This window comes from Pseudoalteromonas sp. H105, assembly GCF_001469215.1.
GTDB lineage: Bacteria > Pseudomonadota > Gammaproteobacteria > Enterobacterales > Alteromonadaceae > Pseudoalteromonas.
This window is the reverse complement of record NZ_LOFH01000003.1, coordinates 346,029-403,699: the sequence shown is the minus strand read 5'-3', so window position 1 is coordinate 403,699 and position 57,671 is coordinate 346,029. Positions and strand designations below refer to the sequence as shown.

The window sequence follows — 57,671 nt, the reverse complement described above, 5'->3', positions numbered from 1 at the left end:
GAAATTTACTGGTAAATCTATCTAAACGCATGAGGGTTACCTATTAAAAAATTAATTAGTTAATTAATGGGTATGTTTGATGATTTGTTCAAGGTGTGAGAAGAAATATAATCCTCGTAGAACACAATTACTTGCGCCAGATCAAAGATGCCATTCGCCCTGTTTTACCGTCTCGTCGGTATGAAAAAAACATTTCTGGCTGGCTCACTGTACAGTGCTCACCCCCACTAATCGTTTTAACTCCAGTTTGCCGTAATTGGAGTTGTGCAATGGCATATATATCGAGAAGGTATTTGTTTATTTTTAATGGTGAAAAAGCTTGTTCATACTCAACTGATTGCTCAATAAAGCTAGCTTTCACCTCAGCACCCACTTCAAACTGCTGTGCGCCAATTGCAGGCCCTAGCCACGCAATAATATCTGAGGCTGGGAATGTAAAATTAGACACCGTGTTCGCAATAATACCCGCATTTAACCCCCGCCATCCTCCATGTATTGCAGCAATCTCACTGCCACATTGGGTACTAAGTAAAATAGGTAAGCAATCAGCTGTCATGATAGCAAGAGGCTGACTCTGTTCGCGCGTAAAAAGCGCGTCCCCCGTTAAAGTGGTTTTATAATCAAAGTGCTCATCTACAATGACCACATCACTGGTATGTACTTGATTTAACCATATAGGGTTTGCAGGCAAATACTGTTCAGCAATTAGCTGCCGATTAGCTTGCACATGCTGCTGATTGTCACCTACATGAAGCCCCAAGTTTAAACTTGCAAAAGGGGCATCAGAAAAACCACCCTCTCGCGTTGTGCTCAGTGCACCAATGTTATTTGGCACATGCCATGTAGGTGTCAAATGCATCACTAAATATCGATATTAGGATTAGCTTTTGTGTCTTCACGCAAAGCGTGCGTCATTGCAACCATGTCATCAGGGATTGGCGCTTGCCACGTCATCATTTCACCCGTAATTGGGTGCGCAATACTAAGTTTCACAGCGTGTAGCGCTTGACGGTTAAATGCTCTGAGCATTTCAAATAACTCAGGTGTTGCACCTTTAGGTGGCCGAGGACGTCCGCCATATGAGCGATCACCAATAAGTGGATGATTAATAAACGCCATATGCACACGAATTTGGTGTGTACGCCCTGTTTCTAAGCGTAAACGTAAACGAGTATGCGCACGGAATTTTTCAGCTACACGGTAATGCGTGATAGCAGGCTTGCCTTGCTCATGAACGGCCATGTGCGTGCGTTGAGTTGGGTGACGACCAATTGGCTTTTCAACCATACCACCAGCGGTCATAGTCCCATTACAGATTGCTTCATACTCACGCGTAAAGTTTTCCCGCTTTTGCAATGCCGTCACTAAATGTGTTTGGGCAGGAATTGTTTTAGCCACCACCATTAAGCCGGTCGTGTCTTTATCAAGACGATGCACAATACCCGCTCGTGGTACATTGATGATATCTGGGTAATGATGTAATAATGCATTCAATACCGTACCATCTGGATTACCAGCTCCCGGGTGAACCACTAACCCCATTGGTTTGTTGATAACTAAAATATCATCATCTTCATAAACAATGTTTAATTTTATATCTTGCGCTTCATACTCTCTTGGCGCTTCAATGCTGGTTTCTACGTTAACCATTTCGCCACCAAGCAGTTTTTCTCTTGGTGTGTTGAATATTTCACCATCCACGGTGATTTTATCATCCAAAATCCACGTTTTTATACGTGAACGTGAATAATCAGGGAACAATTGCGCCAATATTTGGTCTAGACGTTTACCGCCTAACTCAGTTGGCACCTCGGCTTGAAGTGAAATTTGTTCTGACATTAGTAACTTTACCCAATTTACCAGTGCAAGCTGTGCTCGACTGGGTTAGAATCGCTTTTAGTAAAAGCATTTATATAATAAGTATAGTTTACTCGGTTTTACCCACTTGGCCTAGCCGAAGACATCGAAGGTAACAAATAAAATGATAAATAGAATAGGTAAACGTGCATTCGCCATCGTTTTTACAATTTCATTACTTGGTTTAGGGGCATGTTCATCAGCGCCAGATAAAGAAGATATCCAACGCGTTCCTAATAAGTCTGCACAAGCGCTTTATGAAGATGCAAAACAAACGTTAGATTCTGGTTTATATGCGCGAGCAATTGAATTATTGAGTGCTATTGACTCTCGCTTCCCATTTGGCCCTATGTCAAAGCAAGTACAAATGGATTTAGTTTTTGCTCATTATCAAGCAGGTAATACCGAGCAAGCGCTTGCAACAATTGACCGTTTTATCCGCTTAAATCCAAATCATAAAGATCTAGATTACATGTACTACATGCGAGGCCTCGTGAATATCAAAGCGGACGAGAACGCGTTTCAAGAATATTTTGGTGTTGACAGAGCTGACCGCGATGCTAAACGAACACGGGTTGCATTTACAGACCTATCAACATTAGTTAATCGTTTTCCTGACAGCAGTTATGCACCTGAAGCAAAAAGGCGTTTGGTATGGCTATTAAATAAGATGGCGCGTTATGAGTTAAAAGTGGCTGATTATTACTACGAACGTGAAGCATACTTAGCCGCAGCAAATAGAGGAAAGTATGTTGTTGAGCATTACTCTCAAAGTAGCTACCTAAACCAAGCGCTAGAGATGATGGAAAAAAGCTATGACAAACTGGGCTTACCAGAACTAAGTAAACACGCAAAGTTAACGCGTGAACTAAACAAGAATAAGTAATAATCTTCGGATAAATAAAGAAGGCGCTATTATGAAATAGCGCCTTTTTTATTATTTTAAGCTGCGTGTTTAACGTTAAATCGCGTCTTCATCTTCTTCTGCGGTTCGTATACGTACAACGCGCTCAACGTCGGTAACAAAAATCTTACCATCACCGATTTTACCCGTTTGGGCTGTTTTAACGATGACCTCAATTGCACGGTCAACATCTTCATCTCCCAGTACGATGTCGAGTTTTACCTTAGGCAAAAAGTCGACCATGTATTCAGCACCACGATACAACTCTGTATGCCCTTTTTGGCGACCAAACCCTTTAACTTCGCTGACGGTCATCCCTGTAATTCCGACTTCAGAGAGTGCTTCACGAACATCGTCCAGTTTAAAAGGCTTTATAATTGCTTCAATCTTCTTCATTTTTCATTGCTACTTTTCAATTCTTATTGCATCGATTTTAGACAATCCTGCTGTTCATAGCAAACAAAGCAATTGAATAACGGGGATTTAATCATCAACAGTGGTATCATTAATTAAAATTTAATAATTAAAAAAACATAACACATGCTATCAACGTTATGTCATAACCATTTTATCTGTACTTAGAGGTGTATAATGAAAAAACTACAACGCGGTTTTACACTTTTGGAACTGATGGTCACTATTTCAATTGTGGGTATTCTTGCTGCTATCGCGTTTTGGAACAGCAGCAACATGTTGGAAGAAAACCAAGCTGAAAACTATTTATTGGATTTAAAGCGAACGCTTACTTTTGCCCGTGCTAAAGCCACAAGTACTGACTCGCTCGTTGTTGTGTGTAGCGGGAGTACAAACAGAATTAAAAATAACAAACGTGTTCCTTGCACTAACGGTTGGACATCAGGATCTGTATTTGTATTTTATGATAGTAATAGTAACGGCGTACAAAACCCACAACGTGGCGATGTGATTTTAAGAGTATTAGACGAAATACCAGAAAACAGTCAACTGACCTTTTCGGGTGATAAATCAATTATTTTTGATGCCAGCGGCCGAATAACAACTACTGCAGGCACCTTCGTTTATTGCCCTAATAATGACAATGAAAATAATAAAGCACTCACGATAACTCAGTCTGGCACTACACTTTATAACGGCGATACTGATAGTAAATGCAATTAATTTGCACAACCGCCTTGCAACTAATATAGGGTCAGCTAAATTTAATAGAACTGTCACAATTGAGGTCTTCACGGATGAAGGTCACTTATACAAAGCTGAATAAAGGCACCTCTTTGATAGAGACAATGATGGTATTAAGTATCATTGCTATAATCTGCCACCTTGCAATATTTAACTATCAGCCATTGCTTGTAGAAAACCGTTTAGATAATCATATTGCTAAAATTAATCGCGCTGTAGGTCTTTCACGTTTAAATGCCGTTTCATACGGCTCAAATGTAACCCTGTGTGCCCTTAAAAATAATAAATGCATAGCAAGTCATTGGCATCAGCAACTCACGGTTTTTAAAGATTCAAATAAAGTAGGCGTGTTTGATGACGATGATGTTGCCCTCTTATATATTGATGCTGTACATCAGCAAGATAAATTAACCTACCCACGTGCATTCATCACTTTTCGCAATGACGGAACGCCTATGGGCTTTCATAATGGTACGTTTGTTTATTGCCCTGAACATGAAAAAGCAAGCCACGAAGGGCTTGCTATTTCAATTAGTTATACAGGTCGAACTAAAATCAAAAACACGTCAAGATGCCTAGAATAGAGCTAATCGACTCTTAGTTCCCCCAACATTTAGCACTATTGGCATTCGGTGTCGCTGTTTTAAGGCCAGCATCATTGATAACAAAGGTTTTGCATTCATCGTCTTTTAAAGGTGGTCCTGCCGCTGGGGCTGCTTCAAAACTAAACGTACCCGCATCATTATCAATTTCAACGGTAATGGTATAAAAACCATTCTCTGTAGGTGAAACAACACCCAGATTGCCTAAGTCATCAGTATATTGACGGTTATCAACAAAGAACTGCTCTTGTCTATTCGCGGCATCAAGCAAGGTAGTTATCGCCTCGGTGCGTGCCGTACGCTTAACATGTTCAAAGTAACTTGGTATGGCAACCGATGCAATAATACCTACAATTGCAACCGCTATCATCAGTTCAATGAGCGTGAACCCTTGTTGTTTACTTGTCTTTATTATCATTCACTTCTCGCTTATATATGAAAGTCTGTTGGGTATTAAAGCCAAAACCTATAGGAATCGCACTATCAACCAAATCAATATTGCCGTCTTCATCGAATGAAATACCTGGCCCTTTTATCTTTTTCGGAATAAAAGGATTTTGCGCACTTAAATCAGAACTGTCATTCGCTTTTATACCTGGCCCAATCATTAAAAATTGGCTTGTTGTTTCTACCTTTTTATTCTCATCATTTCCTCCATCTTCTCCGTCATCGCCCATGCCGTCACAATATCCATTAGAGTTACTATCGACACAACTATCAGCACTACCAAAATACAGTTGAGGCGTATCTGGCACGTCATTACTTGTTGTAAAGCTTAACTGGTCATACACTTTAGTGCCATAGTGCAAATGAAAGGCATATAATGAACCGGAACCACCCGTTAATGAGCATTGATTAATGGTTTCTGTGGCTGAAGCTGGCGTGTAGCTAGTGTAATATGCAACACCTCCCACAACAGTCGCAGCCGCGAGAGACTTTTCACCACTGGCGGGCAAATCATAGTACCAACCGGATTGCTTACCGAGTTGTATTTCGTTTTTAACAAACTTATCAACATCATCCAAGGAATTACCAAAAGGGTCTTCATTAACATTCATTAAATCTGAAACGGTAATTGTATCGGGCACATCTAGGCCCTTAAATGTCTTGGTCAGCGTATTTACATCTCTGATCATAAACAACTGGTCTTTAGTCACTGTTCCTAGCGGGTTAGAACGATTACCACTCCCAATTAAAACAGCATCAAAAGGGGTATCTTTTCGAGTAACAAGGGTTTTTCCATTGTAAGTGGTATTTGTTACCTTACTGTACATTGTTCTCGCTATCATAGGCTTGTAAAAAAAGCGTCTATCAAGTGCATTTGTTGACCCATTTAATTTAGCGAACTCAAAATGACTCCATTCACTTGTTTTAGTACTTGGCATATCAACTCGCCATATACTGCCACTGGTATCCGCCGCATAAATTCGGTCAATATAACCATCGTAATCCGAATCAAGGGGCGTTACTGATGCTGCAATGCTATTGTTACCTTGAAAGCCTGTTGCTGGCGTTAACTCCCACAGCAAACTACCATCAGAGGCTTTTACAATATAAATACCACGGCCTTTACTATCGTCACCCAGTATCACAGTATCTTTATTGGTGTCATAACCTGCGCCAAATATCAGCACAGGCTCATCGCCAAATGCCTTAATAAAAGAAACAGTTGGTGCCGACCACGTTTGTGCCAACTCACTAAAACTACCTGTTCCTCCTTGAATTGGTCCGCCCCACATGAGTGCAGGATTATTTGGATCAGTGATATTCAAGCCGTAATAATTTCGTCCCCCCCGACGCATGCCAAAAAACGCCCACACCTTATCACTGCCATTAACAATACCGTCACGATTTGCATCATCAAAATAGATTGTTATCGGTCCATCAACACCATACTTTTTAGTATCAGCTTCGTTTTTGCGTATTGGGTCAATAATTCCATAGACACTACTGGGAATAAATGCCCAACTCTCACTGACTGTATTGCCGCTATCTTTGAACATGTGCAAAAAGCCAGCATTGGTGCCAATTAGAATTCGAACATCATCATTTCCATAATCTATTGTCACAGGTTTTGAATGCAAAGGATCACCAAAAATATCTAAGCGTTGATCACTACTTGAGGCGTCGCCATCCTCATTATCAACATCAATACCTCTGGCCCAATCAATGGTTTTTTGAAGTTCATCCTTATCAACACCAAATGCTTTTACAGCCTCAGTGTCACTGCCATAAGCTGACGATACGGTCGTTTTATTAAATGTGACAAGCCCTGCTGTTCCGGCATCTGTGTATAAGTTTCGGCCACTATTTGCCGTCGTTGAGAGCATCAAATTAACCCCGCCATTTTCAACAGAGTTGCCATCCGCAGCGGCGGTAGTTGGCAACCAAAATGTGCGCGCATCTTTATCGATTAAACCCTGCTGATTCAATGCCTGTAAGTTTGCAGAATCAACAATCTGAGTGCCTGAAACTTTCAGCTTTTTTAAATTCCCACGCCAGCGTGCACCACTGTCAGGGTAAAACATTGCATAATAGATAGAATCGCGGCTACGCGTTTGGTCGACATTATTACTAGCAATCGAAGGCGACGTGAAGGTATCGTTTACTTCACGAATTCGTGTGATGGTATTTTTAAGTGCCTCAGAGAGCTGCTCTGCAGTATCTGCATGCAAATATTGCCCGCCACCATGCTTAGCCGCTTCAGATAACAAATTTTTACCTGAATTGCTCATCCCAGTACCAAAACCTATCGGGAAGATTCTGCCAAACTCACGGGTTTCGTTTGTCTGGCTATATAAATCAACCTCAACATCTTTGGTGCCATTGATAACTTTAGACAGTGCGGTTAAATAACTATTACTGACCACGGGAGGGTTATCAGTAAAATGTGAATTATGTAGGTTCTTAATATCAGTATTTCGATTTGAATCACTAGTTGGATCACCATCTGTCATCAAGATGATGTTAATGCTGTTATCACAGCGAAGTGGCTCACCTGTAACAGGCTTAAATGGAGATTGGTATATTCCTGAAGACTCTGCAGTGTAATCCCTGTCATTGGTATTACCACCATAGTAAACGCTTTGCCCTGTGATATAGAGGTAGGCTTCCCACAAAGTCTCCGTAAGTGGCGTACTTCCGCTTGCTGGTAAATTATCAACTTTATCTAAAAGAAAGGATTTTGTTGCTCCAAGCTTTGCTAAAACATAGCCCCCGTTACTGCCATTAAAACGCATTAAACCAAATTCAATGTCATCGTTATCACCTACTAACTGCGTGATTGCTTTTTTGGCAACGCCTAATCGAGTGTCATCACACTCTGCTCTATAGCTACCACTCCTGTAGATATAACATTGTTTATTCCATGAGTAGCTATCTAAGCTTTTAAAACAATCCCCCCGTTGATACTTATTCCATTTCACTCTTTTGTAGCAAGTTTGGCTTTTGCCATCAACGACACTCCATGCCATGCTGCCTGATGTATCAAACACAAGTAACACCCGTGGTTTTTCATCAAGTTCAACTTCATGGTTTACATATAACTCGATATCTTCAGCCACACCGTAAAAACTAAAGCACGCAAAAGTGATACACACCGACTTTATCATTAACTGTTTAATATTCATTTCTAATCTCACTTAGCCGCCAGTGTTTAGGCTCGCCATTTGCTGGGCAATGCCGGTTGTCACGGTTAACGTATGTTTACTTTTGGAACCATACGTAATCGTTGAATTGACTTGAATCATATTGCAAGAAATACCAGCGGTGTAACCGTAATCTCGTGGGCAAGGCAAATCAAGGGCACCATTGTTTAGGTTACTCAATTCACTGGCTGTGTCGTCTATCTGCGTTAGCGGAATTGAACCATCTGGAATTTGCGCTCGGGTATAGAGTAATTTACTTGCGCCATTTTTTTGCGCCTCAGTTGCAATGACCTTTTGCACATTCCCCATTAAAATATTCTCAGCCTCTTCTCGCTCTAATGCTGCATTGGTAATTTTTATATCAACACTTGCACTGCTCATTAACGTGACTGCAATACCGGTAACAGCAACAACCATGATAAGTGCAGCGATTAAAACAACACCCCGTTGTTTATTTATTAATGTTAAATTCGCCATTGACTCGCCCCCACATTATTTAAACGTACCGTTGTCGTAAATAAAGCGCGACGAAAACGATCATTAAAGACCAACACTCGCTGATTCGCATCTTCACCTAACGTGTAAGTTTGATTAATTTGATTCAAATCTGCATCTTCTTGTAAAGATCGCACCAATATAAAGACTTGAACGGTTAAAATACCTCGACGATTTTCCCAATCAGAATCAGTCATATTTTCAACACTACGATATGTGTCTATTCGACTATCAAAATTGGTGTCTAAACCAAATAGAAAGCGCATATTTTCAACGCCTTCCATTATGGTTTCTGTAATCATACCACCCTTAGGGGTTAACCTTTTACGCATTAATACGGGGATTGTTAAATCTTGTTTGTTTACCTTATAAGTCTGCTCATCAATGTAATAAACATGGTGGCGGTAACGCCACACGGTTGAATTAGGATTAGCCGGGTTTGCAGGACCGCGAGTAAACTCCCCCCATTCTTGCTGAGCAATAAAGTAATAGTTGCCGTTGTTATTTTGTGTAGCATCAGCGGTGTCTATTTGTAACCCTTCTAAAAACTTAAGCTGCAGAACATCAGTATTATCTTGTGCGTTTGAAATACAATTGAGCTGGGCACCACCGCTTGATTCAATAGCATAAATAAGTCGAAAATTAGAATTAACACTATTATCTGGGAAACTTTTATTATTTAGCCCTTCAGTGCAATCACCAGCAGGGTTACTGGCACTGCCTGCAACAACAGTATTGTCTACTGAAAATGAATCTTCATAAAACGTGCCCCAAAAACCAATTTGTTCGATATCGCGCTGCATTATACTCAGAGCGAGACGACCCGTTTCTTGTAATTCACCAATGGTCATAGTGTCACGAGTCGTTACTTTCATGCTCACGTATGTAAACATGACGCCACCGAGCACCAAACCACCGATGAACAAAGCGACCATCATTTCAACTAACGTAAATCCTTTTTGCTTCATTTAGGATGCCCTCAAATACATAAAACTTGTCAGTACGACGACTCTGCGCTTTTTATTGTTAGCGCCGCATTTTATTGCTGACCTGTCACCGGTTGCCGTATATTCTTGACGCCCTTGCCAACTGATAATGACTTCAAGATTAAACGCATTACTCCCCCTTGCAGCATCAGCTTGGTTATTAATGCACACGGTTGCATCATCTAGCGCTCCTGTATTCTCTCGCGCTTGGATTGCTCTAATCCATTGCTGCTTATCAAGTGCTGCAATTTCGGCGGCGGTACACACATTAGAATAACAACGTAACTGTGTGTTTAACTTGTCATCACTTGAGAAATCACCATTATAGCGAGCTGTTAAACCCGCATCGTCATTCGCGCGCATTCGCTGAATAATATCGTTGCCAAGTGCAATGGCTGCCGCACGCTGCATAGCATCAAAACTTGCTTGCTTTGCTTTTGCCTGCAATGCAACAGCACCAAGTAAACCAAAACTTAGAATAATAAACGCAATTAACACTTCTATTAAAGTGAAACCACGTACCGATTTAGGTGGTAAATTATACATAACAGCACCAAAAAAATTACATAGATTAAGGTTAATTGACCTAATTTTAAATTCAAGGGGAAGGTAGATAAGCGGTAAAATTAACTGATAAACGGTACCTAAGATAAAAAAGATTTAACTCTTTTATATTCACGTCGGCTAACAACTAACTCTTCAGTACAACCATCAACTTGTACCTTATGTGACCCATCGCAATATGTCTTTAATGCCACAATTCGTTCTTTATTAACCAATATTTTACGATGAGTCCTCAGGAAAAAAGCGGGGAATTCTTGCTCTATCTGCTTTAAACTTTGATCGATTAATGCTTCACCTTCATTAAATACAATACGCGTATATTTATCCTCAGCAGATAAAAAATACACATCGTGAAGTTGAACTGTTTTGATGATCCCGCTACTTTGATAACTGATTGACTTAGCTTTCTGGGCTTGAAGATGAGCACGGTTGACCCGGCCTAATTGAGCCGTTACTTTTTCAACTGAGTCTTTAGTAACAGGCTTGACTAAATACCCAGCTGCAGATAGCTGCAATGCATCCAATGCATGTTCAGGATGCGCAGTAATAAATACAACTGCAGGTGGAACGCTTAACTCATTCAGTTTTTCAGCGACTTCTAAACCATTCATTTGCGGCATATCAACATCTAAAAATACAATATCAGGCACAAAATTGGCTGCTATTGCTAGTGCCTCTTGACCATTGCAAGCTTGTTCAAAAACTGAATATTCAGAAATAGCGCTAAGTAACCGCTGTACTCTCATTCTTGCTAACGGTTCGTCATCGACGATCAATGCCTTCATGCTAGCCTCACACTCTGCAACGGAAGTACCAACTTAACTCTAAAAGTAGCATCTCGTATGTTGATGTTCAACGAGGCGCGACCTTGATAGTATAAGTTTAACCTTTGACGAATGTTATCAAGCGCCATGCCATTTCCTGCACGGTTAAATTTAAGTATATGTACAGGGTTTTCAATTAAAAACGTCAGGGACTGTTTACTGACATTTAGTTGAATATTAATGTTTGCCCCCTCAGGAGAAGGCTCAACGCCGTGACAAATTGCATTTTCAACAATTGGTTGTAAGGTAAGGCAAGGAATACTTATCTGCGGGAGTGAATCTGGCAACTGCCAATTCATCTTTAACCTGTCGCCAAAACGCCAACTTTCAAGGCTTACATACTGCTTAGTCAACGCTATTTCATCTTCTAAGGCAACGGCTTCTCCTACTTTTAACGCCGCTTGAGATAGAGCGGCTAAAGCTAGAATTGCTTGCTCCGCAGCTTCTGGATCACAATGCGTTAACTCAGCAGCGGTATTTAGACTGTTATATAAAAAATGTGGACGTATACGGGCTTGCAATGCATCAAGTTCAGCTCTAGCAAGAGCCTGAGTTTGAAGTTGCTTTTCAAAATAAATTGCGAGAAATTGAACAAATAAACACGCAACAAGAAAAACAATCAGCAAATTATTAAAAATAAATGACCATGGTTTAGAAATCTCAGTCATATTTTCTATTAAACCGATTGCTAGGAAACTCATTAAGGTTGTTGTAATAAATAATGAAGTAAACAAGCAGATCGTTTGTATAAGTTGAGAGTGTTTTTTTAATTGATGGCGAAAAATGTAGAGCCCGCTTAGGCTAAAAAGAAAAGTAAGCTGTATAAAGAGGCTAATAATTCCAAGGCGGACCCAGGTATCTTGAGATGTCGCAGGAGCAAATGCAATAATGGTTGCTATTACTTGTCCGACAACTAATGTAGCTAATAAGCCACGTTCAGTAAAAAGAGGTCCAAAAAGCAACGCATTGGGTTGCATTGACTTGCTCATTGGACTCTCTCCTTTGTATATTTACGTTATTAACGTAACTCCACAGGTACGGCGAATACGATATTTTCTTCTTCGCCTGGATTTTCTATAACCTGATTGCCACCTAGTTCTTTTAAACGACTAATGACTTGTTGTACAAGTACCTCAGGTGCAGATGCTCCTGCTGTAACGCCAACGCTATTTGTGCCGTCAAACCATGCATCTTCAACACTGCTCGCATCGTCAATCAAATAAGCCACTGTGCCCATTTTATCTGCAAGTTCACGTAAGCGATTAGAATTTGAGCTATTTTTAGCACCCACCACCAATAGCACATCAACTTTATCCGCTAAATCACGCACAGCATCTTGACGATTCTGAGTAGCATAACATATGTCATCTTTTCGAGGACCATCAATAACCGGGTACTTAGCACGAAGTGCGTCAATCACATCAGCAGTGTCATCAACCGAGAGCGTTGTTTGGCTACAGTAAAATAAATTATCAGGATTTTTAACCGTTAGGTTAGCAACATCTTCAACAGTTTCGACAAGATAAATACCGCCTTCACTGTTATCATATTGCCCCATGGTGCCTTCAACTTCTGGGTGGCCATGATGCCCAATAAGCACACATTCTGTGCCTTTTCTACTTGCACGGGTCACTTCCATATGCACTTTAGTAACTAGCGGGCATGTTGCATCAAATACTTTTAACTCTCTGCGCTTTGCCTCACTGCGAACCGCTTGCGATACACCATGAGCACTAAAAATAACAATACTGTCATCGGGCACTTGATCGAGTTCTTCAACAAACACCGCGCCGCGCCGCTTTAAACCATCCACTACATAACGGTTATGAACAACTTCATGACGTACATAAATTGGTTTTTCAAAAATATCCAGCGCGCGTTCTACAATGCTAATAGCACGGTCAACACCGGCACAAAAACCACGCGGGTTAGCTAATAAAATATCCATTAATCACTTACCTTAGCCGTATTATCGACTTCTAAAATTTCCACTTCAAAAGTCAGTTTCTGACCTGCAAGAGGATGATTAAAGTCAATAGTAACCGACTCGCCTTGTACTTCACGAACAAGGCCCGGTAATTCTGTGCCATCCGGTTGAGTAAACGCAATAATTGAACCAACTTTTGCAGGACTATCTGGACCAAACTTACTGCGATCAACATAATAAATGTTATCCGGATTTGGTTGGCCAAACGCATCTTCTGGCTCCAATTCAAATGATTTACTGTCGCCTGGCGCTAAACCGAACAAACACTTTTCAAAATTGGCTGTTAGGCTGCCATCACCCATCACAAGCTTTGCTGGCTTGTTATGAACCTTGGTGGAGTCAGCCGCAGAGCCATCAGATAGCTTGATCGAAAAATGAAAAATAACTTCTGAATTCTCAGTAATAACTGTTTGGCTCATGCTTTATGCTCCTTTGGACTTTCGCCAGTAAAGGCATCAAATAACAACAACGCAGCACCGACACAAATTGCGCTATCAGCAATATTGAACGCAGGGAAGTGCCAGTTTTCATAATAAAAATGTAGAAAATCGATAACGTAGCCGTAGTACATACGATCGTAAAGATTACCTATCGCTCCTGCTAATACTAAAGAATAAGCACCACACAAGACTTTATTTGAGGCAGGCAAGCGTTTTAACCACCAAACTAACAGTATGCTAATCGTGATTGCGATTGCACTTAAAAACCAGCGCTGCCAACCGCTTTCGTCACTCAAAAAACTAAATGCCGCACCGTAGTTATGTACATATGTGAGATTAAAAAACGGTAATATATCAATTGAATCTCTCAGATTCATGGTATTTACGACCAGTGTTTTACTGGCGAAGTCTGCTACTAAAAATAGCAGACTCAACCAAAGCCACACTAAACCACTTTTTTGGGCTAGCTTGCTCACTTACTACTCCTATGCGAATTGACGAGTTTCGCCTTCGCCATCTACGTTGCTCACACAACGACCACAGATTTCAGGATGAGCAGGATTACTTCCTACATCATCACTGTAATGCCAACAACGTTCACACTTTTGTGCATCTGTTGCTGCAACGCTAATGTATAGCCCTTCGATTTCAGTTGCATGAGTCGCATCAGGTTGTGCATCGACTACTGTAACCGTTACCTTTGATGTTAATAATACGAAGCGTAACTCATCACCTAAAGCGGCTAGCTTTTGTGCAAGTTCAGTTGTTGTATAAATACTTACATCAGCTTGTAAAGTTGCACCTATGATTTCTTCTTTACGTGCACCTTCAAGAACGCGGTTTACTTCATCACGAACCGTTAGGATTGTTAGCCAATCATCATTACTAAACTGACCTTCACTCACAGCCTCTAAGCCATCATACCAAACCGACGTAAACACGTATTGACCACGTTCACCTGGTAAAGCTTCCCAAATTTCTTGAGCGGTAAAGCTCATTATTGGTGCCATCCAGCGCGTCATCGCCTCAGCAATATGATAAAGCGCAGTTTGACAAGAGCGACGAGCATGGCTATCACTTTTAGCTGTATATTGACGGTCTTTGATCACGTCTAAGTAGAACGAACCAAGCTCAACTGTACAGAAATTCATCAGCTTTTGCGTCACTTGCAGCATTTGGTAGCTATCATAAGCGGTTACAATTTCATCTTGTAGCTGTGCCGCACGACTAACAATCCAACGATCAAGCTCAACCATGTCTTCAATAGCAACTTGATCTGTTTTTGGATCAAAACCGCTTAGGTTAGCGAGTAAGTAACGGCTGGTGTTACGAATGCGACGGTAGCGATCCGCTGAACGTTTGAAAATTTCATCTGACACAGTCATTTCAGCAGTGTAATCCGTTGAAGCAACCCACAAGCGTAAAATGTCAGCGCCTAGTTTGTTCATCACATTTTGCGGCGAAATAACATTACCTAATGATTTTGACATCTTGCGGCCATTCTCATCCACGGTAAAACCGTGCGTAAGTACTTGGCGGTAAGGTGCATGACCATTAATTGCAACGGATGTCATCATTGATGACATAAACCAACCGCGGTGCTGATCAGACCCTTCTAAGTATAAATCAGCTGGGCCAGTTAACTCTTCACGCGCATCGACAACACAAGCATGTGTCACGCCTGAGTCAAACCATACATCGAGTGTATCTTGTACTTTCATGTACTGCTTAGCGTCTGCTTCACCTAAAAGTGTTGCAGGGTCTAAGTCATACCAAGCTTGAATACCTGATTTTTCTACCAGCTTTGCCGCTTCTTCAATCAGTGATTGCGTGTTCGGGTGTAATGCACCGGTGTCTTTATCTACAAATAACGCGATTGGAACTCCCCAAGTACGTTGGCGAGAAATACACCAATCAGGACGCCCTTCTACCATGTTTGCAATGCGGCTTTCGCCCCACTCAGGTAGCCACTGGGTGTTTTTAATTTCAGATAACGAGTCTTGACGCAAATTAGCCTGATCCATACTGACAAACCATTGTGGCGTAGCACGGAAAATAATTGGCGTTTTATGACGCCAGCAATGCGGGTAACTATGCGTTAGCGCATGATGATGCATTAGCGCATTTCGCTCGGTAAGCACATCGATTACGCTCGCATTCGCTTTGAATACATGCTGACCTGCAAATAATTCTGTATCAGGTAGATATACGCCATTAGCACCCACTGGATTGGCAACTTCTAGGCCATATTGTAAACCAGCCACGAAATCTTCTTGACCATGTCCTGGTGCAGTATGAACAATACCTGTACCAGAATCTGTGGTTACGTGTTCAGCAACAATAACCGGCACATTAAAGTCATAAAATGGATGCGCAACTTGCAGATTCTCAATTGCAGCACCTTTTACATAACCTAAAACATGGTAATGGTTAAAGCCATAACGATCCATGGCATCTTTTACCAGCTCTGAGCCTAAGATCAAACGCTGCTGTGCGCCTTCATCGTCAACTTGAACAAGGGCATATTCTAAATCAGCATGAACGGCAACTGCGCGGTTAGCTGGTAGCGTCCACGGTGTTGTTGTCCAAATAGCTGTACTTACTGTGCCAGTGCCTTCATGACCTGCTTTTAAATCAAATGCGTTAACAACCGCAGCTTGATCGGTAAATTCAAACCGTACATCAATGGCTGGTGATTGTTTATCTTGGTATTCTACTTCTGCTTCTGCTAATGCAGAACCACAATCTGTACACCAATGAACCGGCTTTGCACCTTTGTGTAAATGGCCTTTATCTATTATGCGACCAAGCACGCGAATAGCGTTGGCTTCAAAATCAAAATTCATTGTTAAGTAAGGTTTATCCCAATCGGCAAAAACACCTAAGCGTTTGAAGTCAACCTTTTGGCCTTCAACTTGCTTTTTAGCATAAGCACGGCATTTTTCACGAAATTCAGCTGCAGTTACTTTAACGCCTGGCTTACCAACTTTTTTCTCAACCATTAATTCGATTGGAAGACCATGACAATCCCAACCTGGTACATAAGGGGCATCGAAGTCAGACAATGTTTTTGACTTAACAATAATGTCTTTTAAAATTTTATTAACTGAATGGCCTAAATGGATATCGCCGTTCGCATACGGAGGACCGTCATGCAAAATAAAAGTTTTCTTACCTTTTTTAGCGTTGCGAATTTGACCGTATAGGTCGTCTTCATACCATGTTTTAAGCATTTTTGGTTCACGTTGTGCCAAATTGCCGCGCATTGGAAACATTGTTTCCGGTAAATTCAAAGTATGTTTGTAGTCGCTCATTAATCCTACTTTCCGTATCGGCTACCTAATTTAAACCAAAACACTGTTTAGCGGCAGCAACATCAGTTGCTATTTGTGCCGTCAATTGTGTTAATGTCTCGAATTTTTGCTCATCGCGGAGTTTTTTTATTAACTCCACATGCATAAACTGTCCGTAAATCTCTTGCGCAAAATCAAATAAGTGCACTTCTAATAATGCGCGCGTTCCATTAAATGTGGGTTTGTTGCCAATATTAGCAACCCCATATAGTGTACTTTCACCAAGTGTAATTTGCACTGCAAACACCCCATTAACTGGGCACACTTGACGTTTTAAAGCAATATTTGCCGTTCTGAAGCCTAGCTCTCGGCCACGCTTCCAACCATGAATGATTCGTCCTGAAATGGCGTAATTATGACCCAGCATCGATTTTGCCTGCCCAAGTTCACCGTTAGCCAGCGCTTCACGTATTAACGTGCTGCTTACTCTAGCATTTAATTGGCGAAAACTCGCTGTGCTTTTTACATCCATTTGCACGGTTTTACCCATTTCGGTTAGTAACTTAAAGTTACCCTGACGCTGCTTACCAAATCTAAAATCATCACCCACTGTTAGTGCTTTTACACCTAGCTTATTAATCAAAACCTCATTAACAAACTGCTCAGCTTGCATATTCGCAAACTGTTGATTAAAACTAATACAAATAACACGTTCAATACCAAGATTGGCTAACAACCTTAGTTTGTCACGTAATCGTGTTAACCGAGCTGGTGCATTGTTTTTTGCAAAGAACTCTTGTGGTTGGGGCTCGAATAACATCACCGTGCTTGGCAGATTGTACTTTTTAGCGTCATTGAGTAAGCCTTTTAGCACTTCGGCATGGCCTAGATGAACACCATCAAAATTACCAATAGTCAACACACAGCCATTATGCTGCGTGCGAATGTTGTGAATACCTCTGATTAACTCCATACCACCTAAATGCCTTTGCTAACTCGCCTAAAATTTATTTCAGCCGTAGAATGGCCGATTATAATCTTTTTTTTAATTTGATTCAGTAGTTGCTACGTTTTTTATCGTATTTAATCTTATTCCTAGCAAAAACATCGAAAAGAAGTAGACAAAGCCAGCTATAGCCAACAAGCCACACAGCAGAATTACTTGTTCACTAAAGTGCCATTCACGCCATGAAAATAAGTTTGATATGTACCAAACACTAACGCCCATAATCGCACTGGATACAATACATTTAACCGTAAATCGGCTACTAAAACGCGAAAAAGTATACACCTGCTCTTTGTTTAATTGCCGATATAACAAATAAGCATTACAACTGGCTGACATTGAGGTCGCCAATGCTAAGCCTAAATAACCAATAAACGGCGCTAAGATAATATTAAAAACCATATTAAGAACGAGCGTAATAATACCAATGCGCACCGGCGTTTTGGTGTCTTGACGAGCATAAAAACCTGGAGCAAGTACTTTAATCAACATAAAACTGACTAAGCCAACCGAGTAAGCTGTAACGCCTAAACTTACCGCATGGACATGATCAATTTCACTGTCCCTAAAAGCGCCATGATCAAATAGCACTGAAATAATTAACGGACTAATGAGCATTAACCCCACCATTGCTGGCAAGCCTAAGAAAATAACGAATCGCACCCCCCAGTCTAAGGTGTGCTGAAAATCACTGCTTTTTTTACTGCTGTGTAATTTTGATAAGGCAGGTAAAATAACGGTAGCTATGCCAATACCAAATAACCCCAGCGGAAACTCAATCAATCTATCCGAGTAATATAACCATGCAATAGAGCCTGTCATCAATAGCGAGGCAATCATAGTATCAAGTAATAAATTAATTTGACTGATCGAAACACCGAATAACGCTGGAATCATCAATTTCCGAACTTTCTTAACGTTATCATCTTGCCATGCCCAACGCGGTTTGCTAAGCATTCTTGCACGGTACAAAAACGGTAATTGGAATATGAGTTGCACAACTCCACCAACAAAAACACCAATAGCAAGTGAATACGCACCGACGCTAAATTGGTCATGGAATAAAATAGCGCAACTAATGATTGATATATTAAGTAACACGGGGGTAAAAGCAGCAACGGCAAAACGGTTGTAAACATTCATTACTGCGCCGCTTAATGCCACTAAACTTACAAAAAATAAGTAGGGAAAGGTCCATTTTAATAATTCACTGGCAAGAACAAATTTTTCACCGTCTGGGTTGCCTTGGTACCAATCAATAAACCAACCAGTACCAAATAGAGCGGCTATCACAGGCGAAGCAATAACCCCAAACACCGTCACGATTAATAAGATTGCTCCTAATGTACCGGCAGCTTGAGCAACAAAAAGCCGAACTTTATCATCCCCTTGTTGCTCCTTAATTTCAGATAAAACAGGCACAAATGCTTGAGCAAAGGCACCCTCAGCAAATAAACGACGTAAAAAGTTAGGAATTCGATTAGCAAATAAAAATACATCAGCAGCAGCGTTAGCACCTAACAAATTAGCCACGACCGCATCGCGAACAAGACCTAAAACACGCGATATCATGGTCATTGCACTTACAATCATACCTGAACGAAATAACCCTTTTGCCACACTAAAACCTGCTTTAAAACCAATGAGAAAGTTAATTATGCCACAGTCTTTTTTAGAAATCGCTCTAAAGCACTAGGCTCAGTGCATGGGCTTTGTTACAATAGGGATATTAACTGCTAGAGCGGCAAATTGATGTTCGTTAAAAAGGAGCAGTTTTTCTTGTTTTGTCAATTTTATATTGACAATCATGATTAAAAAAGGCATATTCCACGGCCTTTAAATTAAGCTTATTTTAAGATTGTTAGGAGCAAACCTTGGCTAACATCAAGTCTGCAAAAAAACGCGCTATCACTAGCGAAAAAAACCGTCAGCACAACGCAAGCCGTCGTTCAATGATGCGTACATACTTCAAAAAAGTAGTTGTTGCTATTGAAGCGGGCGACAAGGAAGCTGCACAGCAAGCTTTCGCAGTTGCTACACCAATTTTAGACCGTTACGCAACTAAAGGTCTAATTCACAAAAACAAAGCTGCTCGTCACAAGAGCCGTTTAGCTGCTAAGATCAAAGCACTATAATTTGTATTTGTAGAATATAAAAAACCGGCTCAGGCCGGTTTTTTTGTATCCGAAATATGAAAATTAGACTATTTCAAGGGCTGGATAAAACTTTTTAAGCATGGCCGCTATTCTCTTAGGCGTAAAAGGTTTAACTACAAATCCCTTAGCACCTTTATCAATTGCATCTTTGACATTCTCAACTGTTGAGTGAGCCGAAACCATCACCACATTTGAGGCAGGGTTAATTTCATTTATCTTCGCAATGATTTCTTTCCCATCACCGTCAGGCAATTCAATATCTAAAAAGATAATATTGAAATCAGCCTCTTGGCAGGCGCTGATGCACTGAGCTGCTGTAGAAGCCTCTCGTACCCCTTCTATCCCTAAATGCATGAGCGTTTGATGGAGAAAACTACGAACCGTACCTACATCATCGACTATTAAAATTGAAAGCTGCTCATTCATACTTGATCCCCATAGGCTATCAGCTAGGTTTAAGTTATTATACTTAAGAAATTTATTAATACACTGATCTCATTATAGAGACACCTGCTTAAAAGGCCAGATTTGCTTTATGTCTAATAAAATAAAAAAACAATCTCTACTGGGAAAAACCCCACAACGAAAAAAAACAACACAGTCATCGACGAAGAAAACAGCCCCTGTTAGCGCACACAATGTAGCAGGTACAGGTAGTGATATTAATGCACAAGACACCAAACCAAAGAGCCGTACATTAATTATTACGTTAGTTGTATTAGTATTAGGGTTTTTAATTACCCCTAAGCCTCAATTGATAACCTATCAGAAATTAGGTTTAGTAACACAAAGTGTCTACTGGCCGGGCATATTTGGTTATGGAGCGAACCTTTTTGACTCTAGCCTCCAGCCTAGAGCTGACCTGGAGCGCAATACAATTTATCTTTGCCAAGATCTAACGCAGCCTGCAACATGTCAAAAGTACCGAGTAACTGAAAAGAGTGGTTTTTTTGCTGCAATGAAAAAGTTGATTTTGGATTAAAATAACTAATCTGAAAAATATAAAATTACTTGGTTGAAAGGTGTGTAAAAGATCACCATAATGGCGCTCCTTTTTCAACACAAGTACACTGAAACGACCATGTTAAACGAGCTAGATTGGCTTTTAAATTTTATACTGCTAGCCCTTGGATTAGGGGCATTATTTATCAATCAACTAACTTTACTGCGTATCGCTGCTGTTAGCGCCTGCGTATTACTGTTTTTATCGTTTAGCTTAGATTTGATGTCTTCAAGTGTTATCTCAAATATGAGTTTAGTGTTGATCAACACATTCTACCTGTTCAAAGTATATACATTTGGACAATTAAATGTGACGACGAATTAATATCTCTCCCAAGATAATTTAATACCTCGCTGAGTGTTCTCATCGGGGTATTTTTTTATCTGCTAAATGACTAAAATGGTGAACTAAGCTAAAATCCGATTCGTATTAAGCTAATTTAAGGTGACCTATGTCAGTATCCGATTTTGATTTATTTTTATCATCCATGGAAGATGTGAAGCCGTTAAATCATGATACGGTCAAACTAAAGCATGTAAAGACTGCGTCCTCTTTGTCACAACAAGAAAAACGAAAAGCAGCTGAAGCAGCTTTATCCCTTGATGAGAACTACCTTCGCAGTGAGCTTGTGGAGCTTTTACCTCCTGACTCGTTACTGAGTTACAAAAATGCGGGCGTACAAGACGGTGTGTTCAAAAACTTACGATTAGCTAAGTACCAAGTTGATGCAACGCTTGATTTACACGGGCAACCTTTAAAATCTGCAAGAAAATCATTATTCAATTTTATTTATGACTGCCACACCAGAAACATTCGTGTCATTTTAATACGCCATGGCATAGGTATAAAAAATAAAAAAACACCGGGAATCTTGAAAAGCTACACCAACAAGTGGCTACAAGAGCTAGATTGTGTTTTGGCATTTCATACGGCACTAAAACACCATGGCGGTATCGGTGCAACGTATGTCTTACTTAAAAAGAGTGAAGAAAAGAAACATGAAAATAGAGAGCGTCACGCCAAGCGCTGACGCACTCAAGCCCATTTTTTATTTGTTTTGGGTGGTAACTATACTTGTTGACTCATCTGCATTTGCTTGATTGAACCACGCTGATACGCCCATCAATATGACTGATATAACGATAAGACTTATTTTTACGCCGCCCTGATGCTGTTTCATAGTAAACCTTGTTTTTTGTTATTATTTTTACGCAACAGTCCTAGGTTAACTAAAATCACATATGTTAACAATATGTATACTCAATAAACTGTTCAAATTTTAATAACCTTTTGTTCTATCAACCCTATATTTTAGTTCCAATCCATTCTGAAGACACTTAGCATTTTTTGCAGTTTGCTCAGCTACACTATCAATACTGGATAAAGCAGCGCAATGCGGCGTTATTGTTATCGCAGGGTGAGACCAATACGGGTGCTCACTTGGCAGTGGCTCAGAAGAAAATACATCCAGTGTTGCAGCACGAATGACTTGATTATTTAATGCTGCTATTAAATCGTCATCGACAATATGCTGGCCGCGTGCAACATTAATAAGCGCCGCATGCTTGGGCAATTGAGACAACAATGCTTCATTAATAATTCCCTCTGTTTTCACCGTCAAAGGTAATAAACACACAACGAAATCAGCTGACGGTAATAACGCTTCGAGCTGCTCTTGTGTATTAACACAAGTTACCCCCTCAACCTCTTTTAAGCTTTGCGAAAAAGCACTCACAGTGAAGTCGTTAAGCAATAACCTTTTTGCACAGTGTTGGCCTAATTCACCAAAACCTAAAAATAGAACATGATTGTGAGTATACGCACGTTTTGGTTGCCAAAGATTATTCTGTTGTTTATTAAAGTATTCTCGTAATCTCAACTTCTGTGCTAACACATGCGTTAACACATATTCAGCCATGTCATTGGCTAGATACTGATCAACAATACGTGTTACCACAACATCTTTTGCCAGCAAGTCTAGATCAATACTGTCTACACCGGCACCAAAAGAAGACACGACTTTTAAATTAGGTAACTTTGACCACATGTCAGCCGGCGCCTGCCAAGCGACAACGAACTCAATATCTTCGGGCTGATCGCATTCAGGCCACTGAGAAATAACAACGCCGGGTAAGTTTTCCTTTAGCGCACTGATTAATTTAGTGCAATCTCTGTTACTAATAGCCAAAAGTAAATGCATAGTATCTAGCTCCTCCGTTCATCTATTTTATAGTGCCATTATATACACAAGTGACTGTGAAGGGATGAATCACTTTAAAAAGTCATACAACTGCAACTTAATTGTCATCGCCAGCTTCTACTCTGAACATATATTGATCGACTAAGACGAAGAGGTATTTATGATCAGTGTTGATAAAGTAATCGCAGCGAACCTTCCGCAACTCGAGCACTCACCTAAAGTAAAAGGGTTGGTAAAAAAAGGATTGGGGTATTTACTCCATGAACAAGAGTTTGTTGCGTTTGGTGATGCTTACCCACATTTACAAGGGATTGAGTTTGTTGAGCAAGTGTTAGATGAGCTTGACTTTGATACACGTTATAAACCCAAGCAAATCGAGAATATTCCCAGTGAAGGTAAACTCGTCATTGTGGCGAATCACCCTATCGGATCATTAGATGCCTTGGCCTTAATCAAAGTGTTGTTCAGTGTTCGAAAAGATTTAAAAGTAGTCGCAAATCGGATGTTGATGTCAGTAACGCCCATGCATTCTTTATTATTACCTGTAGACAACCTCTCTGGTACGAGCAAAAAGAAAGAGCTTAGCAATATTCATAAACACCTCAAAGATGAGGGTGCTATTTTGATTTTCCCCGCAGGGGAAGTTTCTCGCCTCGGGCCGACAGGTATAAAAGATTGCAAGTGGAATAGCGGCTTTCTTCGCATAGCAAAGAAAGCAAACTGTGCCATTTTACCTATTTTTATCAAGGCAAAAAACAGCCCGTTATTTTATGGCACATCCATGATTTATAAGCCGTTAGCGAGCTTATTGTTAGTAAAAGAAATGTTCAAGCAAAGACAAAAATCTCTTGAATTCGAAATAGGTGCATCAATCCCTCCTGAGTCTTATTTAATTGAGAACTTAAAAGATAAAGAGGTTGTGAACCTCATTAGAAAGCAGCTATACCGATTAGTCAGTAAAAAAACACTTCCCCTTAAAACCCAAACCCCTATTGCGTCATCTGAGTGTAGAAAAGAGCTAAAAGAAGCCATTGAAGCATGTCAGTTACTGGGCACAACGAACGATGGCATGCAAATATATCTGTATCAATATCAAGGAAGCTCTGCCATTTTTAGAGAGCTTGGTCGGCTGCGCGAAATATCGTTTCGTACTGTGGGTGAAGGCAGTGGAAAGCGTCGTGATATCGATAAATATGACATGGATTACCAGCATTTAGTCTTATGGGATCCAAACCAACTAGAGCTAGTAGGTGCATACCGCTTAGCTTGCGCACAAGACGTTATTAATAAACATGGCCGAAAAGGGTTATACACTGACAGTTTATTTTCATACAGCGATGAGATGGCTCCGTATTTTGAAGCAGGCATTGAGCTTGGCCGTAGTTTTGTGCAACCGAAATATTGGGGGCGAAAAAGCTTAGATTATTTATGGTATGGCATTGGGGCGTTTGTACAAAATTACCCGCAGTATCGCTACCTTTACGGCGCAGTGAGTGTGTCTAATGCACTACCTGATCAAGCAAAAGCCATGCTGGTCCATTACTATCAGCATTATTACGGTACAAAAGACATTATTGCCACACCAAACAATGAGTTTAAAGCCACAGAGCAGCAGCTTAAACAATGCCAAAGCGTATTTTGTGGTGATGATATCAAAGAAGATTTTGTTGAGCTTAAACATATTCTTGCCAACATGGGGGCACAAGTTCCTACCTTGTTTAAGCAATACACTGAATTATGTGAACCCGGTGGGGTCAAGTTTTTAAGCTTTAGTGTTGATCCTGAATTTAATAACTGCATTGATGGGTTGGTATTAGTTGACCTTGAAAAAGTCAAAGCAAGCAAAGCAAAACGCTACTTAGGTAAAAAGTGAGACCCTATACCTAAACCCTCTAGAGTTGTTTTAGGTATATCTCTATACACAAAAGAGAAAAATGCCCGTTCTAACAGCGGGCATTTTCATTGAATATGTTAATGAGTAATTGTGTATATATTTGTTCTATTTTTACTAAGTCCTCAATTGGCACATGCTCATTCACTTGGTGAATTGTATTATTACGTACTCCACATTCAATTACCTGCGTATGATTATTAGCAAAAAAGCGCCCATCAGATGTGCCACCACTGGTGCTTAATAGAGGGTAACTTCCTGTTACACTCAATACAGCCTGCTCTACATACGCTAATAAACAATTTTGAGACTGGTGACTGGTATAAAATGATTCACAAGGACGCTCCCATTCTATGCTCAGACTTTGCGCTAAATCACCAAGCGAAAATTGAATTTCATTTTTAATATCTGCACTTTTATAACCGTGGCTGTATCGCACATTAAACGTTAACTCACACTGAGCTGGCACCATATTATCAACCACATTGTCGATGTTGATCCCGGTGATTTGCAGGCTCGTGTTTGAACCCGGCTCGTCACATAGCCAATCAATGCTAGTAAGGCGCTTGATGACGTCTGCACTTAAGTGGGCTGCATTAATTGTGTTTTCAGGGTAGGCAACATGGCCCGCTTTTCCCGCAATATGTAAACGAGCAGACAGCGCGCCTCGTCGGCCATTTTTTATCGTATCACCGACCTTTAAGTGGCTTGTTGGTTCACCCACAATACACCCATCTAAGCAAACCCCCTGCTGCACTAAACGCTCTGCAATTAATAAAGAGCCATATTCGGCTTCTCCCTCTTCATCAGAGGTAATTAGCCAGTAAAAGGTGCCTTTTTTAGCGTCTTTATTAGTAACTAAATACTCAGTCGCTCGCAGCATAGCAGCAACGCCCCCTTTCATATCAGCTGCACCTCGCCCATACACAGCATCATCTAAAATAGCACCAGAGAAAGGGTCTGTACACCAATGCTCAGGTGAGGCTGGAACAACATCAATATGCCCCGAAAAAGCATAAATAGGCCCATCATCAAAACGTATTTTAGCAATTAAATTAGTTACATTATTAAAGGTAGTCTGCTCGCACTCAAAGCCGAGTGTAGCTAGTTGGCTTTCGAGCCAATCAATGGCACCCGCTTGATGTGGAGTCACAGAATTAAATTTAATCAGCGTCTGTAAGTAATCAACAACCGCTTGGGCTGTGTTCGCTTTAGTCTGTAAGGGAGTTTGAATAGCTAACGTCATCTAAGTCACACCTATTTAATCAATAGACGTTTATTACAACGCGACTTTATGACCGCTTAATGACTCCCCTCTTCTATAAATGCTTCTTGCGTAACTTTAGCAATATTTTTATCTTCCTTGGTTAAGCGTGTTCGTTGCCAACGCCCATTACAAAACCACACATAAGACAATACAGCCACAGCAACATTGGTCACAGCAAACGAATACCAAATACCATGATCACTTAATAGTGTGTGTTTTGATAAAATATAAGCAACTGGAAACTGCACCACACATTGAGAGAATAAGGCCAGTAACATCGCGTTTAACATATTACCCGATGCCCTAAATGCAGCAACTACACACAACTGCACACCAATCCCACCCCATGTTAAGCTCATAACTCTTATAAAATGCGCACCTTTATTTATCACATCGGGATCATCTGGGATAAAAAATGCCACCAGCGTCGCGGCAAAGACGTAAGCAAGCACGCCGATAACCGTTAAGCCGATTAACCCCCACACTACAGCGAGTTTTGTTATTTGGGCTGCACGCTTAGCATTACCAGCACCCATATTTTGCCCAACCAAGGTCGATACAGCCATCGACAGTCCCATTGCAGGGATCATTACCATTTGCAGGATATTAGAACCCACACCATATGCTGCGATGGTTTGAGTATCAAAGCTTGCTACCAAAAATGACATTATAATTAAACCAAATGCCCGCGTTGATAACTCTATTGAACCAGGCGCACCTAAGAAAAAAGCCTGCTTTATATAAGCCATATCTGGAATAAAACTCGAGAACTGCAACTGAATACCATGACGGCCTCGCATAAATATAATCACCCCTGCCAATGCTGCAAGGCTTTGTGTAACAAGCGTCGCCAAAGCGGCTCCCATAACACCATACCCCTCAAAACGGCCGTAGCCAAAAATAAATAATGGATCAAGCAAAAAATTGAGTAAAACAGTGCAACTAACAATAATTAAAGGCACTTTTGTTTGACCAATCCCCCGCATTAATGCCTGAAACATGGCATAGATAAAAACAAAAACGACACCGATAAATGACACATGCATAAACTTCAATGCATCGGCATAAACAACGTCATCGACTCCTAATAACATTAAAAAATAAGGAGATAAAGCATACCCAATCAAGCCTAATACACTGGCAGTTATTGTTACCATTAACATAGTTTGAGCAGCAACATGATTTACTTTTTCTTGTTGCCCAGCCCCCATATATTGAGCAGATAAAATAGCACCAGCCATAGCAAGCCCAGAGCCGATCGCAATCACTAAAAATGTAACAGGCATACTCACAGAAACAGCAGCGACTTGAGCGGCTCCTAACCGGCCAACCCAGAATGCATCCGTCAGCTGATAAGCCGACTGTAGAACATTAATAAGAATAATCGGTATCGCTAGCTTAAAAAGTGCTTTGGCGATAGACCCATTGAGAAAAAGTGAAGTAGTTTGGTTCATAGCATGCCTTATAGAGGCTTTTATTATAACGTAAAATGATGTCCGCAAGGTGAACCGTTCTAAATCCCGCTGCGTCAATAGATTTTCATCACAAATGTACAAAAACTTAATCTAAATCAAACAAACTCATAGCGTCACTATTGTGTTTAATAAACCTTGATCTAGAACAGTTTTTTTTTTCTAAGTTAGTTGATAATGGTCGCAATTCAAAAATAGTCGTTCTCGGAGAACAGCATGAAAAAACAACTTAGCGCAGCGTTATTTACATCACTTTTAATCGCGTCTCCTTTTGCAAGTGCAAATCTGAGTGTTAATGTCGGTGCTATCAACGTAAACCCAGACAATGCCAGCTCAGCGCTTAATGAAAACACTGCATTAGGCTTAAAAGCAGACTCAAATACCCAATTAGGTATTACTGTGGATTACGCTTTAAATGAACAGTGGGTTTTAGAGTTAGTTGCTGCAACACCTTTCTCTCATGACGTAAATGGCGCTGGTGGTTTAGCAGGCAATAAAATTGCAACTATCAAGCATTTACCACCATCATTTTTTGCTCAATACCACTTTTTAGATAGCCAGTCAGCATTTCGCCCATTTGTAGGCCTAGGTGTTAACTACACGGTGTTTTTTGATGAAGAGCCATCTGCAGCACTAAAATCAGTATTAGGCACAGATGATGTTGAAGTAAAACTTGATAACTCATTTGGTTTAGCTGCACAAGCTGGTTTTAATTACATGTTTGATAAAAACTGGGGTCTACATGCAATGGTATCTGTAATGGATATTGAGACTGATGCAACTGTGTATGCAAATGGCGCAGAGGCACTCACTTCTACAGTTAAGATTGACCCTGTAGTTGCTATGCTAGGTGTAAAATATAGTTTTTAAGATTACGCACTATCAAAAAAAGGCCGAAAGGCCTTTTTTTATGCAATTTTTAATACAATTAAGAAGGTAAGTTTGTTACTTTCTTTTGTTCGAGCATCTCTTTCCAGTGTATTACTTCTGCGGGTAAAATAGGTGCGACATCGTCAAAACCCGCCACCTCAAGCATTTCTTCAACACTCACAACCCCTTTACTGCGCTTAAATACACCACGCACATAAGCTATTGCATGTAACCCTCTTTCAGAGTGGAATTTTTGTTCGATATAAAAATATTTATGATCCCAACCAACCAAACGCGTGCTGATGGTATAACGCTGCATTGGTTTAATATCACGTATATAAGTAATCGCTGTTGCATTAACTATTGGAAACCAGCGTTTTTTCAATATGGGGCCTAGTAAGCCAACGCGTTCTGTCATCCACGTTCGCGCTAAATCCATCATGGCTAAGTAGCGAGAATTAGTGAGGTGTAAATTGATATCACAATCTGTAGGCAACGCCTTATAATCAATATCAACTGTATCCAATAATGATTGGTAATCGCGATTACGTTTGATCTTAAAAAATAGCAATAAAAGACGAAAATAAAGGTTCACAACAAAGGTCTTACCAGTAAAGAATTTGCCGAGTGTAACACAGTAAGTTGCATTGGAGAATAATCTACTCTAATCTCAACTATATGAGCAAAAAGAGTATACACAAAAATGATTAAATTAGTTTTCGTTACCGCTGCAGTTTGTGCGATGTTTAGCAGTTCTGTTTGGGCTGATTTTGATTATCCTGGTGAAGGCAACGTTCGCTATCCAACAGGCTTAGAAAAACCATTTATGTTTGGTTTTGGTTGGAATGAGGCTGATGGTAAGTTTAAAATTGGTAGTAAAAGCTATGCTATGCAACTACCAGAATCATACTCTATTGCGATAACACTTTCAAAAGACGAAGAACAAATTTGGGTTCAAGAATTTAATAATGGATTTATTGAATCTTTCAACTGGCAAATTGGCGATCACTCACTGCAACTTAAGAAGAGTAAATTTAAAAACCCTGTAAAAGGCAACTATGTTATTAGCCTAGATAACAAAGACTACTTTTTTGCCAGAAATAACATCAGTATTACAGTTAAATTTAACAACGAAGGCATTGATAGAATAGCGATTGATGGTGTGACAAAAGATATGGGCACTAAGCAATAGCGCCCAATTTAAAGTTAAACTTTGACGGTTTTACGATTAATTCCATAGTCACGCAACTTATTGGCAACAGCGGTGTGGCTCAAACCCAAACGCTTAGCAAGCTGACGAGAGCTAGGGTAAGCTGGATATAATTTACGAAGCAGTGTGGCCTCAAAGCGTTTGACAGCTTGATCAAGCGACCCCTCAAAGTCCGATTCTAAATACCCAAGATCATGCGTAAATGTAGGTAACTGCAAATGCTCAACTCTGAGTTCATTATCATCTAAAAGTGATACAGCTCTATAAATAGCATTTTCAAGTTGACGTACATTACCAGGCCACGGGTAATCTTGTAAAAACGTTAAACATTCTGCTGACAATTCTGGTGTAGCATGACCATTTTGCTGTGCATACTTTTGTATAAAGTGTTCAGCTAATGGTCCAACATCGGCTTTTCTGTCACGCAATGGGGCAATTTCAAGAGTTAATACATTTATCCGGTAATATAAATCTTCTCTAAAAGCGCCTTCTTGAACCATCGCGGGCAAATCCTTTTGCGTCGCAGCAATGATCCGCACATTTACTTTTACTTCGTTCTCATCGCCTACTTTTCTAAACGTACCATCTTGCAAAAATCGTAACAATTTAGTTTGCAGTTGGGTCGACATTTCTCCGACTTCATCTAAAAACACCGTGCCACCATCAGCTTGTTCTAGCACACCACGTTTAGGCGCCGCATTTTCTTCATAGCCCGCGTAACCAAATAGCTCAGACTCCGCTACATCATCTGGTAATGACGCACACGATAAGGCAATAAAAGGCTTCACTGAACGATTTGAAGCATAATGACACGCACGCGCTAACAGCTCCTTCCCTGTGCCTGTTTCTCCGGTGATCAAAATAGGGGCTTCGAGCTGCGCCATTTTACGCGCTTCTCGGACAACTCTGCGCATCGCTGTACTAAAGTTATGAATGGTTGCGAAGCTTTCTTGGCCATAACGTCTAAAGGCACTAACCTGCTGACCTAAACGACTCTGAGATTTAATATTAATAACCGCACCTGCAAGCACATCGCCTTCAGCACCTTGCGGCACTGAAATTGGCAAAATATCCGCAATAAAATCTTCACCGGCAACCTCAACGCGTGTTGTTTGGCCAAGTACTTCTTTACTTTCTAACCAACGAGTAAAATTAAACCCTTTTAGCAGGTTATTAATATTTGAGCCGATGACTTCTTTTTCACTTAATTGCAAATCTTTACATGCAGCATCATTGCACAATCGAACCCACCCTTTAGCATCAATTGAAATGACCCCATCAGGTAATGCCCTTAATAAGGTATTTAACTCGTTATGCTCACGTTCAGAGGGTAAGAATGCCGTAGTTCGAACATCCATAACGCCGTCAATTAAACGAATGGAAGGCATGATTTTTTGAAATTGCTCAAACTCAATAGGCGGAAAACTTACATACATACGGCAGTTAACTGAATCAACCTCAATCCCTTTTAGGTCAACCTGATAGTTAACTAAAATATTCAGTATTTCTTGAGCAATACCGATACGGTCTGCACAGTGTATATCTAAACGCATTTCACCCTCAAAAAGAGAAAATCAATATTCCGCGAATAATACGCGAACAAAGCAAATGTGGATAGTATATTGTAAAGATTTTTGGACGATTACACTTTATTTTTTAAATTAAGCCATTTCCTATAGGTTTCTTGTCAGTTTCATGTAATTTAGTACTAATCTTAAAGATAATATTTCATATTTTAGGCTTGTTGCTAATGTAAACTAAAAGCACATACACTTAAAAAGCAAATAACAACTGTATTATTAATGTTAAAGAGACCAGCTTGCACACAATACGAACTTTAATTCTCCCTATTTTTTTCATTTTTTATATCAGCGCATGTAAGGTTGAAGACCCTTACGAGACGGGTGAAACTCAAAGCCAACAGACTGAAACTCAACTACGCGAGCAATACTTTCAAAGCACGAACTCCGCCACTGTCACTATTTTGAATGAAAATAATGAAGTTGCTAGTAATGTTTCCGTAAAATTAAATGGGACTATATATACAAGTGACAATGCGGGTAACATCTCATTTAATGATATGCCGTTTGGGAATTATCGGTTAGATATAAATGCCGCTAATTACTTACCACATATTGAAACACTGAGTATAAATAACACTTCCAATTCAAAAGTAATCAAACTCCTAAGCAAAAAAACAAATGAAGTAGAGCTACTCTTTGCTGGAGACACTATGTTTGGGCGTCGTTACCTCGACCCTTCTCTCACGACAATGTCAGCTGATATTCCAAATATTGATGAAGCGTTAATTAGACCTTCTAGCGCAAGTGAAGATGCTAAAAAGCTATCTCAATATGTGGCACCGTTATTTTTAGCCGCTGACTTTGCATCGGTTAATTTAGAAAGTCCTGTTACTGGCACACCACAAACAGTGCACCCAACCAAAGAGTTTGCTTTCTTCTCGTTACCAGAAACGCTGGAAGGCCTAACTAGTATTGGAATTGACTATGTAGCCCTTGGCAATAATCACGTCTATGACTTTTTAGAAGACGGACTCGATGACACAATCATTGAAGTCAATAACGCAGGGTTTGCTCACAGTGGTGCTGGTAAAAATAATCAAGAATCTTATGCGCCAAAATTACTTGATGTTGGTACGATAACATTGGGTCTATTTTCAGCTACATCAATCCCCGGTGATGAACATGAAATAAACTATGTTTCCAGCGAAACGAAAGGAGGGGCTGCTGATTTAACCAATACACCATTAGTGATTAATGCGGTTAAAGATACGATAACCAACAGCGATTTCTCAATTGTACAAATGCATGGCGGCGATGAGTATTCTTACTCTCCTACCCCTTATATTGAAAGTCGATTTGAAACAATTGCTAAATACGGCGTTAATCTTTTGATCGCACACCACCCGCACGTTGCTCAAGGCTTTGCAATGTATGATGGTGTACCTGCTATTTTAGGCCTTGGTAACTTTATGTTTGATCAAGACCGATTGGAAACCTTATTGGGTGTTGCCGTGATGGTTAAGGTTGACACAGACAGTAGTACCCCGACAAAACGTGGGGTAGTTTATCCTGTTTATGTAGAAGGGTATCAACCTAAATTCACACATGGATTTTTAAGTAACTATTTAATCCGCCGACTCGCAAGCCTTTCGGACGATAACATCACTTTAATCCCTAGAGATGGCTATGCTGATTTATATTTTAGTAAAAACCAAATGCAAGTGACCCAGCACACAAAAACAATAACGCTAAGCGCAGATCAAAGCCTGATTGATTTACGCAATTATGCACCTTCAACAGCTGCATTTTTATCTAAAATAGAAATAATAGAAGGCGAAACCCCTACATCTATTAAGTTCGGCCGTGACATGATGATATTTGGCGACTTTGAAGATTGGGATAATGATGATGACCAACTTGAAGTTGCGAGATGGGATCACACCGGTGAAAGCGTCACACCCTGTATAAGTAATGTACGAAGCGGCCTTCAAGCATTGTGCTCATCACGAACGCAGTTTGATAATACGCCTTCAATCATTCCGTTCAGACAAACGGTACGCACAATAGATTTTTACGACGAGAATGACCAACCACAATCATTTAAAGACTTTAGTTTAATTGGTTATATTAAAGGCGAAAACGCAGGTAGATTAGAGCTAAAGTTAGTCACGACTACTGCAGAAGATGCGTTAGAGTTCTCTACAGAGTATAGCGATATCGCGCAAGCAGGAACATACTCATGGCAAGCATTTAAATACAATTTTACGTTACCCCCAGACACAACTACATTGGGTCCAGAAAATCTGCCAGCACGCGGGGTGAAAGTAACCTTTAGACATTTTCCTCCCAGCAACGATGAAGCCAGTTTAGCATTAGATGATATTGCAGTCGTACTTTGGCAAGATAAACTCGTGATTGATGAGGGCGTTTGGCAAACAGAAAAAATGCATGGGTTTGATTTTTTGTATGCCGACTCCGCTACATCTGTAACATACAAGCTTACATTTAGCACTTTTAACTAACGTACTTTCATTGGATCTTCTGTGGCTTTAAAGCACCAACTAACTCTTTTGCAGCGTCAAAAAAACTTCTGGTTAATATTAGCGTTGTTTAGCACCATTATTGTTGCTAACTCAATATCGCTTTTTCACTCTGTGAATGCTTTGTTTTATAGCCAACTTGCGCATTTAACACAGAGCCAGCAAAGTGAGGTCGTGCTCATTGAAAGCGAGCATCTAAGTCGCGAGCACACTGATTTAATTAAACAGTTACAAACATATGAGCCAAGTCATATTATTGTTGTTTCAAATGAGCGGCTACAATTAAATACCAACGTAATAAAAGATAATCAAGAGACTGTTTTTTATCCGCACCCTAATAATGACTACTGCCTGCCCTCTTTAAATGATTGGGCGGGATATAATATTGAACTTAAATACTCAGATAAGCATCGCTGTAATTCTATTTGGCCAATGCTATTTGAGAGTGATGATACCGCTGCATTAATTAATTTTGAATTGTCCCCAGCTGCATTACCTAAGTTTTCAGCTGCACGTTTGATGGCGATGGATATTATGGCCAGCCAATTGCAGAATAGAATAATAATTTTAGGACAAAAGAATGCAGGATTAGGGGTTTCACTCAATGCACCTAAGCTATCACAAAGCACGAATTACCTTTTACTAGTGGCCTATATCGCAGACACACTGCAAAAAGAACAGGCAATATTCATTGTTAATAAATGGCAAAGCACATTGTTATTTCTATTACTGTCAATCGCTCTGTTATTTGCTTTTCAAAAGCTATCAAGTATCTACAGCCTAATTTTAGCTACTTCACTTAGTGTTACTTGGTTTGGGTTAAGTTATTTAATGTTAATTTCGCAGCAGATTTATCTTCCTGTGGGCCAAATGATTATATTAACATTTTACACCCTGCTCTGGGTTATTATTATCAGAAAGCTAAATGAAGAATATGAGCTTGTAAATCTGATTGGTGACATACAACAAAAAATGATTGGCCGGTATTTACCCCAATCATTTACATCACAAAGTTCACCTTGGGACTCAATCACCCGTTTAATTAATCAACAATTGGCACTGAATAAATCAATTTTTCTAGCCCGTAAGGAAGGCGACCATCGACTGACAGAAATCAGAGCTATAAACTGCCAACTCTCTGATATACAAGAGATGCGACGTGATTACAAACGCCCTCCTTACTCTGATGCATTAAAAGCATTTAACGTAATCGTCATAGAAAGGCCATTTTTTGAAGGGCTAGATGAAGGCGAAATCCAGTACATAGTACCCTTAACTTACGCAGGCGATGTACGCGGCTTTTGGGCAATGACAATTACCCCTGATGAGCGTTTTAATCAACAAGCCTTTGAGAAAAATGTAAATGCCTTTGCAGGTCAAGTCGGTGAATTACTCTTTCATCATCGAATATATGAATCACAAACGATTGCTAATAATAGTAGCTTATCGCGATTTCTGACGATGACGCTTCAAGAGCCTTTAAGCCAAAAAGTAAAAACATCGATTACTGAAATGGAGCAAAAGTTAACAACGTTGGAGCATGTATTTAACCATATTCGCTCTGCAACTGTGCTCTTTAATTTATTTGGACAAGTCGTACAAATAAATAAGGCATTAGAAGAATTAGCCTCACATCATCAATTTTCAATCTTTGATATGACAGCATTAGATTTACTTTGCCAAATAACTAACCTTGACATTGAAACTGCAAAAGGAAAGTTACGCTACATCACACTACAAAAAGGAGAGATTTACCTTGAGGCCAAGCTTGATACTCAAGTTTATGTTCTTAATGTAAGAGCCGTGGACTCAGCCAGTATACAAAGCGCATCAGGGGAGCCATTCCAAGTATCTGGTATATTATTTGAATTTATAGATATCGCTTTATTAATAGGGAAAATGCCTAGCAAACAATTATGTGATTTCCTTAATGAACAGCAACCATTAACAAAAGATTTAATGGAGTAAAATAACCTTGGGCGATTTGATTTTACAATTATTTCCATCTGGAGGTGGCCTTGGTCAATCGGTTATTACTACTGTGTGGATTGGTATAACCGTTGTTTGTTTACTCAACTTACGCTTTGGTTTTCCTTTAACGGGTTTAGTTGTCCCAGGTTATCTTGTACCACTGCTTATTGTAAGCCCAACTTCAGCAGTCGTTATCATTATTGAGTCTATCGTTGTTTACGGCTTAATGCGCTTTAGTGCAAAATACATTATGGAGAAGTTCGGTTATGCCGAAATGTTCGGTCGAGACCGCTTCTTCGCTATTATCTTAATAAGTATTTTAGTGCGAGTAATCATGGATACCCTCTTTTGGCCATTAATTGCCAATATTCTGAGCGGTTGGGATATTACCTTTGATTACTCTTCGCAGCTATATTCTCTTGGCTTAGTTATTATCGCGTTAACCGCAAACGTTATGTGGAACGGCGGCTTTAAATACGGCATGAAAGTGACCATTATTCAGCTCGCGATCACCTATTTACTAGTGCGCTATGCGCTTATGCCAATGACCAATTTTAGTATCGCTAATCTTGCAATCATGTATGAGGCGGTTGCGGCCTCAATTATTGCTGCACCGAAAGCGTATATTATTCTGGTAATAACGGCCTTTTTTGCATCTCGGGCGAATATAAAATACGGCTGGGAGTTTAATGGCATCATGCTGCCAGCATTACTGGCTTTACAGCTAATGCAACCAACCAAATTACTTACCTCTTTTGCTGAAACGGCCATTATATTAATTATTGGGGCATCATTGCTGCACTATACGAGGTTAAAGAATGCCAATATTGAAGGTGCTAGGCTATTATTGTTTTTCTTTAATATTGGTTTCATTTATAAGCTTTTTTTAAACTATTTTGTCGTTCATTATTACCCTGAGATAAAAGTAACTGACACCTTTGCCTTTGGTTATATGTTATCTACTTTGTTAGCTTTAAAAATTTACCAAAAAAGTGCGTTAGGTCTGGTGATCAGAGCGACGTTTCAAACCTCTATTGTCGGTGGCTCACTTGCGATAGCCATTGGTTTTTTTATTATGTTTATCCCTTCATTATTTATAGAAACGGGTGTTAACAGTGTGAGCCCAATTCAAAAAACGAGCTCCTTAAGTCAACAAATCAGTGAATATAAAAGCTATTTATATACTGACAATAAAAGCACGATAGAACTCAGTAGTTACCAAGTAAACCAAGACATAAATAATTTTAAACGTGCAATTTATGACATTAATAAATCACCCGACAATTTAGAATACATCAAACATATTCAACCACGTTTGGCTCAACTAGATTTCCAGCTTCAATTTGATGAACAGTTTATTTATATACGTGATGCGAGAAAGACCTCTCAACGCGGTTTATTTGTTATTGCCCGTCAACCTAAAGCAAAATTTATAGTCACAGTGCCTTATCCAACATCGGAAAGCCTTGCGAGTGATTCTGCAGGCCATATTTTTAAATACTTTTCAGCTCACGCTATGGTCTTTGGTACTAGCTTGACGCCCAGTGCAAAGCTTTCTCAAAATAATCAACAAAGCGATTACTATTATGCATTTATTGAGGCCATGGAACTTGAACAAATATTTCAAGTACGTGAGGTAAACAATCGCACCAGCCGTTTACTAGCAAAAACCACTCTAGGTGCGTCAAGCCAATATTGGATTTATAACCAGTTACCTAGCGAATTGACCCAACGATTAGTCCAGCAACTACTCGGTTACCAGGAAACATTTTTTGGTTTAGCTACGAAAAGCTCTTTGCCCGATAGTAATTTTGAAGGTCAGTTGTTTGAGGCTTTTCTAAATCGTAAAAACTACACCACTTTATTGGCTAATATTGCTCGTAACAATCAAGGTGAACAGAAAAACGAAATTGACTTTGTAAATAGACCTTTAAACGAATTAGTTAATTTCTATTCAGGTTATATTACGGCAAAAGGCAGTGGCCACTATAAAACATTATCACCTAATCAAGCCGCATTATGGGAGTTTGAGATTTTACGTCCTCTGTACAGGTTAAAAGCAAGCTTAAGTGAAAAAACGGTTGATGACGATATTGTCAATTTACTCAACCAAGTTAATACAACGGCCAGATTAATGGGCTATCAATTAAGCTTGGTGCGTAATAGCCAAGGTCGTTTTTTATTGGTCGCGCCAAGTTTAGAAAGCTCTGCACTTAGCCATGGGCAAGGGATTTATGTTTTAAGTCTCAATAACAGTGAGCGATTAAATATTCAAGTACCTCGGCCGTTATTTGAAAGCAATACTCTTAAGTTTGCGACTGAGTTATTTATTGCCAGTAAAGCTGAACAACTTATGATTGCCGGTGCTCATCCGTATGCGCATCCGCAATCGAATGTGTTAGCGCCAAATAATGTTGATGCACTTTTTAATGTTGTTCATCAAAGCTACCTCCGGGTTGCAATGGATCAGAATGTTCTTAATTTACAAATTCGTAGTCACAGTGCCCCATCATGGATCAGACCCACTGCATTGGCATTTCAATATACTCAAGCAGGCAATAATCATAAACCGCTTATAGATGCACTTGATAGTGGTTTAAGCACGTTGTCTGTGAATTATCAAACAGTGCAAGGTCAAACCGCCACGAGGGGGCTAGAACTAGGTACTTCGCCACAATCTGGTTATCAAGTATTTACGTCACAAAGTGAACTTGCAACACTCTGGTTAGCATCTGATTTTAAACAACAGTTTTCTGTTAATCAGCAAAGTTTATTGCAACGTTTGCTTGCTATATCTGTTCAACCCGATGTAAAAACAATAAATATCAGCACACTATCACCGAATGACTGGGCCGTTTTGCTCCCTACTCACGCACTACATTTTAATGATGTATTGCAACAATATGCCAGTTCACAACGCTTAACTGTACTGGCACAACTATGTGAACCTTTTGATAACTGTACTTTGCAAACTATAGAGTTTGAAGACCAACAAGAGTATGCCTTAGCTATCCAATTAAATGCCAAGTTACTGGCTATTTTTAACCCGATTACGAATCAGTTAACAGATCAATTACGTTTTAACACTATGATGATGGAAGGCTCTTATGCAATTTATTAAGCGCTTTTTTAAACTTATTGTTTTAATAGCTTTGCTAATTGCAACTGGCTTTCCACTGTTTAGCTTTTATCTTTGGTTGAATTCTGCAGAGCCTATAACAGCTCGCTCCGAGGATGAAACTCGTTCTAATGTACAATGGTTATCAACGAGTAAACCCTTGATTTACGCATACTCACCATCACGTACCCGTGCTATTCGCGTGCTTTCCAATGCCATTTTCGAACAACAACTCAATCTCGATACACCTATCAATTATGCAATTGAGTACTCATTGCTTGATGAGCAAAACAAACCAATTAAAACCAACATTTACCACCACGCAACGAAGTTAACGCCAGCCAATGACGAACTGCAAATAAAACAAATTATCGAACAACGTAAGGCTTTACTCGTTTCCTCTGGGCAATCATTTTATATTAGCCCAAAACAACTTGAGGGTGTTTTTGCAGTTTCCCTAAAATTAACCCCAGAGGATCCGAACATAAAAGGCGTTGTTGTCAGAGTGCATGCAAAAACCATCAATGATGCCCAAGATAAAGATAGCGCTTGGTTAAAACTGCCTTTGGAACGCCGCGAACGGGCGACAAATTACTTAAGTCTTGGTGTTAATGCTTTATCAGAGTCAGAGATCACTAATGCAGTTGCGTTTAAGTGGTTAAAGCTTGCGCCACAAGGAATACCAAGTATTGATTTTAAATCAGATATTTTGTACGAGACTCTGCCTTACAATGTTGTAACGTATGATTTTAGCCAACAGCAACTAAATTTAGATGACTATTATACCGATCAACACCTTTGCGCAAGCATAAAAATAGAACAACCAGATAGTTTAATTTTCACGCAAAACAACACGGCAAATATCAGTCTAGTTTGGTACGATTTACGTCAATTTGTAGCACCAAAAACGGTTAGCTTTGGAGAGTATGAGCAAACAACACAGTTCATTACCGAACCTCTACTCCCAGGCTTAGTGACTATTTGTAGCGATCAAAGTACATTGACTAACTGGTCATTTAAATCAATGCAGCCACTCCTCACATCGCAAGATGGTTTTTATAAAATCAGCGAAACGATTAACGCTCGCTTCACCCTTGAAGCGAACAGTGATATTAATATTGAATTGCGGGCCCCCCGAAACAGCCAAGCGATAGTCGTGGTGTATGATATAAACAAAGTAGAAATAGATAGGTTCAACGTATTTTATGACGGTGAAACATCACATTTTGACCGAATCATTCTTGATACAACACAGCGCCAACTAACTAAAAAAGCCAAAGCGTTATTTTTACGTGTTGGTGAAAAAGCGGCCAGCCTTGAAGTTTTTTCAAATCAACCTGCTCTAATAAATGTAAAGTCACGTAATAGTGGTTTTAATTACCAACGTTCTGTGTGTCATACCGTTTGCAAAGAAACCCCTGACTTTTACGATATCGCTGCTTGGTATGAGCAACAAGCAGATAACCATTATAGCTTCACGGAGAACGACGCTTACATTAATATTCGTGTCTTTGCAGAACCACCTGAAGTAATTATTGAAGACACCTTTTATCAATCAAAAGAATTGTTCTCTCTTTTACCAATTTCTAATGTCGCATTGGTAAAGAGTCCTAACACGTATTTTACACCTCTAACTGAGCCAACCCCTTTTAACTTTGCAAAAGTGCAACCACGGCAGTTACTACAAATATCAGCACACACTCCCGATAATGCTGCCGCAAACATTGTGTATCAAGAGAATAACAACAGTGCCCAAGATATTGATTTAAAAGACACTGATTATAAAAAGTTAGCGCATATCGAAGACACGGCTAAAGCTATTTACCAAAATTGGCAAGGCCAAAGGCCATGGGTTAAACAGCGTGTGTATAAGTTAGTCGCCAACAACACACTCACATTGGAATTCCCATCACTACGCCTAAAAAGTGTTGTTGTGAAGGCTTATAGCTCAAAAATAGACCAGCCTATCATACTTAATATCTCACAGAATGCTCGCTATCACCGCGGTTTAACAAATGAGTACAGTATTGAAAACAAGCGTTTACGTTTATTACCTAGTCCTTTAATTGATGCATTTCTTATACACCCAAAAGACAGCACGTTATATGCTTACCCTGCTATCACAAACCAAATTACCAGTGATATAAAGGCTATTAATAATATAAAGCTGAGCAGTGATAAAACGATTTGGATTGCCATACTCGAAGAGTATCCAAGTGAAGAACAAAAAATAAGGTGGTGGAATGATGAGGCTCTTTAGACCAACCCTACTTTTAAGCTTCCTTTTGAGCTTTACTTTAAATGCAGCAGAGCCTAGCGTTACCGATAATTATGCCATGCTGAAACAACAGTTTAGCCAATGGCTAACGAATCAAAAAATCATGCAATTAAATTATCACCTCAACGCAGAGATAACCCTTGATGATAAAAATGAATTAATCTCTGGCGCCCTCATACGCTATAGCATGCATGAGAAGCCATGTATTATTTATGCACCTCATCGTTTTTTTGATAAGCATACTTTCGACATTGCCGAATCTTTATCTGCGCAATGCCAAGTATTTATAGCCAATACAAAACACCGAAATACGCTAAATAAGCAGGGTCAAAAAGCCGACTTAGGTAAATCGCGCTACAGTGTTGCAAATGCATTTATTGAAGCATATGCCAATACTGTGCCGGCGACTCGTATTTACCAAATTCATGGTTTTAATGCTAAGAAGCGTCGCACTAAACAAGCCCAATCACTTGATGTAATTATCAGTCAGGGCGCACGGCCACCCTCAACACAAGTAAAAAAGATAAGCCATTGTTTAATTAATAACTTAAAACTCAAGAGTGCCATTTACCCGTTGGAAGTATCCGAGTTGGGGGGCACTAAAAATATTTTAAATAGCATTGAACTACCAAAAAATGAGTTTTTTCACATTGAACTTAGCTATGCCTTACGTAAAAACCTTATTCAACAGCCTAACTTAATGAGTGGATTTAAAAAATGTATTACGCTCTGATTGTTTTTTTTCTCAGCTTTGTTTCTTTAGTTGACTCATCCGCTTTTGCTAGTAACGACAACGTTTTAAGTTCTCCAAAATGGGTGAGTATTGATTCAAAGCTATTACTAGAAGGCAGTAAGCATTCAAATTATATCAAAGCTAAGCAAAGCGAATATTTATGGTTACCTAAGGGACAGTGGCTTGAGCTTGAAAGTAGTCACTTTAATATTTTTATTCTGAGTGCGGGTAGCAGCCACCTTGCCCAACAAAGATTAAACCAACATCGTGATTTCATCTGTCGGCAATCGCACTGTCAATTAACGAGTCAGCCATACAACCGCATAATAAAAATAACGAATCATTTAGATACAGGTAAAACCTTCAATGCGATGGTCGGTGAAAACTTGCGTCACCGCGACAGCTTTCGTCGTGCCTTGAAATTGCCACGCCAAGTGACACGGCTTAAATATGGTCAAGACGTTGAAAATTATTACCACTTCAAAGCGGGTGAGCAAATTAAGTTATATTTTCAGCACGCTAGAAAGCTAAAGGTAACTGTACGAAAAGATTTACTCAATAAAGATATCAACGGTAAAGTATACGCCTATATCAATGAGCAGCCAGCTGCAATTATTAGTGTGCTTGCAAGTAGAGCAAGTGAATACCCATCAAAGCACATCGGGTTAGCCAATACTGACTATATCGCAATTGACAAAGGTGAATATTTAACGCTAAGTAGCAAAACAGACGCCTATATTAAAATAGAGCAAAGCCATCGCGCAATATATGACGATCAGGCCCTTGATAAACAGCAGGAAAAGCATTTCCAACCCTACTGGGTCAACAACCTAAATGAAACACTCAAACAGGTTTTCCTGAATCAAGACTTATCTATTATTGACTCTAACGTTTATCAAAATGGTGACTTGCTTACCCAGCGGCGCTATCAAGATCTATTAAAGACGATTTCAACGAGTCATTACTTAACTCCCGCGGCCCATAAAAACGTCTTTTTCAATAGCCGATTTGAACATTTCGATAGCTTAAGTGGTATGCGTCTCGTTGATGATGTTGGCTACCCTGTGCTTTCAGAGGAATACGCTCAAATACATTCTTTAAAGACGTTTCCTCATCACTTTGACCTTAAAACCAAACAACGCGTTAAGTCAACAATCACATTACACGCGCGCAGTCACGTTGACACACACATATTGGTCAGTAGTGGCAATCAACAATGGCATTTAAGCCTATTAAAAAGCGAAAATTTTTCTGCGTTTGAATTGGCGATACCTTTAGCTTCAAGCTCATTAACGATTCAAAACCTGGACCCAAAGCGACAGCCTATAGAATATGTATTGCAAAGTTCACAATTGTTGGACTTCCCAAACAATGAACTACTTTACTTGCAACCTGGTAAGCTAATTAAAAAAAGCCCTGTTATCAGCCAACTTCTTAGCGATAAGCTTACTTTAATAGGCAATGAGTATACCAATAGTTTAGTCCCGTACAACCCGCAATCTATAAACGTAAAAGAGACACAACAGCAACTAATCCACTGGCATAATCAATATGCAAAAGCACATGACTTGAGAAAAAGCGACCCTTTAAAATCACTTCAATTACTCAAATCATTAGTAAATTCAGCGACCTCTCCTATTGCAATGAAAGCATGGCAACTGCGTATCGAGCTATTATCGCAACAAGGTAGACGTGTGCTGGCTAAAAGCTACCTTGAAGGGTTATATAACAGCTCCCCAATTCCTGAGCTTAAAAAGTATGCCGCTCAGGCACTTTTAGAAAAATACACTAATCTAGAGCTGGATTATAAACTACTCGGCTTGTGTGCTGACGCAGCTAAAATACTAAACACTTGTCAACAGTTCATGATAGAGCTTGCGATTAAGCAGCAAAAACACCTTCTTGCAGTGTGGCTTAGCCATGACTTAACAAAAGAGCCAAAATTAAAAAGCAGCTATGCGCGTTTAAATTGGCGTGAAGGGACTGAAGCAGATAAACATTATGCTGTTTATTCCTTAGCGCATGCAGGCAGCAACACCTTAGTTAACCCAAGTGATTTATTTCAGGCTTACATGCTAAACAACCAACAAGGGATTACATTAACAGCTACGAGTCAACCGATTACATTCTCAATACGGGCACGCAGTAAGAGTGTGCAAAATGGTCAATATAAAATGAGCTGGGTGTTCGCCACCAAAGACCAACAACAAAACATACTGCCTATTTATTCAGATATAAACTCAACGACAGCACTCGCGGACAGCAGCCAATTACTTTCTATTGCCAGTGACAGTTTAATCACTTTACAACCTGGTGAGTCTGTTCGGCTTCATAGTGATAACACCGTATATATAAGCCTACAGGTTGTGCAAGCGTCTTTATTAAATGACTTTACATATCAAGATATGGCAACACCGCATTACTGGCAACAGCCATTTATTAATTTACTGTATGACCAGTCAATAAGTGAAAAAACGTTATTGAACAATGCCTTGTTTAAGTTATCTGACAACACCCTTGGTATTAATGAATATACACAGGTGTTAGCTAAATTAGGCTCTATAACCTTGCCTGAACGCCTTGAGTCGCTGCTGTCTCGGGTTCAAAGTTATGGCCAATGGACACCCATTGACGAATACGTTGATTTTGCTGGTACCCAACTGCTGACAGTTGATTCTCTCAGCGAAACGAGTGTGAGCGATCAGTTATCGCGCAGCAGTAGCAGGCATGACTTCAAAAATGGGTTACTGCTGCGCCCGTTGCACAGCCTAAACCTTGACTTATCGCAAACTCGCTCAAACCAAATACGCTTGAACTTTCACTTTTCCGATGCGGAATTATCGCAAGGCAACGTAGCCAATATTGCAATTAATTTAAAAGATACCACTAAAACATGGTCTGTTGAGCCGGATAAAATCACTGCATTTGGGTTTAACAAATCAGAATTGGTTGATAGTGTCGTTTCATTACATTGGCTCAATCCGTATTTATCACAGGTGATAACACTAAGTGCACAGGAATATCGTAATGGTCGTTGGTATGACCTACCCTTGCCTAACAAGTTACTTTTTTACACCGTACTGCCTAACAAACATTTAATTGCTAAATTGCCTGCCGATAGATTAGTAAAATTAGAGCAAATGCTTAAAGGTAATAACAACCATGAGTATGATCGACGAATAGAACGTACTTTTTTCCACCCAGCAGGAAAAATTGAAGTCACCACTGATAAACTAAAATATGCCAGGTTGTACACGTGGCAACTAAATGAATCAAACCATAAGATTTCAAGCTACCAACCACTTCCTCAACTTAAAACGGATACGTTGACCTATGTGTTGCCTGAGCAAGTGCAAACAATGCAGAGCGAAGTCGCTAAGTTTCAATCGGAAGATTTAAGCTGGCAAGCGTTCATTGCGTATAATCGCCGTGGCATATTTGAAACCAGTGAAGACATTCCTACTCGCCATAGTTTAGACCTCGGCGCGCGATTTCGTTTAGTCGATGATGAAAACTGGTACCGCGTCGACTTAACGTATTCAATAAGTGAGCAAGACGCAGACATACTATCTATTGATGGCTACCACGCGTGGCAAGATCATGACAGTCCATGGTATATCGACAGCGCATTGCAAACATCTTGGCAGTCCAGTCAAGGGGCCCTATCGAGTCAATACGGCATAAATGCCTACGTACAAATTGGTCAAATTTGGCGATTTGATCAAAGCCATCGCCATCAATGGCAAGTGAGCCCTTTTTATAGCTACAGTAGTGCCTCGCTCGATGACTTTTTGTTTGATTCGAGCTTAAACTCAGACATCTATAATTTTTACCGTGAAGATCACCCTCATGGTTGGCGAGGAGAATATCAGTATCGATACCAACCTTGGGTCGATAGTTATCTTAACTTTTTGGCAGGCAGCACCAGTAACACTGATTGGACGAGCCTCGACTTGTTACGCTTTGGAACCTCATGGAATCAATACTACCGTGGTCACATTTTTCAGGCAGGCTTTACCAGTTATTATAAGTTTGCAGATGATGATAGGCCCAATAGCACATGGCAATATATCACCAGTGTAGGTTGGCGTAAGCAAGTACATTTAGGCCACTTTTCGCAAGGCTGGATAAAATTACGCTGGGATCAAGATTGGTTTAGAAATGGTCATAATGTGAGCTTAGAGTTCTCCACCGGCAATATAGCTGACACTGGTTTCAGTGTTTTCTCTCATGATGAAATCATCTTTGAGTCACTGCAACTCAATCATTTTTTAGAGCAAAATTAGCATGGCATCTGTAAATAAAAAAATGAACAAACAAGAATTAAAGCAGCGTTTAGAGCATTTGCTGTTTGCTGATATTGCCAATTTTTGGCTCGATCTGTATCGCCAAAAATACCGCCAGCTTGTTGATGATTTAGCACAATGGGAGCTACTACAAAATATTCCTGAGCAAGAAAATGAGAACGATTGGTTACTGCGCCAATCCATTGGATTTCTGCGTCACCAAGTTGAGCAAAAGCAACAAAGCCTTCAACAACTTGATGCTGGCTATCTGTTATTTATTGAACGGATTAATCACGCTGAAATACGTGCTGAGCGGGAGTTCCATATTCTTGATTACGCAAAACAGTTGGGCGCAACCGCAGAGCAACTAAAACAAGACAAACAAGCATTCTCTCGTTGGTTTGACGAAGGCGCGGTCATTAACCGTTACCAAGACAGCATTGCCGATATTGAACAAACGTTAAAGTTTTTAATTGGTAAGTTAGGCGATTTGAGTAATCGCTACCTACTAAACGATGAAAAAAATATTTCAAGTGCATGGCAATCCCTCGGTTTAGAAGGCTTTTTTCTCCATATTTTGTCACAAACAAAAAGCGAGCATGTAAAGAATGCGTTATATCGCGCGCTAGCCAATCAAGTACAACTTATTCATAACACGGTGGATGAACATGAACTGAGTGCAAATTTAGTGGAAACACTCGTCTTAGCGCTAGAGCAACCAAATACGCCTCATTTAGCTCGCTTAGATATCTTAGAAATTTTGATTCACCAACGACCCACTTACATTCGTGCGTTTATGGCACAAATCATCAAAAACCAAGATCAATTTCAGCTCAAAGATGGGCAACGTTTATTTATATTAGCCGCTCTACCAAAAATATTAGTCAGCCAATTAAACTTAACAAAGCATTGTGAAGATTTACTGCAGCGGCTTGCTTGGCACACTTATCCAAGAGTAAGGCAAAGTGTTGTTGAACAATCACTGTATTTTGATCTCCCATTTTTACAAAAACTGATCTCTGAGCGACTCAAGCACGAAACTGAAGATTCAGTCCGTTTTACGTTAGTAAAACAATTAAGCAGTGCACGCATGACTTCAGATGGCCTCGCCTTCACGTTATGGAAAACATTATTAAGGTCCAAACACAGCATACACATTAAACGTTTAACCTTAGAGCTCAGTGCTAGAATAATGCTTAATCTACAGCTTGAGACAACTGAGCCAGACGTAATCTTCAAACAGTTTATAACGTGTTTAAATGATCAACTAAACCAAGAACCAAGTCTAGCTGTTCGTCGATACATCACACGCACGCGCGAACAACTGGTTGCATTTTCACACCAAAATATGATGACCTTTCTCGAACAATCATTCCCGCAATCTGATAAAACAATGATTGACCAAAAGGCATTAGATGAAGAGTTATTAGGGCGCTTACTAAGCCGTAAGGCGCAGCAAAATGAAGGCTATAATGTTAGTCATAAAAAACATCATTGGCACATTAGTCATGGTTATCACAGCGCGTTTCGCATTTGGCGGCTTGTTCATGAATGGCGAAACCCAAGTACTGATAAACGTCAAAGCTTTAACCACAGTGTAGCGCGAAAGCCCTCTGCATTCATGCACGTTCCTAGCTGCACGGTTGCTGAAATAAGCACAACCGCAGTTCCGGGTGAGCCGCTATTTAATGATAAAGAGCACTCAACACGTCCACACCTTCCCTTACCTGATTTTTTATTATCCGTTTTAAGTCAAGACGATATTAAACAAGCAGCTAAAACATACACACCTGACGGTATCTTATGCGTGACCCCTCCTACAACGATTTTTCGACGCTTAAAGACGTACATTTGGTTGTCACTCAACGTTGAACAACTCGATAATTTGCGAAAAGGTAACGATATTGAACAGAAAAACTACTTAACGACGCTCGAGAGAAATGGCTTCAAATTCGAGTTTAAGGCGTATGGTGAACAACTTGGTTGTCACTTTGTAGTTGAAGAAGGCATAAGCCGCTTTTATAAAAAGTTAAGCGTTTCCCCATTACTTGTAAATGTATGGATTAGCTTTAAAGAATATTTATATTCTATTTATCAAAATAGTATTGGCCAGCTAATATTCTTTGTTGTGGGCTTTATCTTGTATTTTTGGGGGCGCCATGCTCGCGTTAGTCAACGTATAAAAAGAGATCGTAAAGCAATACCCGTTAGCATCGGAGGTTGGGGAACACGAGGCAAGTCAGGCACTGAAAGACTCAAAGCAGCTCTTTTTAGCGGCTTAGCACTTAAAGTTATCACTAAAACAACGGGTTGTGAAGCCACTATGATTTTTGCGCGTTCAAATGGCGAACAATTTGAAGTGCCTATATTTCGGCCTTTTGATAAAGCGAGTATTTGGGAGCAAAGCGATATTTTACATTTTGCTAAAAATGTAAAAGCCGATGTTTTTTTATGGGAATGCATGGGATTAACACCACGATACGTGAGAATTTTACGCCAATGGATGCAAGATAATTTTTCGACTATTACCAATGCATACCCTGACCACGAAGACATTTTAGGGCCTACAGGTATCGATGTTGCTAAAGAAATGGCTAACTTTATTGCACCAAATAATCTGGTATTTACCAGTGAGCAAACGATGATGCCCATACTTGAAAAAGATGCAACGACAAAGAAAAGTACCCTTGTCCAAGTACATTGGGGGGATGGTTATCAAATAACCCCTGATATTAAAGCACTTTATCCTTACGAAGAGCACCCTGACAATATTGCATTAGTGTGCAAAATGGCGGCACATATTGGCTTAGATAAAGACTTTGTATTTAAGGAAACATCTGAACGTATCGTCCCTGACATCGGTGTATTACAGCATTTTACAGCAACACCATTTAATGATTTCAGTATGTCTTTTGTTAATAGTATGTCTGCCAATGAACGTTTAGCGACACTTGAAAATTGGAAACGTTTGAACTTATTTGAATTATCAAACGACCCAACAAAACAAACCATAGCCCTTATAAATAATCGCAATGACCGTGTTGCTCGCTCTAAAGTGTTTGCCGAAATTCTCGCTAACGATTTACCATTTGATAAAATGGTCGTGATAGGCACAAACGTAGATGGTTTTTATAGTTACTATATTCAAGCATTGACTGCGCGTTTAGAGCGTGTAATAAAAAATAACGATTGCCAAGAACTAGAGTCTATATGCACTCAACTGCATTGTATTAAACACTTAGATTCACTTATTGCGTTATTTAATAGTGCATTACAATCGACTTTAACAGCAGATGATCTTGCAGGAGTAACCAACCAAACCCTATTAGATACATGGTTTAAAGAACACGGTTTTGACTTGAACTCAGAGCGCAAAGCAAGCTTAAAAGATGTATTTGAGCATTATCTTTGCTATCACACAATCCAGCCTTTATTAGAAAACATTGAAAAGAGTCAGCACCAATTAAAACAGGCATTGCTCAGCCTTGCACAAAGTAAATGTGTACTCATAGATGACTCTCACATTACTGCCGACGAATTGACTGTTGAATTATCGACATATGCTAGGCCCAATTGCCATCAAGTTATTGTAGGGATGCAGAACATTAAAGGGACAGGCCTCGGTTACGTTTATAGCTGGCAGCAATGGCAACGCATTTACGACAATATTGCAACATTACTTGATGAAAGCTGCTCAACGGATCAATTTAGGCAAGCGTTAACGCGTCTGTCACTCATTAATCAATTTTCAGAACTTGAAGCCACCTATTTAAATAATGCAATTAGTCAGATCAAAAAAGCCCATCACGCACAAAATGAGTATAGCCAGGCTGAACTTCAGCATATTACTGAGCGCTTAAGTAAACGCGCGCACACAAAGAATGACCAATCAGTCAGAAAACAAAAAAGTGCAATTAAACGGTTCGCTACTCAAGTCGCTGAGTCCTTCCTTGAGGCGGGCGCTGCAGTGAAACGTAAAAAAATTGCAACTCGTGTTTATAAAGATATTGCCAATAACCGTATAACGCTGGAAAAAGCGATTGAAATTCTTGGTAAGCTAAACCGAAACCAGAAACCTGGGTGGCTTTCTTTCTCAAATAAAAAAAATAAATAACGCTTATGCATTATTTAACGCTTTTATCATTAGGTTTTTTGCAACCACCTATACTTTTTTCATTAAACAACCTAAATTCTGGATAATAAATATATTTGTGATGTAATATCAATTTATTAGTACATCTTTTAACCTGAGTTCAGGTTAAATATAACCATCACTAAATTTCTGTTAAATAAACGGTAAGTACCGTGCTACTTTGCCAATAATTTCTAAGCCCATGATTCGCGTAAACTAATACCTATAAGAGAAAAATCCAACACAATAATACGAAAATTCCGAGTCCGCTATATTTGACCAAAGCGCCAAAAAATAGCAAAATAGTAGTATATTAAGTTAAACATTATGTTAACAAACGCATTACTAGTTATCTTGTAGGAGATACGTTATGAAAAACTCAACCTTTAAGCTTGCTGCTCTTCCTTTGCTCCTAGCATCTAGCTTTTCAATGGCCAGCAGCAACTTAGTTGTAAATGGTTCATTTGAAGATACAGCAAAAGTTTCAGGAACTTGGAGCTTATTCAACAAAGTACCAGGCTGGCAACGTTCTAATAATGCAAAGTTTGAAATTCAAACAACAGCACTTAACATCGTTCCTTCACAAGATGGTACCCAGTATATCGAACTCGATTCAACGGCTAATTATAGTGTGTACCAAACACTTGAAACGCAAGCCCAACAAAACTATGAAGTAAGCTTTTACTATTCTGCGCGTTGGGATGGTAATGAAACAACAAATAAAGCTGAAGTTTACTGGAATGGTGAACTGCTTGATACATTAAACGCAACAAGCCGAGGCTGGCAGAAGTATACTTACACTGTAAAAGCGAACTCAAATAGCTCAGAACTTAAGTTTGTTGGTGCTGGGAAATCTGATTCTTACGGTGCCTTTATTGATGATGTTAAAGTATCAACGGCTTGTGCCTCAGGCTTATATGGCATAAATAACTTTGGGTCTAACGAGGAAGGTTATGTCTACTTTTTCAACACAGACACGCACACTTACTCTAAAGTGGCAGGTTTAAATAACACAGCCTCGAATATCGCCTCACATAACGGCGTGCTTTATTTTATGGAGCAGTTAGACAAATCGACAAGAACATCGCAAATTCTATCGCTTGATCTTGCTAGCAACCAGCAAACGTTAGTGTCTCCTGCTACATCATACCCGATTTATCGCTCTGCAATGAGCGCTGATGGCCTGACCCTTCGCGCGACGAGTAAAACATACATGTATGATTTTGATTTAGCGACGGGTGATAAAACAGTTTTAGGAAAATTAACTTACCCGGGTGATTCTTTCTCTCATGGTGATATTGCATATTCTGCAGATAATAATGTGCTGTATGTGTTAACAGGTAAAGCACTATACACTGTTGATCAGGGATCGTTGGAGCTGTCTTTAATTGGTGAACATAATGTAAATTGGGCATCAGGTATCGCTATCGCAGATGATGGTGCGATTTATATATCAGGTCGCGAAAGTGGCGAAAATGCGAGAATCTATCAGTTAAACCAGAACACCGCTGAGGCAACTTTCGTCATGGAAGGGCCATCACATTTAAACGATTTAACATTTGTTGACGGTAACTATTGTAATTAATAGTGACTAACATAATTAATCGGGCAATGCTTCATTGCCCGATTTTTTTAAATAACCCCCTTCATTCCTTATTGTTCATACCTTACAGACCACACTGAATAAAACGCCTGACTCTGTAAGATAGAACAGGTTAGCCCTGGGGATACAAGGTCCATTCTCCACCATCGAGCTGAATATACGGTCGCTTGTTGATATACATCATTATTGTGTCTTCATTCTCAGCCACTTTAGGAGCAAGAGGTAAATCCTCAAGTAAAGATCTAATTGATGTGTTTCCTGAAAATACATTACTTCGCAGTGCACGACTAATAATTTCTGACAAAGCAAAATAACTAGTTGAATCAGTTATTTCTATTAGACCTGTATGAGATATATTAGGCCCAATAAACTTAATCGCACTTGGGACTGACACTATCTTGGGAGTTGGAATCTCTCGTAAGCCAGAAAATTGAACTTTATCGCCCTCAAGCGCTGCACCATGCTCTGGCACAAGTACCAATAAGGTATTGCGCTTTGAATTCTCAAGTTTATTAATAAACTGATTAATATCTCTAAACAGCTGCTTTTGCCTGATAGGATAGCTTTGCGGGCTACTCATGCGATCGTAACCAGCAATTTGATTACCATCATGCAAGCTAATCGTATTGTAATAAAGCGCACGTGGTGTAATGCTTTCAGTCTGAGAGGAAAGCCAATTGGTTAATACTTCTTGATCTGAATAAATTGGTTTACCATCAAACCCAAATTGAAAAGGTGAATAATTCGCAAAATTTAATGTCGGAATATTAATGCCACCATATGCATTGATCAATCCTTTAAAATCATCAAAGTGGCCATCGTGATTCATTGCAACAGAGGTGTCAAAACCTAGTTCTGCTAAATTATCAAATAGGTAGCACTGTTCTGGGACCGGTTCAAAAAGTTGTGGCTGACTGGTTTGCCCACAGCTTGCCCTTAATAATCTTATTGCAGCTGGTCCACTGTATGAAGTCGCTGAATTAAAATCACTAAACAGTACATCAAAGTTACTAAATAGATCGCGTGGCGCCACATCAATTGCATTTAAATCTGCGGTTGATAAAGAGCAAACGTTAAGGATCAATACGTCAAAGGGGTTTTCTGGTAATTGCTCAGGGAACACACTGGTTAATTGGCTTTGCTCTTGATAGAAACGTGTAAGCTGTTGTTGAGGTGAAAGTGAATCACCCACATCAACCACTTCCTTAGCAGGAGCCCGTAATTGCTTTTGTGATACTTGATGTAAAACAGGTTCGATATCAACACTGGCAGAAGCCAGCCAATAAGCATAGCCAAACCCGACTAATGAAAGCGTGGTATAGCGTAACCATTGATGAGTGTATCGGTAAAATACACACACTATGAAGAGACTTAAAAACAACTCAAGGCTGACCACACGTGCGCTTATTTCAATAAAATAATCTAAGCTAAAGTCTTGCACATTACCAACTTGCTTTAATAATCGAGAAATTGGCGGTAACCATGAATCGTAGTAAAACAATACAACAGCAAATACACCTGCCAGCACCTGCTGAATACGCTGTAATAGTGTGTGGTTAAATGACAATGCTAGAAAAGTAAAAAACGCTAAGTTCTCTAAAAAATGAAATGAAATTTCACCGCGAGTAAAGAGCGCTATTTTAATTAAAAAATAGACATTCCAAATACCTAACCCTGTTATCTTCACGTTTTATCCTTCTTTTTAATACTTGGTTTATAGGGCTTAAGTAGTACATGCCTGAATGTTAATTTTCGATAAAATTTCATAAAGTGCGTAAACACTATTTTTGCTATGTTACTTAAAATAACCCCAACAATTAGTGCCACACAAAAAGTAATGAAAAACTGATTTAAATTCATTTCGTTGAATCCTTCAAACTCATTAGGCAACGGGTTGCAAAAGGCCGAGTCACTTTTCTAAATTCGGGTGAATCAACCTTTGCTTTTGCAGTATCTGCGGGACGCTTATCGAATATATGGCGGGTATTATCCTGTAACTGCATTGTATAATCTGGTACTTCGACTGCCGCATACTTATTTTTTAGACGTCTACATTCTTGCTGTATAAAAAAGTGATCGGCGATAACTATTTTTGAATCAAAAAAATCAGCCACTTTTAACTTAAACAAATGTTTAATCGCGTTTTCAACATCGTGTTCACGACATGCATGCAAATATAAATAAACTTGATCATCAACGGTACTAAATACATCCCCCTCTCGTTTTACATGGAAAAGTTGCAATGGGTGAATCGCATCAATACGAGGTAATAATCGCAAGACGACTAATACACCACTAACCCCCATATTCGAAGCTGAGTCACTGTAATTTAATACCTGCTTTGCAAACTCATTGAGCGGTAAAAACCCTTTCGCGAGCGAGCTTTCGGAGTACTTTAAGACCTCTTCAATCGAACTAGGCAAAGGCCTTGAAAATTGGAAACCCTGAATTGACTGAATCTGTGACAACAAACGAGAAGGCTCCGAGAAGCTATATAAAATAAGGTTAACACCTAACGTCAAGAACAAACACTCGTCTTGGTGCCGAATAATACCGTCTACATTTTGCACCACTAATTTCAGTTTTTTACCACAATGATTTCTTAACGAAAAACACTGGCTCGCTAAAGTTGCTAAATCGGTGTAACGCGTAACAGCAAACACCAATGTAGCAGCCTTCACTTTTTTACCATGTTTAAAAAGCGCTTCGTTATCAGCGAGTGTTTTATAAAACACAGGTAACTTAGTGCCCTCTGGTACGGCTGTTTTAACTAACCAAACGTCGTCCTCATCAAAATTTTGGTGAGGGTTTTGTTCGGCCAACTCGGTTTTATTAACCGCTCTGAACCGTTCACCATATACTTCTAGCTGAACAGATTCACCGGCCTTTACCCCTTCGTTGTAGCTCCAATAGTCATACTCAAGACTGCGTACAGCTGCGTCATTCGAAATATAAATAATGCCATCAAAATACTTATTCAAGACCTGCACATCTCTACGTACTTGTGCTACTTCAATCCCTGTAATAATGAAAATAAATGTCAATTGATATTTTTTTGCGAACTTTTCATAATGTTTCAAGCGTTCAGCTAACTGTGCCTGAGTGTGGCGAGTAAATAAATCGGTATGAATGTGTAGAATCACCGAAGAGCCAACTAGTTCATCATACACTTTAAGCTCATTGAGCAAGTTGTTCGTAAAGTTAAGTTTCTTTTTTTGTGCTACTGCGTAGTCAAACGAAAAAGAGTGTACTTTACCTCTCTCATGCAAAGTATTTAAATTAATGGCATAAGGCGATTCATAAAACAGCTCGATTTGGGATGATAAAATAAACATATGCGCTGACGAAGTGCTCGAGATAGCCTGTAAGGCAAACTCTATTACTTGATTATCGAGAGGGGATAAAAATATGTATGTTGCACTGTTTTTGAGCTCAGAAAATGAGCTGGGCAACCCCTCTATATCGAAATTAGGCACGTGATTATCCTATAAAAAATACTTTTAACTAGTTTTGTCCAACATTCTATATATAATGTTAACTAAGTCCATATTGAAACAAAATTTATAGCGTTTTATTTACAAGAGACAGTATTAATGAATGTGTTTGCAGTTAAAAAGTCAAATATCCTTACACAATATGATATTGATAATTTATTAAATCGATTTGGCGGCAAAACTTCATCTTATATTGAAATTGTTGATGTGCAAAAAAATAACCAAATAATTGAGAAATACCCTTTATTAAGTGATGTATCGCGCTCTAGTGCTATGTTCGACTTAAACATGATTTCGAAATGACTGTTATATAAATCATGAAGAAAATATTTATAAAAGGTATTAAAGGCGGTACTGGCGCAACATCGATTGTTGCAAACCTTGCTTGCGCATTGAGAAAATCAGATGAAGATGTCATTGCTATTGACCTCGATCCTAAAAGTGACTTAGGGCTTCATTTCGGTCTATCGTGGGAACACACTTCTGGTTGGAGTAATTATCTGTCGTTTGAAAGTGCACTGGATGAGTTTCACATTGATGATGACGGCGTCATATTTTTACCCTTCGGTACATTATCTGCCAGCACACAACGTACTCAAAAGACGATTGAATCCGTTCAGCAGCTTGAAATAAATGACAGCGCTTGGCTTTTATTTGATTGCCCTTCACATCAAGATATACAAAATTATAACTTATCATCCCATGATATTGTTTTAGAAGTTATAAATTGTGATGCGATTTGTCACAGCCTTATTTACAGACGTCTGCTTCAATTAAACCAATCACCAAAAAAATGGCAACATTACTTTTTAGTAAATAACTACAACTCTGCCTGTGAGCTCGAGTCAGATTTACTTCAAGTATGGCAATCTGAAACCCCCTTACTTGCGCCTGTTCATGTTAACAAAGATGAAGTTGTAAAAGAATCCACCGCTTTTAGAAATGTCGCTGTAAACTGTGCTCCTTTCAGCGTCGCCCATGATGACTTCGAAACGCTCGCTAGTTGGTTAGTCACGAGAGCGGCTGATAATGACTAAGCGCCATAACAAAGTAAGCCTAACGGAAAAGCTCTTTACTGCTATCTTAAGCCTATTTTTTACAAAAAAAATAGTGCGCTTTATTTTGTTTAAATTTCATAGTTATTTTAATCACCACAAAGTCAGTGCGATTGGCGCTATGTTAATGCCTTTTATTTTGTTGTTCACTTCGTTATTCCTTAAACTTGATAACAGCAATAAAAAACGCTTAAAAAACAAATTGAAACACTTATACCCTCACGTTTCAGAGCCGATTTCAACACCCGCTAATATTATTAGAGTTTTATTACAAAGCATCTACTTAGCAATATTTCAAGTGTCCACAAAGCACCAACCTCCTGAGACGGCCATAAAAAAAAGTACCAAGTTAATCAGTAAAATAGTTCGATTTGTACGCTTAATAGATAAGAAGCTGACGCGTTTGTTTAAAAAACTCTGGTTGAAGCTTCGAATTGGCTCAAAAAACCAATCTTATCAACGCGTAAGACGCGCCACAATCTGGAACAGTAAACTGCTTAAAATCACGTTGTACTTTACTATCGCCTTTACCGTTTTTGTTTTTATTACAGTCCCTTTTAGCCTTGAAGCACAAGCTATTTATATTAGCCTGATATTAATTGTTGCGTACTCATTAAGGCGAGTTAAAGGGCAAATAGCCACAATCACCATGATCACCCTATCGGTCACCACCTCAACACGCTATTTATGGTGGCGTTATACCGATACACTTAACTGGGGAGACCCCTTAGCGCTAGCTTTAGGTATGGGACTTTTACTTGCAGAAACGTATGCATGGTTAGTCCTTATTTTAGGTTTTTTCCAAACAATAAACCCACTGCAACGAAAACCAATACCGATGGACGGTGACACGGCTAAGTGGCCGACTGTGGATATATATATTCCAACCTATAATGAACCGTTAAGTGTTGTCAAACCCACCGCAATTGCCGCGCAAAGTATTGACTGGCCTGCAGATAAGCTTAACATTTATATATTAGATGACGGTAAACGCCCTGAGTTTGCACAGTTAGCAAAAGAAATTGGGGTTGGGTACCTAGATAGGCCTGATAATAGTCACGCAAAAGCAGGCAATATGAACCATGCAATGGAATACACTGATGGTG

General features: G+C 39.6%; 47 protein-coding genes (2 of these 47 cut by a window edge). 21 read left to right on the top strand and 26 right to left on the bottom strand.

What is annotated here, in order from left to right:
• From clpB to rluD, 3 genes are all read right to left on the bottom strand, one after another.
• Positions 1 to 31, bottom strand: partial view of an ATP-dependent chaperone ClpB gene (gene clpB, locus ATS75_RS08000; protein ID WP_058559916.1) — the 5' portion only. Its footprint begins 2,546 nt before the window's first position; only the first 31 of its 2,577 coding nucleotides appear in the window; the start codon lies at positions 29 to 31; its stop codon lies beyond the left edge, outside the window.
• Positions 32 to 127: 96 nt separating this feature from the next.
• Positions 128 to 859, bottom strand: a complete 732-nt coding sequence (gene pgeF, locus ATS75_RS07995; RefSeq protein WP_058559915.1) for a peptidoglycan editing factor PgeF — start codon at positions 857 to 859, stop codon at positions 128 to 130.
• 2 nt (positions 860 to 861) lie between these two features.
• Complete coding sequence (rluD, locus tag ATS75_RS07990) at positions 862 to 1,839, bottom strand: 23S rRNA pseudouridine(1911/1915/1917) synthase RluD (protein ID WP_058559914.1); 978 nt, start codon at positions 1,837 to 1,839, stop codon at positions 862 to 864.
• Positions 1,840 to 1,981: 142 nt separating this feature from the next.
• Here rluD and ATS75_RS07985 point away from each other — a divergent pair, with 142 nt between their 5' ends.
• Positions 1,982 to 2,743: an outer membrane protein assembly factor BamD gene (locus ATS75_RS07985; protein WP_058559913.1), complete on the top strand. Its 762-nt coding sequence runs from the start codon at positions 1,982 to 1,984 to the stop codon at positions 2,741 to 2,743.
• A 75-nt stretch (positions 2,744 to 2,818) separates the two neighbouring features.
• On the opposite strand, the gene glnB is transcribed toward ATS75_RS07985, so the two are convergent.
• Entirely contained in the window at positions 2,819 to 3,157 is a 339-nt protein-coding gene (glnB, locus tag ATS75_RS07980; protein WP_058559912.1) for a nitrogen regulatory protein P-II, read from the bottom strand.
• Positions 3,158 to 3,352: 195 nt separating this feature from the next.
• Between glnB and ATS75_RS07975 the strand changes: the two genes are divergently transcribed.
• Both ATS75_RS07975 and ATS75_RS07970 read left to right on the top strand, forming a co-directional pair.
• Positions 3,353 to 3,898 carry a GspH/FimT family pseudopilin gene (locus ATS75_RS07975; RefSeq protein WP_058559911.1) on the top strand — a complete coding sequence of 182 codons (546 nt, stop codon included), beginning with the start codon at positions 3,353 to 3,355 and terminating at the stop codon, positions 3,896 to 3,898.
• Between the two features lie 74 nt (positions 3,899 to 3,972).
• The gene (locus ATS75_RS07970; protein ID WP_082665434.1) at positions 3,973 to 4,503 is read left to right on the top strand and encodes a GspH/FimT family pseudopilin; all 531 of its coding nucleotides are present in this window, start codon (positions 3,973 to 3,975) and stop codon (positions 4,501 to 4,503) included.
• A gap of 13 nt (positions 4,504 to 4,516) precedes the next feature.
• Here ATS75_RS07970 and ATS75_RS07965 read toward each other — a convergent pair whose 3' ends face one another.
• The 13 genes from ATS75_RS07965 to murJ all read right to left on the bottom strand — a co-directional run bounded on the left by ATS75_RS07965 (position 4,517) and on the right by murJ (position 19,383).
• On the bottom strand, positions 4,517 to 4,939 hold the full coding sequence (locus ATS75_RS07965; RefSeq protein ID WP_058559909.1) for a type IV pilin protein: 423 nt from the start codon (positions 4,937 to 4,939) through the stop codon (positions 4,517 to 4,519).
• Entirely contained in the window at positions 4,920 to 8,150 is a 3,231-nt protein-coding gene (locus ATS75_RS07960; protein WP_058559908.1) for a pilus assembly protein, read from the bottom strand. The genes ATS75_RS07965 and ATS75_RS07960 overlap by 20 nt, the downstream gene beginning before the upstream one ends.
• 12 nt (positions 8,151 to 8,162) lie before the next feature.
• Entirely contained in the window at positions 8,163 to 8,645 is a 483-nt protein-coding gene (locus ATS75_RS07955) for a hypothetical protein (RefSeq protein ID WP_058559907.1), read from the bottom strand.
• Positions 8,633 to 9,631, bottom strand: coding sequence for a PilW family protein (locus ATS75_RS07950; protein ID WP_058559906.1), 999 nt, complete (start codon positions 9,629 to 9,631; stop codon positions 8,633 to 8,635). The genes ATS75_RS07955 and ATS75_RS07950 overlap by 13 nt, the downstream gene beginning before the upstream one ends.
• Positions 9,632 to 10,195, bottom strand: coding sequence for a type IV pilus modification protein PilV (pilV, locus tag ATS75_RS07945; protein ID WP_058559905.1), 564 nt, complete (start codon positions 10,193 to 10,195; stop codon positions 9,632 to 9,634).
• Between the two features lie 98 nt (positions 10,196 to 10,293).
• The gene (locus ATS75_RS07940) at positions 10,294 to 10,998 is read right to left on the bottom strand and encodes a LytR/AlgR family response regulator transcription factor (protein WP_058559904.1); all 705 of its coding nucleotides are present in this window, start codon (positions 10,996 to 10,998) and stop codon (positions 10,294 to 10,296) included.
• On the bottom strand, positions 10,995 to 12,026 hold the full coding sequence (locus ATS75_RS07935; RefSeq protein ID WP_058559903.1) for a sensor histidine kinase: 1,032 nt from the start codon (positions 12,024 to 12,026) through the stop codon (positions 10,995 to 10,997). The genes ATS75_RS07940 and ATS75_RS07935 overlap by 4 nt, the downstream gene beginning before the upstream one ends.
• 29 nt (positions 12,027 to 12,055) lie before the next feature.
• On the bottom strand, positions 12,056 to 12,985 hold the full coding sequence (gene ispH, locus ATS75_RS07930) for a 4-hydroxy-3-methylbut-2-enyl diphosphate reductase (protein ID WP_058559902.1): 930 nt from the start codon (positions 12,983 to 12,985) through the stop codon (positions 12,056 to 12,058).
• The gene (gene fkpB, locus ATS75_RS07925; protein ID WP_058559901.1) at positions 12,985 to 13,443 is read right to left on the bottom strand and encodes an FKBP-type peptidyl-prolyl cis-trans isomerase; all 459 of its coding nucleotides are present in this window, start codon (positions 13,441 to 13,443) and stop codon (positions 12,985 to 12,987) included. Before fkpB ends, ispH begins: the two co-directional genes overlap by 1 nt.
• Positions 13,440 to 13,940 (bottom strand): signal peptidase II, encoded by a 501-nt coding sequence (lspA, locus tag ATS75_RS07920; protein WP_058559900.1) that lies wholly within the window; start codon positions 13,938 to 13,940, stop codon positions 13,440 to 13,442. Before lspA ends, fkpB begins: the two co-directional genes overlap by 4 nt.
• Positions 13,941 to 13,949: 9 nt before the next feature.
• Positions 13,950 to 16,778, bottom strand: a complete 2,829-nt coding sequence (gene ileS / locus ATS75_RS07915) for an isoleucine--tRNA ligase (protein WP_058559899.1) — start codon at positions 16,776 to 16,778, stop codon at positions 13,950 to 13,952.
• Positions 16,779 to 16,803: 25 nt separating this feature from the next.
• Complete coding sequence (gene ribF / locus ATS75_RS07910) at positions 16,804 to 17,730, bottom strand: bifunctional riboflavin kinase/FAD synthetase (RefSeq protein ID WP_058559898.1); 927 nt, start codon at positions 17,728 to 17,730, stop codon at positions 16,804 to 16,806.
• Between the two features lie 72 nt (positions 17,731 to 17,802).
• Positions 17,803 to 19,383: a murein biosynthesis integral membrane protein MurJ gene (gene murJ, locus ATS75_RS07905; RefSeq protein ID WP_268801561.1), complete on the bottom strand. Its 1,581-nt coding sequence runs from the start codon at positions 19,381 to 19,383 to the stop codon at positions 17,803 to 17,805.
• A gap of 254 nt (positions 19,384 to 19,637) precedes the next feature.
• Between murJ and rpsT the strand changes: the two genes are divergently transcribed.
• Complete coding sequence (gene rpsT / locus ATS75_RS07900; RefSeq protein ID WP_016708897.1) at positions 19,638 to 19,898, top strand: 30S ribosomal protein S20; 261 nt, start codon at positions 19,638 to 19,640, stop codon at positions 19,896 to 19,898.
• Positions 19,899 to 19,961: 63 nt separating this feature from the next.
• Here the strand turns inward: rpsT and ATS75_RS07895 are convergent, their stop codons facing one another.
• Complete coding sequence (locus ATS75_RS07895; protein ID WP_058559897.1) at positions 19,962 to 20,345, bottom strand: response regulator; 384 nt, start codon at positions 20,343 to 20,345, stop codon at positions 19,962 to 19,964.
• Positions 20,346 to 20,454: 109 nt separating this feature from the next.
• On the opposite strand from ATS75_RS07895, the gene ATS75_RS07890 reads away from it, so the two are divergent.
• The 3 genes from ATS75_RS07890 to smrA all read left to right on the top strand — a co-directional run bounded on the left by ATS75_RS07890 (position 20,455) and on the right by smrA (position 21,952).
• A complete protein-coding gene (locus ATS75_RS07890) occupies positions 20,455 to 20,901 on the top strand; it encodes a hypothetical protein (RefSeq protein WP_058559896.1) in 447 nt (148 codons plus the stop codon).
• A gap of 99 nt (positions 20,902 to 21,000) precedes the next feature.
• Complete coding sequence (locus ATS75_RS07885; protein WP_058559944.1) at positions 21,001 to 21,246, top strand: hypothetical protein; 246 nt, start codon at positions 21,001 to 21,003, stop codon at positions 21,244 to 21,246.
• A gap of 127 nt (positions 21,247 to 21,373) precedes the next feature.
• The gene (gene smrA, locus ATS75_RS07880) at positions 21,374 to 21,952 is read left to right on the top strand and encodes a DNA endonuclease SmrA (RefSeq protein ID WP_058559895.1); all 579 of its coding nucleotides are present in this window, start codon (positions 21,374 to 21,376) and stop codon (positions 21,950 to 21,952) included.
• Positions 21,953 to 21,970: 18 nt separating this feature from the next.
• On the opposite strand, the gene ATS75_RS20730 is transcribed toward smrA, so the two are convergent.
• Both ATS75_RS20730 and ATS75_RS07875 read right to left on the bottom strand, forming a co-directional pair.
• On the bottom strand, positions 21,971 to 22,102 hold the full coding sequence (locus ATS75_RS20730) for a hypothetical protein (protein ID WP_268801560.1): 132 nt from the start codon (positions 22,100 to 22,102) through the stop codon (positions 21,971 to 21,973).
• Positions 22,103 to 22,201: 99 nt separating this feature from the next.
• Positions 22,202 to 23,122 carry a 2-hydroxyacid dehydrogenase gene (locus ATS75_RS07875; RefSeq protein WP_058559894.1) on the bottom strand — a complete coding sequence of 307 codons (921 nt, stop codon included), beginning with the start codon at positions 23,120 to 23,122 and terminating at the stop codon, positions 22,202 to 22,204.
• A 160-nt stretch (positions 23,123 to 23,282) separates the two neighbouring features.
• Between ATS75_RS07875 and ATS75_RS07870 the strand changes: the two genes are divergently transcribed.
• Positions 23,283 to 24,995, top strand: a complete 1,713-nt coding sequence (locus ATS75_RS07870; protein ID WP_058559893.1) for a GNAT family N-acyltransferase — start codon at positions 23,283 to 23,285, stop codon at positions 24,993 to 24,995.
• A gap of 70 nt (positions 24,996 to 25,065) precedes the next feature.
• Here the strand turns inward: ATS75_RS07870 and dapE are convergent, their stop codons facing one another.
• Both dapE and ATS75_RS07860 read right to left on the bottom strand, forming a co-directional pair.
• Entirely contained in the window at positions 25,066 to 26,259 is a 1,194-nt protein-coding gene (gene dapE, locus ATS75_RS07865; protein ID WP_058559892.1) for a succinyl-diaminopimelate desuccinylase, read from the bottom strand.
• Between the two features lie 56 nt (positions 26,260 to 26,315).
• Positions 26,316 to 27,734, bottom strand: a complete 1,419-nt coding sequence (locus ATS75_RS07860) for an MATE family efflux transporter (protein WP_058559891.1) — start codon at positions 27,732 to 27,734, stop codon at positions 26,316 to 26,318.
• A gap of 234 nt (positions 27,735 to 27,968) precedes the next feature.
• Here ATS75_RS07860 and ATS75_RS07855 point away from each other — a divergent pair, with 234 nt between their 5' ends.
• Positions 27,969 to 28,622, top strand: a complete 654-nt coding sequence (locus ATS75_RS07855) for an OmpW/AlkL family protein (protein ID WP_058559890.1) — start codon at positions 27,969 to 27,971, stop codon at positions 28,620 to 28,622.
• A gap of 58 nt (positions 28,623 to 28,680) precedes the next feature.
• Here the strand turns inward: ATS75_RS07855 and ATS75_RS07850 are convergent, their stop codons facing one another.
• The gene (locus ATS75_RS07850) at positions 28,681 to 29,217 is read right to left on the bottom strand and encodes a thioesterase family protein (RefSeq protein WP_058559889.1); all 537 of its coding nucleotides are present in this window, start codon (positions 29,215 to 29,217) and stop codon (positions 28,681 to 28,683) included.
• A 108-nt stretch (positions 29,218 to 29,325) separates the two neighbouring features.
• Between ATS75_RS07850 and ATS75_RS07845 the strand changes: the two genes are divergently transcribed.
• Positions 29,326 to 29,814, top strand: coding sequence for a hypothetical protein (locus ATS75_RS07845; RefSeq protein ID WP_058559888.1), 489 nt, complete (start codon positions 29,326 to 29,328; stop codon positions 29,812 to 29,814).
• Positions 29,815 to 29,828: 14 nt separating this feature from the next.
• Here the strand turns inward: ATS75_RS07845 and tyrR are convergent, their stop codons facing one another.
• Positions 29,829 to 31,385, bottom strand: a complete 1,557-nt coding sequence (gene tyrR / locus ATS75_RS07840) for a transcriptional regulator TyrR (RefSeq protein WP_058559887.1) — start codon at positions 31,383 to 31,385, stop codon at positions 29,829 to 29,831.
• A gap of 266 nt (positions 31,386 to 31,651) precedes the next feature.
• On the opposite strand from tyrR, the gene ATS75_RS07835 reads away from it, so the two are divergent.
• The 8 genes from ATS75_RS07835 (at position 31,652) to ATS75_RS07800 (ending at position 51,998) form a co-directional block, all read left to right on the top strand.
• Positions 31,652 to 33,877, top strand: a complete 2,226-nt coding sequence (locus tag ATS75_RS07835) for a CapA family protein (protein WP_235591150.1) — start codon at positions 31,652 to 31,654, stop codon at positions 33,875 to 33,877.
• A gap of 21 nt (positions 33,878 to 33,898) precedes the next feature.
• Complete coding sequence (locus ATS75_RS07830) at positions 33,899 to 35,863, top strand: hypothetical protein (protein WP_058559886.1); 1,965 nt, start codon at positions 33,899 to 33,901, stop codon at positions 35,861 to 35,863.
• A gap of 7 nt (positions 35,864 to 35,870) precedes the next feature.
• Positions 35,871 to 38,987, top strand: a complete 3,117-nt coding sequence (locus ATS75_RS07825; RefSeq protein WP_058559885.1) for a poly-gamma-glutamate biosynthesis protein PgsC/CapC — start codon at positions 35,871 to 35,873, stop codon at positions 38,985 to 38,987.
• Positions 38,974 to 41,244 (top strand): hypothetical protein, encoded by a 2,271-nt coding sequence (locus ATS75_RS07820; RefSeq protein ID WP_058559884.1) that lies wholly within the window; start codon positions 38,974 to 38,976, stop codon positions 41,242 to 41,244. Before ATS75_RS07825 ends, ATS75_RS07820 begins: the two co-directional genes overlap by 14 nt.
• Before the next feature lie 25 nt (positions 41,245 to 41,269).
• Positions 41,270 to 41,995 carry a hypothetical protein gene (locus tag ATS75_RS07815; protein ID WP_161936891.1) on the top strand — a complete coding sequence of 242 codons (726 nt, stop codon included), beginning with the start codon at positions 41,270 to 41,272 and terminating at the stop codon, positions 41,993 to 41,995.
• The gene (locus tag ATS75_RS07810; RefSeq protein WP_058559882.1) at positions 41,980 to 46,281 is read left to right on the top strand and encodes a TonB-dependent receptor; all 4,302 of its coding nucleotides are present in this window, start codon (positions 41,980 to 41,982) and stop codon (positions 46,279 to 46,281) included. Before ATS75_RS07815 ends, ATS75_RS07810 begins: the two co-directional genes overlap by 16 nt.
• 1 nt (position 46,282) lies before the next feature.
• Complete coding sequence (locus tag ATS75_RS07805) at positions 46,283 to 50,395, top strand: poly-gamma-glutamate synthase PgsB (RefSeq protein ID WP_235591149.1); 4,113 nt, start codon at positions 46,283 to 46,285, stop codon at positions 50,393 to 50,395.
• Positions 50,396 to 50,783: 388 nt separating this feature from the next.
• Positions 50,784 to 51,998, top strand: a complete 1,215-nt coding sequence (locus tag ATS75_RS07800) for a DUF642 domain-containing protein (RefSeq protein WP_058559881.1) — start codon at positions 50,784 to 50,786, stop codon at positions 51,996 to 51,998.
• A 130-nt stretch (positions 51,999 to 52,128) separates the two neighbouring features.
• Here ATS75_RS07800 and bcsG read toward each other — a convergent pair whose 3' ends face one another.
• Together bcsG and bcsE are read right to left on the bottom strand one after the other, a co-directional pair.
• Positions 52,129 to 53,703, bottom strand: coding sequence for a cellulose biosynthesis protein BcsG (bcsG, locus tag ATS75_RS07795; protein ID WP_058559880.1), 1,575 nt, complete (start codon positions 53,701 to 53,703; stop codon positions 52,129 to 52,131).
• Between the two features lie 169 nt (positions 53,704 to 53,872).
• Positions 53,873 to 55,492 (bottom strand): cellulose biosynthesis protein BcsE, encoded by a 1,620-nt coding sequence (gene bcsE, locus ATS75_RS07790; RefSeq protein WP_058559879.1) that lies wholly within the window; start codon positions 55,490 to 55,492, stop codon positions 53,873 to 53,875.
• A 117-nt stretch (positions 55,493 to 55,609) separates the two neighbouring features.
• Here bcsE and bcsR point away from each other — a divergent pair, with 117 nt between their 5' ends.
• The 3 genes in view from bcsR to bcsA are tightly spaced (at most 14 nt apart) and all read left to right on the top strand, a layout consistent with a single transcriptional unit that may run on beyond the window.
• Positions 55,610 to 55,813, top strand: a complete 204-nt coding sequence (bcsR, locus tag ATS75_RS07785; protein ID WP_058559878.1) for a BcsR/BcsP family cellulose biosynthesis protein — start codon at positions 55,610 to 55,612, stop codon at positions 55,811 to 55,813.
• A gap of 14 nt (positions 55,814 to 55,827) precedes the next feature.
• Positions 55,828 to 56,547: a cellulose biosynthesis protein BcsQ gene (gene bcsQ / locus ATS75_RS07780; protein WP_058559877.1), complete on the top strand. Its 720-nt coding sequence runs from the start codon at positions 55,828 to 55,830 to the stop codon at positions 56,545 to 56,547.
• Positions 56,540 to 57,671: the 5' end (the start) of a UDP-forming cellulose synthase catalytic subunit gene (gene bcsA / locus ATS75_RS07775; RefSeq protein WP_058559876.1), read on the top strand. It continues 1,535 nt past the right edge of the window; only the first 1,132 of its 2,667 coding nucleotides appear in the window; the start codon lies at positions 56,540 to 56,542; the stop codon falls past the right edge of the window. Before bcsQ ends, bcsA begins: the two co-directional genes overlap by 8 nt.

Bases quoted from the DNA above. Each gene is read 5' to 3' on its own strand.
- ATS75_RS07820 (WP_058559884.1), top strand. From the start codon at position 38,974: ATGCAATTTATTAAGCGCTTTTTTAAACTTATTGTTTTAATAGCTTTG.
- tyrR (WP_058559887.1), bottom strand. From the start codon at position 31,385: ATGCGTTTAGATATACACTGTGCAGACCGTATCGGTATTGCTCAAGAA.
- ATS75_RS07970 (WP_082665434.1), top strand. From the start codon at position 3,973: ATGAAGGTCACTTATACAAAGCTGAATAAAGGCACCTCTTTGATAGAG.
- ATS75_RS07950 (WP_058559906.1), bottom strand. From the start codon at position 9,631: ATGAAGCAAAAAGGATTTACGTTAGTTGAAATGATGGTCGCTTTGTTC.
- ATS75_RS07810 (WP_058559882.1), top strand. From the start codon at position 41,980: ATGTATTACGCTCTGATTGTTTTTTTTCTCAGCTTTGTTTCTTTAGTT.
- fkpB (WP_058559901.1), bottom strand. From the start codon at position 13,443: ATGAGCCAAACAGTTATTACTGAGAATTCAGAAGTTATTTTTCATTTT.
- smrA (WP_058559895.1), top strand. From the start codon at position 21,374: ATGTCAGTATCCGATTTTGATTTATTTTTATCATCCATGGAAGATGTG.
- pgeF (WP_058559915.1), bottom strand. From the start codon at position 859: ATGCATTTGACACCTACATGGCATGTGCCAAATAACATTGGTGCACTG.
- ATS75_RS07805 (WP_235591149.1), top strand. From the start codon at position 46,283: ATGGCATCTGTAAATAAAAAAATGAACAAACAAGAATTAAAGCAGCGT.
- ileS (WP_058559899.1), bottom strand. From the start codon at position 16,778: ATGAGCGACTACAAACATACTTTGAATTTACCGGAAACAATGTTTCCA.
- ATS75_RS07800 (WP_058559881.1), top strand. From the start codon at position 50,784: ATGAAAAACTCAACCTTTAAGCTTGCTGCTCTTCCTTTGCTCCTAGCA.
- ATS75_RS20730 (WP_268801560.1), bottom strand. From the start codon at position 22,102: ATGAAACAGCATCAGGGCGGCGTAAAAATAAGTCTTATCGTTATATCA.
- ATS75_RS07960 (WP_058559908.1), bottom strand. From the start codon at position 8,150: ATGAATATTAAACAGTTAATGATAAAGTCGGTGTGTATCACTTTTGCG.
- ribF (WP_058559898.1), bottom strand. From the start codon at position 17,730: ATGGAGTTAATCAGAGGTATTCACAACATTCGCACGCAGCATAATGGC.
- ATS75_RS07975 (WP_058559911.1), top strand. From the start codon at position 3,353: ATGAAAAAACTACAACGCGGTTTTACACTTTTGGAACTGATGGTCACT.
- dapE (WP_058559892.1), bottom strand. From the start codon at position 26,259: ATGACGTTAGCTATTCAAACTCCCTTACAGACTAAAGCGAACACAGCC.
- ATS75_RS07890 (WP_058559896.1), top strand. From the start codon at position 20,455: ATGTCTAATAAAATAAAAAAACAATCTCTACTGGGAAAAACCCCACAA.
- ATS75_RS07935 (WP_058559903.1), bottom strand. From the start codon at position 12,026: ATGAGCAAGTCAATGCAACCCAATGCGTTGCTTTTTGGACCTCTTTTT.
- ATS75_RS07885 (WP_058559944.1), top strand. From the start codon at position 21,001: ATGTTAAACGAGCTAGATTGGCTTTTAAATTTTATACTGCTAGCCCTT.
- ATS75_RS07955 (WP_058559907.1), bottom strand. From the start codon at position 8,645: ATGGCGAATTTAACATTAATAAATAAACAACGGGGTGTTGTTTTAATC.
- ATS75_RS07965 (WP_058559909.1), bottom strand. From the start codon at position 4,939: ATGATAATAAAGACAAGTAAACAACAAGGGTTCACGCTCATTGAACTG.
- bcsR (WP_058559878.1), top strand. From the start codon at position 55,610: ATGAATGTGTTTGCAGTTAAAAAGTCAAATATCCTTACACAATATGAT.
- ATS75_RS07860 (WP_058559891.1), bottom strand. From the start codon at position 27,734: ATGAACCAAACTACTTCACTTTTTCTCAATGGGTCTATCGCCAAAGCA.
- ATS75_RS07870 (WP_058559893.1), top strand. From the start codon at position 23,283: ATGATCAGTGTTGATAAAGTAATCGCAGCGAACCTTCCGCAACTCGAG.
- ATS75_RS07940 (WP_058559904.1), bottom strand. From the start codon at position 10,998: ATGAAGGCATTGATCGTCGATGACGAACCGTTAGCAAGAATGAGAGTA.
- rluD (WP_058559914.1), bottom strand. From the start codon at position 1,839: ATGTCAGAACAAATTTCACTTCAAGCCGAGGTGCCAACTGAGTTAGGC.
- ATS75_RS07985 (WP_058559913.1), top strand. From the start codon at position 1,982: ATGATAAATAGAATAGGTAAACGTGCATTCGCCATCGTTTTTACAATT.
- ATS75_RS07855 (WP_058559890.1), top strand. From the start codon at position 27,969: ATGAAAAAACAACTTAGCGCAGCGTTATTTACATCACTTTTAATCGCG.
- bcsQ (WP_058559877.1), top strand. From the start codon at position 55,828: ATGAAGAAAATATTTATAAAAGGTATTAAAGGCGGTACTGGCGCAACA.
- ATS75_RS07875 (WP_058559894.1), bottom strand. From the start codon at position 23,122: ATGCATTTACTTTTGGCTATTAGTAACAGAGATTGCACTAAATTAATC.
- ATS75_RS07895 (WP_058559897.1), bottom strand. From the start codon at position 20,345: ATGAATGAGCAGCTTTCAATTTTAATAGTCGATGATGTAGGTACGGTT.
- ispH (WP_058559902.1), bottom strand. From the start codon at position 12,985: ATGGATATTTTATTAGCTAACCCGCGTGGTTTTTGTGCCGGTGTTGAC.
- pilV (WP_058559905.1), bottom strand. From the start codon at position 10,195: ATGTATAATTTACCACCTAAATCGGTACGTGGTTTCACTTTAATAGAA.
- glnB (WP_058559912.1), bottom strand. From the start codon at position 3,157: ATGAAGAAGATTGAAGCAATTATAAAGCCTTTTAAACTGGACGATGTT.
- ATS75_RS07845 (WP_058559888.1), top strand. From the start codon at position 29,326: ATGATTAAATTAGTTTTCGTTACCGCTGCAGTTTGTGCGATGTTTAGC.